Below are 57410 nucleotides of genomic sequence, written 5' to 3'. Positions count from 1 at the left end.
ACGGTCCGGGAGAGAGGGACTTCCCAGCCCATCTGGGTGATCGGGCAGCCCTTCACCGACATGGGGTCCGTCTACCGCAACCGGATCATGCATCCGCGCGACGACTTCAACGCCCGCGCCGAACTCGAACGAGCGGTGACCGACTACCACTCCGACGTGGTGGCGGACCTCCTGGACCGGGACGAGTCGCTCCTCCTGAGCGAGCAGGAGCGCGACTACGTACGGGGACTGCGCGAACGCCGGATCGACCCGCAGAAGATCGCCCAGACCTACGACCTGGACCAGGAGCTGATCCAGCGGCGGCTGCGGGAACACCTCAAGGGAGTGACCGACCACCGCGCCTTCGCCACCGCGCTGGCCCTGCTGCTGCGCAGACCCTTCAACAGCGACGTGTGGGACTGGCTGTCGGGTGAGCGGCCCGCGCAGTCGCTGCGGGACCGGGGCATCACCGGCGCGATCGACGGCATCCAGATGACGTTCGACGCCCTCGCCGTCTTCAGCTTCGTCTACGGGCAGGTCGGGAAACCGTACGTACTCGTGCTGGACGACTTCGAGAAGGTGTACACCTGGCGGCGCAAGGAGCGCATGCTCTTCATCAACGCCTTCGAGATGCTGGTCAACTGCTATGTCAACGAAGGCGGTCTGCTCGTCTTCTGCATCCAGCCGGACTCCTGGGGCAAGCTCCCGCCGTCCCTGCACGAACGGGTGTCGCCGTTCTGGCTGAACAACTGGAACGCGCGGCGGACCGAGGAACTCATCAGCGCCTATGTGAGCGGTCCCTCCCCACGGGCGGACGCCGCGGCCCCTGATCCGCCCTTCGCGCCCTTCACCCGCCCCGCCGTGGGCGAGGTGGCCGTCATCTCCGACGGCGTCCCGCGCAGAGCGCTGCGCATCTGTGAGAGCGCCTGGAACGCGGCGCTCGGGCCGCACGGCGAGCCGGTGTCCATCGACAGCCGGATCGTCCACCGGGCGGTGCGCGCCGACTACGAGACACGCTCCACGGAGGAGGTCTACAGCCTCCTCGACAAGGCGCTCACCGAGGAGCAGTGGGGCCGCGCCGCCGGGCCGGAGGGGCTGAACGAGTCCGTCATCGGCAGCCACGGGCACGCGCCGTACTGGGTACGGGTCGCGGCCGCCTCCTGGATCGCCATCGTGCCGGTGGGTTCCGTCCTCGGTGACGACGACGTCGAGGCCATCCGCCGCGTCACCGACACCGTGCGCGACGTCTTCCGGTCCAGCCACTGCGAGGTCCTCATCGTGGTGAACGGGCAGGTGTCACGCACCATGCGGGACCGCGTCACGGCCGTGACGGACACCGTCCCGCTGGCCGTGGGGGAGCGGCGGTTCGCCCGTGACCTCACCCTCGGTGTCGCCAAGCTCGCCGACCGGCTCCGGACCAGCAGCCGTGACGCCCAGCTGGAGCGGGTACGCGACCGGCTCGACACCATCACCGCCCAGCAGTCCGACATCATGCGGCGGCTCGACAGCGTCGAGGTCGGCATCACCCGGCACCAGCACGCGAGCGCGGTCACGGCGGCCCCCAGCCCCGAACTCCCGCTGCCCGACACCGTCCAGCCCTACTTCACCGCCGCGTTCGCCGGCGTGGACCGGCTGCTCGACGGCTCCGGCGAACCGTCCCCCGATCTCGGGGTCGACGGCAGCGGCATGGCCGCACCCGGCGGGCGCCCGCACCGCATGGACTTCAGCCCCCGGCGGATGGAACTCCTGGGCACCGCCGCCCACGCCCGCAACCTCATCAAGGCGTTCCAGCGGTCCCTCGCCGACTGGTGGCGCACCGTCGGCGGTGACGAGGGCGGCCCCATCGACCGTGAACAGCACCAGAGCCTCTTCGTCATCTGCCGCAGCTTCGAGATCTCCATCGAGGTGCTGCCCCCGCTGAGCCCGGCCGGATCAGCCGAAGAGAGCCCCGGCGGCCCGTACCGTACGGGGTCCTGGGAGGAGCCGGCCGTGCCGTACGACAGCGATCCGGCGGAACTGCTGCCCGCGCTGGCGGGCGACGTGCTGCGCTCGATGCGCGCCGTCGTCAGGAGCCGGCTGCCGAGATCCCCCTGACCAGCTCGCGCAGCCGGGCCTCCGCGTTGGCCACCTCGAACTGGTCCAGCGTGACACCGAGGACGAAGTCCCCCTCGCCCCGGCCCAGCCAGTGGACGTAGACGGCGCCCTCCTGCACGTCCAGTACCAGCCGGGTGAGCCCCGACAGGCCGATCGACCGCAGCGGCTCGGCCAGGCCGGCCACCGTCGGGCGGAGACGGAAGGCGATGTCGTGGTACATCGCGCGCTTGGCCGCGGCCACGACGCCCACCAGATGGGGACTGATCTGCCGGTCGCCGAGAGCGTCACCCGCGCACACCAGCGCCCAGTCGCGGTAGTACGCCGCGTACTGGAGGTCGTGCCGGTTGACCAGCGTCCGCCAGTCGCGCCGCAGCGCCGACACCAGCGCCTGGTCCGCCGTCCGGTCCGCCTCGAAGTTGATGTCCTGGGGGCCGTCCAGCGCCCGCAGCGGCCGGTTCTTGTCACCGCCCATGTGCTCGTCCGGCTGGTGCAGGACCTCCTCACGGATCTCCGCGACCGTGTCGTTCATCATCCAGTCCAGCCCGTCCACCCCCTCGTCCGCCAGGGTGACGGAGACCAGGTGCTGGCCGCCCTTGAGCCGTCCGTAGTGCATCGCCCCGCCGGAGGTGACGGCCAGCACCCGCATCAGATAGCCGGTCTCCAGCCGGTCCAGTGTCGTACTGAAGTCCGCCACGCAGCGCAGCAGTTGGCGGCCCGGCCGGCCCTCCGTCTCCACCTCCTCGTCCCACGGCAGGCCGCCGGCGGCGGGGAACGGGTCCGCGCCCGCGGGCCGCACCGCGAAATCCACGATGTTGTTGCTGAAGTGCGCGATGCCCCGGAACAGGGGCGTCTTGCGGGCCGCGGCCAGACACCGCCGGGCGAACTCGTCGTAGGCGTCGTCGGTCCAGTGGTCCGCCTTCAGCAACTCGGCACGGGTCCGCGCCGATTCGTCGAGACCGGCCTGTTCCGTCATGTCCACTCCGTTCCCCTCCCCGGGCCCGCCGCCCGCCGATGTCACACGCCGGGCAGTTCCATGTCGATGTCCCCGCGCCGCCGCGCCATCTCCGGAGTCCGCGGCCCGCCCCTCAGCTCCGCCTCGGTGATGGCCAGATTGTCCGCCGCGACGGCCCGGTACGGATGCCGGGCCATCTCCAGCCTGTCGTAGCCGTCACGGGCGAACTTCTCCAGCGCCGCCGCCTCGTCCAGCCGGCCGGTCTCGAAGAGCGCGCCTGCGACGCCCACGGCCGCCGCCATGACCCAGGGGTGGCCACCGCCCATCCGCTCCCGCAGTGCCGACTGCGCGGCGGTACCGATCTCCAGCGCGGACGCGTGCCGCCCGGCGTACCGCAGATGGACCCCGAGCCGCACCCGGCAGAGCTGCGCGAACGGATGGGCGGCGCCCAGAGTGCCCTCGACACGCGTCAGACAGCGCTCGGTCTCGGCCACCGCCTCATCGAACTCACCCAGCACACAGAGATCCACCGCCAGACTGAACCGGCAGCGCAGCGTGGCCAGATGAACCTCACCGAGCCTCTCCAGCGCCAGCTCCAGCACCCGCAGGTCGCGCTCCCTGGCCTCGTCGGGGCGGCCGAGCCTGCGCTCGCTCACCGCGAGACCGTTCTCGGCGTCCACCCGCAGCGGCACCCCGAGCGGGTTCGCCTGGGCCGAGGAGCGGCGCAGCATCAGCCTCTTCAGCAGGTCGAACGATTCCGCGTTCTGCCCGAGATTGCGGTGCATGGCGGCGAGGAACGGCACCAGCTCCACCACCCGGGCGCTGTCGGGCCCGTTGATCGCCCGTCGCTGGTTGTGCAGGTTCTGGAGCAGCCGCAGTGCCTTGTGGTAGTCGCCGTTCAGCGCCAGGGACAGCGCCAGCGTGTGCTCCACCAGGGCGGTCGCATCGTGCCGGGGCCCCAGCAGTTCCAGCATGCTCTGCGCGGCGCTGTCGTCCTCGGCCAGCCCGTCCGAGAAGTTGCCCACGGCCCTGAGGCCCGCCGAGTAGAGCCTGTTGGTCTGGAGCGCGCGGGGGTGGTTCGGACCGAGGAGCGCGCGGTAGCCGTGCAGGGAGGTGCGCGCGAGCCGCCCGGCGTGGCCGTACTGACCGAGCCGCCGGTGCGCCTGGGACTTCAGCGCGAGCAGTCTCAGATACTCCGGGGTCCGGCCGTCCTGCCACGAGTTGACCGCGAACTCCCCGATCCGCAGGGCCTCTTCGAGCGACACCTTGTCACCCGAGCGCACCAGGTCGTGGAGATGACCGAGCAGCCGGCCGCGCACCTGGGGGCGCGCGTCGTCCCACAGCTTCAGCGCCTCGATCTGGCGGGCCCGCCGCTCCATGTACTCCCTGGCCCGCGGGCCCTCCCTGCGTACGGCGCCGTCGGCGGCGGGCTCGTACCGGCCGACGACCTCCCGCAACTCCGCCTCCCGGCCGGCCTGCCGGGATCCCATGCGCCGCACGATGAGCTCCCGGACGACCGCGTGCATCCGTACCGGTTCGTCGGGGCGGGCGAAGTCGAAGTCGACCAGCCCGTAGCGGTTCAGCGCCCACAGGGCCACGTCGATCATCAGCGGTTCGTCGAGATGGGCGCCGTCGCCCGGCTCCCGGGCCGGACCCGACATGGGCGCGTCACCGGGTGACGGGGGTTCACGGCGGCGCCGGACCACGGCCGCCTGCATCTGGGGCGACCGCAGCAGCGGCAGGTCCGTCCCCGCGCCCGCCAGCAGGGCACACACCTCGGCCAGCCAGACCAGCGGGTCGCTGCCGCCCGCCACCCGCGACCACACATGGGCCGCCGCCGTCTCCTCCAGCGACGCGAACGCGACCTCCAGCAGAACACGCGGCAGCGGTACTTTCGGCATGTCGTGCAGCAGCCGCCGCTGATGCCGGCCGAACAGCTCGGTGAACCGCTCCACCGCCCGCCGGATCGCCTCCGTACGCATGAGGTTGTCCGTGTCGACACCGCGCGCCGTCTCCACATCCAGCCACGCGGCGGCCAGGGCCACGCTCAGCGGCAGCAGCCCGACCGTCTGGCCGACCCGGCGGGCGGCGGCCGACGGCAGGTTGGGCACCATCACCGACAGCAGCAGTTCGCTCTCCTCGGCGGTGAACGGCTCGACCACCACCGCCCCGGAGTCCGCGGCGCCGTCGGTGCCCCGTACGGTCGCCAGCACCTGGCAGTGCTCCGACGGACGGGGCAACAGCCCCCCGATCTTCTCCAGTTCGGCGGCGGTCGCGATGTCGTCGCAGATCAGCAGCCACCGTTCGTCACGATTCGCGGCCGTCCGCTGCAACTGCCTGACGGACTCGACGACATCGCCTGACCCGTCCTGGCGGAAGGCCCGGACCAGCCCGGTCAGGCCCTGGTCCAGCTCCTTCGGTGTCACGGCCCGCAGCCACCACACCACGTCGTAGCCACCGCTGAAGCGGTGGCAGAACTCCAGGGCGATCTCGCTCTTCCCGACTCCCGGACGCCCCGTCACCCGGCAGATGCCGCCGGTCCGGCCGGCCGTGGCGAGCGCCGTACGCAGCCGGTCGAGAGTCTCGTCACGCCCGACGAAGGACGCGCTGCGGGGGGCGATGTTCTGCCGTCGCGGCCGATTCGGGAAGTTGAGCCTGCGCGGTCCGGGCGCCGGCCGGCCGGCCGTCAGGTGCAGACCGCGCATCAGCGCCTCGACCGCCCCGGGCTCGGGCAGATGGCGCAGGTCGATCTGCTGGTGGTGGGAGAGCCGGCGGGGCGGTGCCTCCTGTTCCACCAGCACCAGACGGACATTGGGGTGCGAGAGGTCCGCGAGGAGGTCGCCCCGCTCGGGGCGCAGGCCCGTCGGGGAGAGCAGCAGCACCATGGCGTCGGGCGACGGGCGCTGCCCGTTGTAGGCCGCGAAGCCGAGCCTGGTGACCGCGACACCGGCCGCCGCGAGCTGCGCCTCGATCCACTCGGCCCAGGCGAGGTGGTGCGCCGCGTGGACCACGAGCGCCTGCCGGGAGCCCCCCGTGCGGCCGGAGCCGAGCGTCTCGGCGAGCTGGGTGAAGCTCGGAGCCAGCGGCCGGTCGGCCGGCACGTCCCCCTGATCGGCCGTCAGCGCCAGGGCCCGCTGGTACGTCGCGTCGTACGGGATCTCCACGTATCCGGTCCGGCCCGCGCCCCACAGCGGCTGGAAGCTCTCGCGCACCCGGTCGCGGGCCAGGCGCAGCTGGTCCTCCATCCGGGGGTCCGCCTGGAGGCCCACCCCGACGACGTCGATCAGGCGTGCGTCGGCGGCGGGGACACCGGCGGCCAGCGCCGCCGCGGCCTGGATCGACCACGAGTTGAGCGAGAAGCAGGTGACGAGGGTGTGCGGGAGATGGGCCCACCGGGTCAGCTCGTCCTCGGTCCGGAAGACCGGCGCGTCGATCAGGACCCGGTCGTACTCGCCGAAGGGGAACCCGTCGCGGCCCGGCAGCGCCTTGAGCCCGTCGAGTTCGTCGAGGGTGACCAGGCTCAGGACGGGGCTGTCGGGGCCGGGCGCGATCCGCCACCGGCGCTCGGGAGGCAGCGTGGACGGCGTTCGCGTGCTCACCGCCGGGAGGGGCACGGAAGGGGCCGCCGGGCCGGTGTCGTCGGGCTCCGCGCCGGGCGGGAGGAGCCGGCGGAGCATGTCGGCGGCCCGTACCCCCGCCCGTCTGGCGTCCAGCACCAGCACCCGTCGGCCGGAGGCGGCGAGCGTCACGGCGACACTGAGCAGGGTCGACGTCTGCCCGATATTCTCCGCCGTGGAACAGAACATGGCCACCCGCGGTCCGCGGATGTCGACATCGGCCTCGGACATCGTCGCTCCACTTCTGGCCGCAGAATCCCTCGCGCGAGCGCGTTCAGTATATGAGTTGGGAAAAGGAACGTGGCGGAATCGGGGCGCCCCGGTCCGCGGTTTTGTCGTCCGGCGTGTCCGTGCTGAGCAGGAAATCAGGCCGATCGGCGGACTCGCGGACACTGCGCAGGGCGTAGGCGAGTACGGCGCCGGGCAAATGCTCGATTTCCTCGAAAGGCAGCTCCGACAGATCCACCATCAGGGATTCCAGGTCGCCGCGCGGATCGCCGTGCGCGTCGCCGTGCTCGGTCATTGTGGATCACCCTCACCGTCCGACGGAATTCGTGGGAATGCGTCACCGAGGCGAAGAAGTGCCGGATCGGCATGGTAACGGACCGTCAGAACCCCTACCAGGGCGCTGCGGGAAATGATTGGGGCACGTTCCGTTCTCCCGTCCGCGCCCCCAGGCCAATTCGCGCCCTTGACTGTCGAACCGGGGGAGAAGAATCCTTGGCGTGCAGGGGCCGAATGATCGTCACGGGGAGAGCACAGTGCTGCACGAAGGCGGCGTGACCCTTTCCCCGTACCGCATGACCGGAGCGCTGTTCGACCGGATCGCCGCAGGCGGCGGCGGTGCCGAGGCGGTCGCGGTGTTCGCCGGCTCCGAGCACAGCAGACGGCTCGTCCTGCTGCGCGCCGTGGTGGACCGGGCCGAGGAGCGGGGCGGGGCGGCGGGAGCCGACGCGCGCCGCGCGTGGTCGCTGCTGGGCGCCGCGCGGCACGTCTCACCCGGCGTGGTGCGTGAACTCCTCTGCTACTGCGCGACGGGCCTGGGGCTGCTGCACAGTCTGCGCGCCCTCGGCGAACCGGCTCCGGCACCGGCCTCGCTGTCGCCCCTGACCGCGCTGGCCGCCGCCGCGGCGGTACGGACCGGGCTGACCGGGACGGTGGCGGTGCCCGTCAGTGGTGAGGGGGTGCTCCTGCCCTCCATGGGACTGGCCCGGTTCCGTGGCGTCCGGGACGGTGAGACGGCCCTGGTGCACGGTGGCCCGCGGGCCGCCGTGGAGGTGAACGGCCGCCGTGTGAACGTCCCGGCGCGGTACTGGGAGGACGGCGACGAGTGGCTCGGGGTGCGCCGGGCGGCGGTCCTGGGAGACGGCGGGCCGCTGCTGCTGGACGACCTCGATCCGCACGCGTTTCCCCCGGCGCGGCGCGCTCCCCGGCTGACGGAACGGCAGTTCGCGCACTGGCGGATGACGATCGGTCAGGGGCTGCGGCTGCTGGACTCCGAGCACCCGGGGACAGCCGCCGAGGTCGGGGGCGGTCTGCGCGCGCTGGTCCCGCTGCGGTCGCCCGGCCCGGCCGGCGCGAGTTGCAGCTCGGCGGAGGCGTTCGGCTGTCTGGCGCTCTCCTCGCCCGCCTCCGCCGGCGCGGTGGCGCTGGCGTTCACCCATGAGACGCAGCACAACAAACTCAGCGCGCTCCTGCATCTCTTCGACTTCTTCGCGACGGACGACCCGGCCGCCCGTTACTACGCGCCCTGGCGCGGCGACCCCCGGCCCCTCGCCGGGCTGCTCCAGGGCACGTACGCCTTCCTCGGCGTCGCCCAGTACTGGAACCGATGCCTGCGTTCGGCGAACGGACCTGACGAAGCGCGTACGGCGGAGCTGGAGTTGGCGCGCTGGCGCGATGCGGTGGGTACGGGCGTGACACAGTTGACGGCCAGTCAGGACCTCACGGCGACGGGCCGGCGCTTCGTGGCGGGTATGCGGACCGCGCTCGGTGAACTGAGCGTACGCAGGCTCCCGTCGGCGGTCGTGGCGCAGGCCGGCGACCTGGCGGCCGAGCACCGCCGTCGGTGGGTCGAGGCCAACGGGGCCGTGCCGGACGCACCGGAGCGGGCCGGCTGAGTGCGCCGGCCCACGGCCGCCGCGCGGTGTCGCGGCGGCTTGCCCCGGCTCAGGGCCGGTACACGCGGAGCCCGTTCACCTCGTAGGACATCTCCGTCGTCGTCGGTTCCGGAGGCGGGTGGTAGCGGCCCGCGCAGACCGACAGATTGACGATGAGGTGGGCCCGCCAGTTCCGGCCCACGCCGGTGCGGTCCTCGAAGGCGCGGGCGCCGTTGATGTGCCAGACGACGGAGCGGGCACCGAAGTGGATCTCGAAGTCCACCCGGGCACCCGGGCGGATCGCCGGGTCGCGGTGGTAGTGCCGGCCGCCGTTCACATGGTTCGACAGCTCCAGCAGATCCGGATTGTCCGGGTGGTACTCGAACACGTCGATCTCGTTGCCGCCGTCCAGCCATGTCCAGACCGCCGGCCACGCCCCCCGCTCGCGGGGGAGACGGACCCGGGTCTCCAGGATGTCGCCCGTGCGGACCATGAAGCCGTCGGCGCTGCCCTCGGTGGTCAACAGCCCGGTCAGCCAGGTGCCCTCGGGCATGCGTGTCGCGCGGAGGACACCGGATCGGCTGTACCCGGGGTCCGCCGTGAGGTGGTCCAGTTTGTCGTCGCCCGGGTTCACCGGGCCGCCGCCCGGATACGCCCAGGAACGGCCGGCCACCCACTGGTCCCGCGACGAGAAGTCGGCGGTGAACACCGGTCGGCCGTAAGGGGACTGAGGAGAAGGGGAGTCGGCGGACCCGTCCGCCGCACCACTGGATCCGAACATGGCGTCGATCACCTCGATCTCGCACCGCACCACCCGTCCGCGGTCCGGAACGGTCCGGGTCCAGGGCGGTGACCTTGGGATATGTACCTGCCGGGGCGGCGGGCGAAACGCCATGGAGGACCGCACAGTTGTGTGGTCCGTCGCCATGGCCGCGTACGGGAGACCCTTCCTAGTCTCGGCCGGAGTCGACGGAAGGCATCGGATGAGTGTGGACAAGGTGGTCGCCCGCGCCGCGGACGCGATCGCGGACATCTCGCGCGGATCATCGCTGGGGGTGGGCGGTTTCGGGCTCTGCGGTGTCCCCGGAGTGCTGATCGACGCGCTGCTGGCGCGCGGGACCGGCGGACTGCGGGTGGTGTCCAACAACTGCGGAGTGGACGACGGGGGTCTCGGACTGCTGCTGCGGCGCGGGCTGATCTCCCGGATGACCAGCTCCTACGTGGGGGAGAACAAGGAGTTCGCGCGCCAGTACCTCAGCGGCGAGCTGGAGGTGGAGCTGGTACCGCAGGGGACCCTCGCCGAACGGCTGCGCGCCGGCGGCTCCGGCATCCCCGCGTTCTACACCCCGGCGGGCACGGGGACCCCGGTCGCGGACGGCGGACTGGCGTGGCGTCACGGCGCCGACGGCTCCGTCGCCGTCGCGTCGCCGCCCCGCGAGACCCGTACCTTCGGCGGGCGCGAGTATCTGCTCGAAGAGGCCGTCACCACGGATTTCGCCCTGGTCAGGGCGGCGGTCGGCGACCGGCACGGCAATCTCCGGTTCCACGCCTCCGCCCGGAACTTCAACCCCCTGGTGGCCATGGCCGGACGGGTCACCGTCGCCGAGGTGGAGGAGCTGGCCGAACCGGGCGAACTCGCCCCCGACGACATCCATCTGCCCGGCGTCTTCGTCCAGCGGGTCGTTCCCGTACGGGCCGGGGACCCGGCCGCCGCGAAACGCGTCGAACGGCGCACCGTGCGCGCCCGTGAGGAAGGAACGGTGGGGCATGGCTCTGACACGTGAGGGGATGGCCGCCCGCGCCGCCCGCGAGCTGCGCGACGGCGAGTACGTCAATCTCGGCATCGGTCTGCCGACACTGATCCCGGAGCATCTGCCCGACGGTGTCGAGGTGGTCCTCCAGTCCGAGAACGGCGTCCTGGGCACCGGCCCGTACCCGTACGAGCACGAGGTGGACCCGGACCTGGTCAACGCGGGCAAGGAGACGGTGACGGTCCTGCCCGGCGCCTCGTACTTCGACTCCGCGCTCTCCTTCGCGATGATCCGCGGCGGACACATCGACGTCGCCGTGCTCGGCGCCATGCAGGTCTCCGCCTCGGGCGATCTCGCGAACTGGGTGATCCCCGGCAGGATGGTCAAGGGGATGGGCGGGGCGATGGACCTGGTGCACGGCGCCCGGCGGGTGATCGTGCTCATGGAGCACACCGCGAAGGACGGATCGCCGAAACTCCTGCCGGAGTGCACCCTGCCGCTCACCGGCTCGGCCGTGGTGCACCGGGTGATCACCGATCTCGCCGTGCTCGACATCACCGCGGACGGCTTCCTGCTGCGGGAACTCGCACCGGGGGTGACGGTGGATCAGGTACGGGCCGCCACCGGCGCGGATCTGACACCCGCCCTGTCGGCGGGGGCCGGACGGCCGGCCGCGGACACCGCTTAGGCCGTGTCTGACAAATCCCGCCTGGCCCGCGGCGCCTGGTACGGCACCTCGCCGCGTTGTCGGACCCGGCCGAGTACGCCCGGTACAAGTCCGATCCTCCGCCTCGCGATGCACCGCACCAGCCGCCGCGAGCCCCGCCCTACGGGCGGACGCCGCCATTTGTCAGACACGGCTTAGCAGCGCGGCGCCCATCCCGCAACAGGTGGTGACGCCCTTGTGGGGGGCGGGTTGTGGAGCACCGACACATTCCGGGGCGGGCGGGACGCTTCCTACGGTGACCGCACCCCACTGGAGGTCACGTTGTCCCACACACCGCTTTCCGAACCGACCCGGTCCGTCACACGGCCCCCCACCCGGCGCGGGCGGCTGCGCCGCGTCCTCGCGCGCGCCGCGGCCGTCCTCGCCCTGGCGACCGGCGTCGCGCTGCTCCCGCCCGCGCCCGAGGCGCGGGCGGCCGTCACCCTGGAGCGGGTGGCGAGCTTCGGCGCCAATCCCGGCGCCCTGAACATGTACGTCTACCGGCCCGCGTCCCTGCCCGCCGGCGCGCCCGTCGTGGTCGCGCTGCACGGCTGTACGCAGTCCGCCCAGATCTACGCGGACAACTCGGGCCTGACGACCTTCGCCGACCGCCAGGGCTTCCTGCTGGTCCTCGCCGAGACGACATCGGTCAACAACGCGAACAAGTGCTTCAACTGGTTCCAGGCCGCCGACATCCGGCGCGGCCAGGGCGAGGCCGCGTCCATCCGGCAGATGGTCGCGCACGCGGTCTCCGCCTACGGCGCCGACGCGGGGCGCGTCAATGTCACCGGACTCTCCGCCGGCGGCGCCATGACGGCGGTCATGCTCGCCGCCTACCCCGACGTCTTCAAGGCCGGCGCGGTGATGGCCGGAATCCCGTACGAGTGCGCCACGGACGTCCTGGCGGCGTTCACCTGCATGAGCCCCGGCGTGGACCGTACGCCCCAGGACTGGGCGCAGCGCGTACGGAACGGCCATCCCGGACACACCGGCCCGTGGCCGAGGGTGTCGGTGTGGCAGGGCGACAACGACCCCACCGTCGTCCCGAGGAACGCCGACGAACTGCGCGACCAGTGGACCCAGGTGCACGGCCTGGACCAGACCCCGGACCGCAGCTCCACCATCGGCGCCAACAACACCCGCAGGGACGAGTACCTGGCCGGTGACGGCACCGTCGCCGTGGAGGTCAACAAGGTCCCGAACATCGGACACGGCACCCCGGTCGACCCCGGCACCGGCGCCGAGCAGTGCGGCGCGACCGGCACCGCGAACTTCATCGACTCCATCTGCTCCAGCTACTGGGTGACCCGCTTCTTCGGGCTCGACACGACCGCACCCGGTCCCGGCCAACTCCCCGCGCCCACCGGACTGCGGGCCACGGGTACGACCGCTTCCGCCATCTCCCTCGCCTGGGAGCCGGTGGCCGGCGCGACCGGCTACGCCGTCTACCGGGGCGGTACGCGCCTGGCCCAGCCGACCGACACCCGCTACACCGACAGCGGTCTGAGCGCCGGGACCACACACGCGTACAGCGTGGCCGCCCGCGGCGCGGACGGAACCGAGGGCGCGCGCTCGGCACAGATCACCGCCGGCACCGGAGGTACGGCGGCGGCCTGCTGGACCGCGAGCAACTACGACCACGTGCGCGCCGGGCGGGCGACCACCAGCGGCGGCTACGTCTACGCCAAGGGTTCGAACCAGAACATGGGCCTCAACAACACGTTCGTCATCCGCACGCTGAAGGAGTCACCGACGGGTTACTACGTCCTCGCCGACGCCCGCTGCCCCTGACGGGCGGGTAGCGTCCCGCAGCCCCGCACGTGCCGCGTGCCGTGTCCTCGTATCGGAGTGATGGCCCATGCCACTTGTCCCACAGCACATCCCACCCGTCCCACCCGGCGCTCCCGCCGGCCGAACCCGGTCCCGGTGGATCCGCGCCGCCTGTCTCGCCGCCGCGGCCCTGATGGCGATCGGCGCCGCCCCGGCGGCCTCGCCCCCCGCCGCCGACACCGGCCGGCCCGGCCACTGCGCCGGGGCGGACACCCTCGTCGTCCCCGGCGCCGAACACCAAGAGGCCGCCTGTCTGGCCGAGTTGACGACCGCCGGGACCGTCGCCTCGGGCCACACCGACGAGTCCGACTGGGCGGGACTCACCCCGAAGGACCTCGCCACCCCGAGCGGTGTCCCGGGCATCCAGCTCGACGGCTACTTCCCCGACTCCTCCACCACCAACACCAGTCACGGCTGGAACCACGACTCGCAGTTCGTGATCCGGCTGCCGGACCGCTGGAACGGCGGCCTCGTGATCGCCGGATCACCCGGTGTCCGCAAGCAGTACGCCAACGACCGGGCCTTCGGCGACTGGGTACTCGCCCGCGGCTACGCCTACGCCGCCACCGACAAGGGCAACACCGGCGCCGCCTTCCACCGCGACGGCTCCGCGCCCGGCGACGCCCTCGCCGAGTGGAACCGCCGGGTCACCCAACTCACCCTCGCCGCCCGTGAGGTGGCCGCCCAGCGCTATCAGCGGCCGGTGACCCGCACCCTCGCGATGGGCATGTCCAACGGCGGCTACCTCGTACGGTGGCAGCTGGAGAACCGTCCCGAGCTGTACGACGGCGGAGTCGACTGGGAAGGCACCCTCTGGCGTACGGAGGACCCGAACCCCCTCACCTTCCTGCCGCCCGCCCTCCGCGCCTACCCCGACTACGCGGCCGGCGGGCCGGGAGCCCCCGCCGCACACCGGAAGATCGTGAAGGCCGGATTCCCGGCCGGCTCCGAATTCCTCTGGCCCTACCACTACCAGTACTACTGGGACCTCACCCAGCGCATCTACCGCGAGGAGGTCGACCCCGGTTACGACGGTGACACCGAGGCCGGGACACCCTTCTGCGCGCCGGGAACCCCCGCCTGTGACGCCGACTACGACTACGCGTCCCGGCCGGACACCGTCCGCGACGCCATCGGGAAGATCCGGCTGACCGGCCGGATCGGCAAACCGCTGATCAGCTTCCACGGCACACTCGACGTACTGCTGCCGATCTCCAAGACCTCCGACACCTACGCCCGGATGGTGCGCGAGAAGGGCCGGGGCGCGCTGCACCGGTACTACCGGGTCGAGGGCGGCACCCACGTCGACTCGCTCTACGACAGCTTCCCCGACCGGCTCCGCCCGCTGGTGCCGTGCCACCGCTCGGCCACCACCGCCCTGGAACGCTGGCTGGACGACGGCAGGCGCCCGCCGCCGAGCCGGACGCTCCCCCCGCCCGAGGGGGCGGATCCGGCCACGCTGCTCACCCGGTGCCCCCTCGGCGGGTAGCCGAGGACGACCGGGCGGGCCGGGAGGAGTCACACAGCGTGACAATGTGCTGCTCCCGGCAAGCCCTGTGGTGGGCGACACCACCCGACCGGCATCCACTGTGGTGAACCGTCACATGGGATGTCGGTTCAGGTGTCTCTACCGTTCCGGCCATGAAGAGCCCAAGTCACGCAGGCCCCGATCCCTCCGCGCCGAGCGCGGGGGGACGGGCGCTCAACGGCCGCACCGCCCTGGTGACCGGTGCCGGCAGCGGCATCGGACGGGCCTGCGCCGAGGCGCTGGCCGAAGCCGGCGCCCTCGTCCACATCGTCGACCGCGACGCCGACGCGGCCAAGGCCGTCGCCGCCGACACCGGGGGCGTGAGCCACACCGTGGACCTCGCCGACACCGGCGCGATCGACCGGCTCCCCGCCGACGTGGACATCCTCGTCAACAACGCCGGACTCCAGCACGTCTCGGCCATCGAGGACTTCCCGCCCGACCGGTTCGAGCTGATGCAGAAGGTGATGCTCACCGCCCCGTTCCTGCTGATACGGCACTGCCTGCCGCACATGTACGCGGGCGGCTGGGGCCGCGTCGTCAACATCTCCAGCATGCACGGACTGCGCGCCAGCCCCTTCAAGTCCGCCTACGTCGCCGCCAAGCACGGCCTGGAGGGACTGAGCAAGGTGACCGCGCTCGAAGGCGCGCGGCACGGGGTGACCAGCAACTGCGTCAACCCCGGTTATGTCCGCACCCCGCTCGTGGAAGGACAGATCGCCGCCCAGGCCGCCGCACACGGGATCTCCCCGGACGAAGTCGTCACCGACGTACTGCTGGACCGCTCCGCCATCAAGCGCCTGATCGAACCGGCGGAGGTGGCGGCGGTCTGCCTCTGGCTCTGCGGCCCCGACACCGGCTACATCACCGGCTCCTCCCTCCCCGTCGACGGCGGCTGGGGCGCCGGCTGACCCACCCGGCGCCCCCACCCGCCACCAGAGAACTCCGCTCCCGCCCAGCCCCGCACCCCCGTCCCTGCCCGCCCAACGAAACGCGGTGACTCCACCATGAGCGTCCCCAGCTCCACACAACCACCCCGACGGGCCAACATCGGCCGGATCGTCGCGGCCAGCCTCGTCGGCACCACCATCGAGTGGTACGACTTCTTCCTCTACGGCTCCGCCGCCGCACTGGTCTTCAACACCCTGTTCTTCCCCAGCAGCGACCCGCTCGTCGGCACGCTCCTCGCCTTCCTCACCTACGCCGTCGGCTTCGCCGCCCGCCCGCTCGGCGGCATCGTCTTCGGCCACTACGGGGACAAGATAGGCCGCAAGAAACTCCTGGTGTTCAGCCTGCTGCTGATGGGCGGCGCCACCTTCGCGATGGGCCTGCTCCCCACCCACGCGACCATCGGTGTCGGCGCGCCGATCCTGCTCACCGTGCTGCGGCTCGTCCAGGGCTTCGCGCTCGGCGGCGAGTGGGGCGGCGCGATCCTCATCGTCTCCGAGCACGGCGGCGACAAGCGGCGCGGCTTCTGGGCCTCCTGGCCGCAGGCGGGCGCGCCCGGCGGCAACCTGCTGGCCACCGGCGTCCTGGCGCTGCTCGCCGCCGTCCAGTCCGACGAGGCGTTCCTCGCGTGGGGCTGGCGCATCCCGTTCCTGCTCTCCGGTGTGCTGGTCGTGATCGGCCTGTGGATCCGGATCTCGGTCGAGGAGTCGCCGGTCTTCCTGGAGGCGCAGCAGAAGGCGGCCGACGAGGCCGCCGAGGCGGCCCGCAGGGCGGAGACGGCCGGGGGAGCCAAGAGCACCGTCGCCGCGGTCACCGAGGACGCGCCCGTCGTCCAGGTGTTCCGCAAGAGCTGGCGCGAGGTGCTGGTCGCGATCGGCACCCGGTTCGGCGAGAACGTCTCGTACTACATCCTCACCGCCTTCGTCCTCGTCTACGTCACCGTCCACCTCGAACTGCCCAAGAGCGACGCCCTCAACGCGGTCCTGATCGGCTCGGCGGTCCACTTCGTCACCATCCCGCTCTGGGGCGCCCTCTCCGACCGGCTCGGCCGCCGCCCGGTCACCCAGATCGGCGCGATCGGCATGGTCGGCTGGGCGTACGCCTTCTTCGCCCTCCTGGACACCGAGTCGTTCCCGGTCATCACCCTCGCCGTCACGGTGGGCCTGCTGTTCCACGGGGCGATGTACGGGCCGCAGGCGGCCTTCATCTCCGAGATGTTCGACACGAAGGTCCGCTACTCCGGCGCCTCCATGGGCTCCCAGCTCGCCTCGATCATCGGCGGCGCGCTCGCCCCCCTCATCGCGGTCGAACTGCTCAAGGACTACGACTCGTCCGTGCCGGTGTCCATCTACCTCAGCGCCGCCGCGCTCGTCACCGTCCTGACCGTCCTGGTGGCCAAGGAGACCAGGGGCCGCGACCTGACCAAGGACGGGCTGGCCGGCTCCGTACCGCCGCCCGCCGGGAACCCGGGCGCGAACCCCGCCCAGGGCCCCGCGGCGGACCGTACCGGCAACGGCGCCAAGGACTCTGCCCGGCTCGGCGGCTGACCCGCGGCCCCGGACCGGGGCCGTCCCCGCCGTCGCACCCGTGCCCGCCTGGAGGTGATCACCGTATGCTCGCCGACGTGACAGCTCCAGGCACCCGGCACTCCGTGGCTGCCCTGCGCCGGCTCCTCGACCTGCTGGCGCGGGGCGCGCCCACCGAGGAGTTCGCCCGCCCCGCCGCCGAGGCCCGCGAAGCCGGTGTGCGGGGCGGTGAACTGGCCGCGATCAACGACGCCACCGATGTCGCCCTGCGCATCAGGAGGACCCTGAGCCAGCACCGGCGCCGCGAGGCGCAGCTCACCGCGCTGTTCGACACCGCGAGCGACCTGGCCGCGCTGCGCGACCTGGACGCCGTGCTGCGCGCCATCGTCCACCGGGCCAAGCTGCTGCTCGGCACGGACGTCACCTATCTCTCCCTCAACGACGAACTCGCCGGCGACACCTACATGCGCGTCACCGACGGGTCCGTGGCCGCCGCGTTCCAGCAGGTGCGGCTCGGGATGGGCGAGGGCCTCGGCGGACTCGTCGCACAGACCGCCCGCCCGTACGCCACCGGCGACTACCAGCGCGACACCCGCTTCAACCACACCGCCACCATCGACAGCGCCGTACTCGACGAGGGCCTGCGCGCGATCCTCGGGGTGCCGCTGCGCGTCGGCGCCCGCATCATCGGCGTGCTGTACGCGGCCGACCGCGCGCCCCGCGAGTTCGCCGCCGAAGAGGTCGCCCTGCTCTCCTCGCTGGCCGACCACGCCGCCATCGCCATCGACGGCGCGCGGCTCCTGGAGGAGACCCGCGCCGCGCTGGTCGACCTCAACTCCGCCTCGGAGACGATCAGAACGCACAGCGGGCAGATGCGCCGCGCCGAGGAGGCGCACGACCAGCTCACCGACCTCGTGCTGCGCGGCGGCGGAGCCGACGACGTGGCCGCGGCCATCGCCGACATCCTCGACGGCGGGATCCTCATCCACGACGCGGACGGCGCCGAACTCGCCCGTGCCCGAGCCGAGTCACTGGCGCCGCCGACCCCCGCGGTCGCCGCTTCCAGGGCGAGCGGCCGGGCCGTCCCGCTGAACGGCACCTGGGTCTGCGCGGTCCTCGCCGGCCCCGAACTCCTCGGCAGCATCGCCCTCACCGGGCGCGGCGACCTCGCGGACGTCGACCGGCTGCTGTTCGAACGCGCGGCGGTCGTCACGGCCCTGCTCCTGCTGCTGCGCCGCTCGGTCGCCGAGGCGGAGGACCGGGTACGCGGCGAACTCCTGGGTGACCTGCTGTCGCGTTCCGGCGACCCCGGCGCCCTGTCGGCGCGGGCCCGGCGGCTGGGTGTCGACCTGGCCCGCCGGCACTGCGTCTTCGTCGCGGACGGCGAGACGGCCGACCGGCACCGCCTGCTCGCCGTCGCCGCCAGGAGCGCCCAGGCCGGCAACGGTCTGGCCGGACTCCACCAGGGACAGGTGGTGTTGGTCGCGCCGACCGACACGCCCGGCCCCAGCGCGCGCAGGCTGGCCGCCGAACTCGGCCAGGCACTCGGCTCCCCGGTCACCGTCGGCGCCGCCGGCCCGGCCGCCGGCCCCGCCGAACTGCCCACCGCCCACGGCGAGGCGTGCCGCTGCCTCTCCGCCCTGCGCGTCCTCGGCCACACCGGGCACGGCGGCGCCACCGACGACCTCGGCTTCGTGGGCGTACTCCTCGGCGAGCGGGCGGACCTGGGCGGTTACGTCCGCGCCACGCTCGGCCCCGTGCTCGACTACGACGCCGAGCGAGGCACCGACCTCGTGGGGACGCTCGACGCGTACTTCGCCGAGGGGGCGAGCCTCACCCGCACCAAGACGGCGCTGCACGTCCATGTGAACACGGTCGTGCAGCGCCTCGAACGGGTCGGCCGGCTCCTCGGCCCGGACTGGAACTCCCCGGCCCGCACACTGGAGATCCAACTCGCCCTGCGGCTCCACGCGCTGACGCGGAGCCCGGACCCACCACCGGCCGGCTAACGGACCTTGACGAAGACCGGGTTCGAGTAGAACCAGAGGTCGTCCCAGGGGCTTTCGAGACCGTCCGCGAGCGGCTCGGCCTCGTCCGTGCCGGTGCCGCGGACCCGGGCGTAGAGGTCACCGTCCACATCACGCAGGGTGTGCTTGACGACGTACTCGTCGCCCTGCTTGCGCCAGTCCCGCCTGCCGAACCGGGCCACGACCTTCGTGGTGGGGTTGGTGTCGGAGTCGCGGTCGTCGCTCCCGCCGGTGATCCTTCCGACGATCAGGTCGACGCGGCGCACCTCGGGCCGGTCGCCGTTGGCGTTCTCGCCGTCCAGCGGACGGAAGCGGATCTCGATCTCGACATCCGTGCGGCCCCGGTTGGTGACCGTGACCGTCTCGCCCACGGACGCCACGTTGCCGCGGTTGCCGGCGGTGACGTCCAGGGTCCGGATGAGGTCGCCGGTGCCGACCCAGATCCGGCCGTTGCGCAGACCGTCCATGATGTCGCCGTAGTCCTGCCGCGCCAGCACGTGGGTCTTGCTGTACTCGCCCGGCCAGAAGTCGGAGCCGCCGCGCGTCCAGTGCACGTGCGAGTCGGACGTCGCGGTGATCCACCAGCGCCGGCCCTCGCCGAGCAGCGCGTCCCACAGACCGCCGACACGTGCGGTCATCTGGTCGAAGCCGCCGTGCGTCGGGTAGTTGCCGTACCCGCCGCGCGCGCCGCCGTTCAGCGGACCCGCCTGGTGGCCGGGAGCGCCCTCGAAGCCGACGTAGATCTCGGGCGCGGCGTCGTTGCCGTCACGGAACTCGCGCGGCGTGTCCTGACCGTAGACACCCAGACCGGGCGCCGAGCGGGAGGCGTGGTGGGCGATCACCAGCGGCTTGCGGCGCATGTCCTTCGCCGCCTTCAGGAACTCCACCATCTTGGCCTCGGTGTCGCGGCCGGGGTCGGTGGGGAAGGCGTCGTACTTGGCGAAGCGCTGCTCCAGCTCGAACAGCTGCCGGGCCTCGTCGGCGTGGTGCGGGATCATCAGCGTGTGGTGGTCGAGCGCCGGGGCGTCGAACTCCATGCCCCAGAACTGGAGCACCTCGGGTACGAGCACCCGCGAGCGCAGCAGGTCGGGGTACGCCTGCTCCAGGTTGACCTTCGAGTGCGTCGGACCACCGTGGTCGGTGCACATCGCCCAGCTCAGACCGAAGTTCTTCGCCATGATCGCGTTGGTGACGATCGGGTAGACCGCGTCGTCGCCCTTCTTGAACACGGGCGGGTTCTTCGTCGTGTCGAAGGAGCCGCTGTACTCCGAGTGCACGTGGTGGTCACCGGCGCGCCAGCGCCTGCGGGAGTCGCCCGGGCCGCCCGGCTTGCGGCGGTCGTCGTCCTCGTCGCCGAAGGCGGCGCCGGCGCCCACCAGCGGGGCCGCCGCGGCGAGGGTCGCGCCGACGCCCGCGAACTTGACGAGCCGGCGGCGGGAGAGGGCGGAGTTCTCGGGGTCCTCGGTGTTCCTGTCCTTCACGGTTGAAGCCTTTCGTTCAACTTCCGGCGCGGGGGGTGCCAACCGCAGAGTCTCGGAGGGCAAACCGAACGCCGGGTGAACGGAGGTCAGGTCCGTCGAGAACAGGGAACGCTGTCTGATACGCCGACCGCCGACCGCCGACCGCGCGCACCGACCGCGCGGTCAGTCCAGGGCGCTGCGCTCCCGCCACTTCGGCCACGACAGGTTCCAGGCCCCGAAACCGTTCCCCGGCTCGACCGTCCCCTTGGTGTCGGCCCCCTTGATCTCGAACGGGTCGCCCACCCGCACCTGCCGGTAGAACCAGGCGGCGTCGGCGTCTCCCATCCCGATGCAGCCGGAACTCCGGTTGGCGACGCCCAGGTACTTCGCGTTCCACGGCGCCGCGTGCGCGTACATGCCGGACCAGGTCAGCCGCATCGAGTGGTCGACCATCTTGTCGTAGGCGTCGCCGAGGCCCACGGTCTCGGAGTTCATGTTGATCGTCCCCTCCTTGGCCATCAGCACCGCCGTGCCGCGCCAGGACCGCTTGTCCCCGCCGGGGGTGCCGCCGGAGACCGGGATCTCCCGTACGGTCCCCCCGTCGCGCTCCAGGGTGAGGCGGTGCCTGTCCAGATCCACCTCGACCACCTGGCGGGCGCCCACGGTGAAGGTGGTCGCGTAGTCCCGCACGAACCAGCCGCCGCCGGGCCCGGAGTCCGTACCGTTCAACTCGGCGCGCAGCGTGACCTTCGTACCGGGACGCCAGTACGTCTTCGGCCGCCAGTCGACCCGGTCACGCCCCGACCAGTCCCGCACCCAGCCCCAGGAGCCCTCGGTGTCGTCGGAGGTGGTGACCTTCAACTGGCTTTCCACGGCGGCCTTGTCGGTGACCGGGTTGTCGAAGACGAGCGAGATGGGCTGCGCGACGCCGACCGTGGCACCCGCGCCGGGCCGCCAGTCCGTCTTGTTGACCTTGGCGGCGGGTGCGGTGCTGAACGCGGCCTCGGAGCGCCCCGTCCCGCCGTCCTCGGCGCGGGTCGCCGCCTTGACGGTGTACGAGGCGCCGGGCACCGCCTTGCGGTCGGAGACCCAGACCGTGTTCTTCGGCTCCATCGAACCCCTGAGGGTCCGGCCCCGGTCGTCGGTGACCGTGACGGAGGTGAGCGTGCCGCCGTGCGCGGTGACCTTCACCGGACGGCCCGCCTCGGCGCCCTCGCCGCTCGGGGTCACGGTGACGGTGGCCGGGCTCGCGGCGGCCCGCGTCGCCTTGCCGTCCACGGCGCGCCCGCCGTCCGCCGGCTCGCCCGACGCGGACGAGCATGCGGTGAGCGAGGCGGCCAGGGAGACGAGGACCGCGGGCGCGATCGCCAGACGCGGGGACGGGTTCCGCGCGGACGAGGGACGTGCGGGCGCGGGACGTGTGGATGCGGGGCGTGCGGACGAGTGGCGTGCGGACGAGTGGCGCACGGAGACCTCCGTCGGAAGGCGCGGCAAGGGGACGACGCGACTCTAAGCATGTGAAACCCGCAGGTGAGAGGCGTGCGGGCAATGTGACGGGCACTGATGGGAAACGGTCGTCGTCCCGTCACATTCGGCGCGCGGAGCGGTCACGGACGGCTGTGAGCATCCTCGGCGTCCCCGCGAGAAGGCCGGGGTGGAAGAGAGGCTCACACTGTGTCCGCACTCCTCGTGACGGCAGCCCGGACCGGGCAGCGGCAGGACGGCCGGGACCTACGGCTGGAACCGGTCACCGCCCCTGTGTACCGCGCGTTCCTCGCCTCCCGCACGGGAGGGGCACTGGGCCCCGGATTCCTCCAGTGCCCCTCGTGGGCGCAGGTGAAGGACGGCTGGCGGCCACTGCTGCTGGGCTGGGGACCCGCACCCGCGGCCGGGGGGCTGACGGGCGTGGCCCTGGTTCTGCTGCGTCAGTTCCCGGGCACCAGGCGGTACTTCGCATACCTGCCCGAGGGACCCGTCGCCGACTGGGCCGATCCGGACATCGACGGCTGGCTCACGCCGCTGCTCCGGTACCTCAAGGACGTCGGCGCGTTCGCCGTCCGGATCGGCCCGGCCCCCGCCCACCGCCGCTGGCACCCCGGCCCGCTCAAGTCACGGACCGGCACCGGCATGCGGCTCGCCGACGTCCTCGACTGCGAGGTCGACCCGCTCGGCACGGCCGTCGCCGAGCGGCTGCGCGCCCGAGGCTGGCTGCGCTGCGGCGACGACACGGGGGACGGCGACGCGCAGCCCCGCCATGTCTTCCGGCTGCCGCTGGCCGGCCGCACGGTCGACGACCTGTGGTCCGGGCTCAACCAGGAGTGGCGGCGCAACGTACGCCGCGCGGCCAGGGCCGGGGTCGAGACCGTCGTCGGCGGCGAGGCCGAACTCCCGGACTTCTACCGGCTGTTGTGCGTCACCGAGCAGCGTGACGGTTTCCGGCTCGGCCGTTCGGCGGCGTACTACGAGCGTCAGTACGCCGTGCTCAACGCCGAGGAGCCCGGCCGGATGAAGCTCTATCTCGCCCGCCACGAGGGCGAGACACTCGCCGCGCACACCATGATCACCGTGGGGCGGCGGGTCTGGTACCAGACCGGTGCCTCCGCCGACCACCGGCGGGAGGTCCGTCCCTCCAACGCGCTCCAGTGGCGGATGATGCTCGACGCCCACGCGGCGGGCGCGGACGTGTACGACATGCGCGGGGTACCCTCCACACTCGATCCGGCGGACCGCTCCTTCGGACTGCTGCGCTGGAAGCTCGGCACCGGCGGGCAGGTCGTCGAGACTCTGGGGGAGTGGGAGAAACCGTTGGCAGGCACCGCCAATCACACCCTGTACCGGGCCTTCCAGGCGTACCTGGCCCGCCGATGAGCACGACATCCGTCGCCGGTCCGCCCCCGCCGCGGGCAGAATCCGGCCCACCCCCGACCGGCACGGCACCGGACGGAGCGTCCGTCGCCCGCAGCGGGGCGATCATGGCGGCGGGCTCCGTGGTGTCCCGCGCCGCCGGTTTCGTACGCTCGGCGGTGGTCGCCGCCGCGCTGGGCGTCGGGCTGACCGCCGACGGCTACGCGGTCGCCAACTCCGTCCCCACGATCGTCTACATGCTGCTCGTCGGCGGCGCCCTGAACGCCGTCTTCGTACCCGAACTGGTCCGTGCGGCCAAGGAACACGACGACGGGGGCGCCGCGTACACCGACCGGCTCCTCACCGTCTGCGTCCTCGCCCTGCTGGCGATCACCGTCTGCGCCGTATGGGCGGCGCCCGCGCTGGTCGACGCCTACACCGGCTACAGCGGTGAACAGGCCACGATGACCGTGGCGTTCGCCCGCTACTGCCTGCCGCAGATCCTCTTCCTCGGCGTCTTCACCCTGCTCGGCCAAGTGCTCAACGCCCGCGGCCGGTTCGGCTCCATGATGTGGACGCCCGTCCTCAACAACGTCGTGGTCATCGCGGTGTTCGGCCTGTATCTGGCGACGGGTGACGGCGGCACGCTCACCCCCGGCGAGACCGCCCTCCTCGGCTGGGGCACCACGGCGGGCATCGCCGTCCAGGCGCTTGCCCTCCTGCCCGCGCTGCGCGCGGCCGGGTTCCGCTTCCGGCCCCGTTTCGACTGGCGCGGCAGCGGACTGACCCGCCCCCTGCGCGCCGCCGGCTGGCTCGTGCTGCTCGTGCTCACCAACCAGGCCGCGTACTGGGTGGTGACGCGGCTCGCGACACTCGCCGGAGCGCGGGCGGCGGCCCAGGGCATCGACGGCGGCGCCGGCTTCAGCGCGTACAACAACGCCTACCTCCTCTGGGCCGTGCCGCACGGCATCATCACCGTCTCCCTGGTCACCGCCCTGATGCCGAGGATGAGCCGGGCGGCGGCCGACGACGACCCGGCCGCGGTACGGCGCGACGTCTCGTACGCCCTGCGGAGCAGCGCGGCGGCCGTCGTGCCGGCCGCGTGCCTCCTGCTGGCCCTCGCGCAGCCGCTGATGGCGACCGTGTTCCAGTACGGCAGGACCGACGCGCGCGACATCGCGGTCATGGCCGGGATCCTGGTGGCCTTCGCCCCCGGACTCGTCGCCTTCTCCGGGCAGTACGTCCTGTCCCGCGCCTTCTACGCGCTCTCCGACACCCGCACCCCGTTCCTCCTCAACCTGGTGATCGCCGGGCTCAACGCGGGCCTGTCGCTGGCCGCTTACGCGACGCTGCCCGCGCGGTGGGCGGTCACCGGGATGGCGGGGGCGTACTCGGCCGCGCTGCTGGCGGGCTGGGCCGTGACGGCGCTGGTCCTGCACCGCCGGCTGGCGCGCGGCGCCGGATCCGCCACCACGGGCGGGGCCGCGGGCGGACCCACCGCCGGACACGGCCCGGGGCCCGGGGCACTGTCCGTACCGCCGCCCGGACCTCCACCCGGCCGGCGGCGCACCCCCGCGGCACGCGCCCGGCTGTGGCGCTCCGCCGCCGTCGGCTGCCACGCCCGGCTGCTCGCCGCCGCCGTCCCGGCAACGGCACTCGGCCATCTCGCCGCCGCGCGTACGATGCCGGTCGGCGCCGTCGCCGCCTGCGCCGCGGGCACCGTCGTGGTCGGCCTGGTCTTCGCGCTCCTCGCCCGCCCGCTCCGGCTCACCGAACTCGACCGACTGCTCTCCGGCCTCACCCGCCGCCTCACCAAGCGCCCCGCCCGGCGCTGAGAACACCCCTGGGACAGACCTCTCATGCCACGCGTGCTCCTCATAGAAGACGACCCCGCCGTACGCGAAGGGGTCGAACTCGGCCTGCGCCGCCGGGGGCACGAGGTACGGACCGCCGCCACCGGCGAGGCCGGCCTCGCCGCCCTCGACGAGTTCCGCCCCGATCTGCTCCTGCTCGACCTCATGCTGCCCGGAGTCAACGGCGTCCAGGTCTGCCGCCGGGTGCGCGAGAGCAGCCAGTTGCCGATCATCATGCTCACCGCGCGCGGCGACGACTTCGACGTCGTCGTGGGGCTGGAGGCGGGCGCCGACGACTACATCGTCAAGCCCGCCCGTACCGAGGTGATCGAGGCCCGCATCCGGGCCGTACTGCGCCGCATCGACGAGCCCGGCAACGGGCGGCCCGCCGTCGAGTACCACGGCGAACTCGCCGTCGACCGCACGGGACTGACCGTCACCAGGGCCGGACAGCGACTCGCGCTGGCCCCCTCCGAGCTGCGGCTGCTGCTGCATCTGAGCGCCGCGCCGGAGCAGGTGTTCAGCAGGCAGCAACTGCTGGAACACGTGTGGGAGCACAGCTACCACGGCGACGCACGGCTGGTCGACGCGTGTGTCCGGCGGCTGCGCAACAAGATCGAGGAGGAGCCCGGCAGCCCCCGCTACATACAGACCCTGCGGGGCTTCGGCTACCGCTTCGGACCCCTGTGACGGGCCCGCGCGTGACACGGGTGATCCTTCCGCGCCGCCCGCGCCCCCTCGCGCGGCGGCGGGCCGGACGGCGGCCCACGACCCCGTTCAAGCTGCGCACCCGGCTGATCCTGGCCTTCCTGCTGGTGGCCGCCGTCAGCGCGGGCACCACCGCCACCCTCACCTTCCGCGAGGCGCGCAGCAGCGTCCTCCGGTCGGCACAGGACACCGCCGTCTCGTCCTTCCGCGACGAGGTCCAGCAGATCGGCGTCCAACTGCCCCTGCTGGACGACGGATCGCTGGAGGAACTGCTGCGCGGCATGGCCCGCAAGGGCAAGCCGCGCACCTGGGTCGTCTTCGCCGAGTACGGCACGCTGCGGGCCTCCTCGGGGCTCAGTCCCACCTCCACCGTGATCACCCCCGAACTGCGCCGCAAGGCCGCGGGCCATCCGCACGGCAGCTTCCAGCGGGTCGTCAAGGACGGCGTGCCGTATCTGACGATCGGCATGCCCACCGTCTTCAAGGTCGGCCCCGGCGGCGTCCTGCGCACCGGACTCGTGCTGTACGCGGTGATGCGCATGGACGAGGAGGAGATCCAGGTCGACGCGCTGATCACCGCCGCCAGGAACGGCGCGGTGCCCGGACTCGCGATCGCGCTGCTCCCGGCGCTCCTCGCGGCGCGCGGAGTCCTGCGTCCCGTGCGCGAACTGCGCCGCGCCGCCCGCAGCATGGGCAGCGGACACCTCGACACCCGTATCCCGGTCCGGGGCAGTGACGAACTCGCAGATCTGGCCCGTACGTTCAACGAGTCCGCCGCCGAGATCGAGCGGTCCGTGGGCGAACTCCGCCGGGCCGAGGCACGCGCCCGGCGCTTCGCCGCCGACGTCTCGCACGAACTGCGCACCCCGCTCGCCGGGATGCTCGCCGTGACCGAGGTGCTCGACGAGGACGCGGGCCGGCTCGACCCCGACACCGCGCAGGCGGTCCGGCTGATCAGCGCCGAGACCGGAAAGCTCGCCGTGCTCGTCGACGACCTGCTGGAGATCTCCCGGTTCGACGCGCGCGCCGCCGAGCTGAACACCGACGAGGTCGACGCGGCGGAAGCCGTGCGCAAGACCCTCCAGAGCCGGCACTGGACCGACCGGGTACGCACCGAACTGCCCGACGGCGTAAGGGCCCGGCTCGACCCGCGCCGCTTCGACATCGTCGTCGCCAACCTCGTCGGCAACGCGCTGCGGCACGGCGGCGCGCCGGTCACCGTGCGGCTGCGCCCGGATTCCCGCGAGGACGGTACGGCGCTGCTGGTGATGGAGGTCGAGGACCGGGGACCCGGCATCCGTCCGGAGGCGCTGCCGCACATCTTCGACCGCTTCTACAAGGCGGAGGCGGCCAGGACCCGGTCGACGGGCAGCGGCCTGGGGCTGGCGATCACACGGGAGAACGTGCTGCTGCACGGCGGCACCGTCCGCGCCGCCAACCGCCCCGGAGCCGGCACCGGCGCCGGTACCCACCCCGGCCGGGCCGACGCCGAAGCCCCTCGCGCCGGCGCGGTCTTCACCGTCGAGATACCGCTGAACGCGGGGGAGGAGCCCCGGTGACACGCATGCCCTCCGCCGTACTCCCGTGGGCCGCACCCCCGTGGGCCGTACCGGCCGGCGCCGCTCTCCTCGCCGCGCTGCTGCTCTCCGGCTGCGGGATCAGGTCGACCGACGCGATCGACGCGGGCGACCCCGCCACCATCCAGGTCTTCCCCGCCGGAGGCGACGGACGGACGCTGCTCTTCTTCCGGTCGCGGGGCGCCCTGATGCCGGTGGCGCGGCCCGCGCCGTACGAGTCCTCCGTGGACCCCGGCGCGGCGGACCCGCCGGCGACGGATCCGAGCTCGACCGGCAGGGCCCTGGCCGCGCTCTTCGCCGGTCCGCTCCCGGACGAGCGCGCGACCGGGCTCACCGACGGCCTGCCGGACCTGCCCGGCCTGCCGGATCCGCCCGGCGACCAGTGGGACGGCGGCAACGGTGAGGGCGGCTTCGCGGTGGAACTGAACGGGGCGGGACCGGCGTTGGTCACCCTGCCGCTCGCGCTCGGCCGTCTAGACGACATGGCGGTACGGCAGGTGATCTGCACCGTCACCTTCGCACGCGACGAGGAGGGCCGGGGGACGGTACGACTGCGCGGTACGGACGGCGCCCTGGCGGCCGGCGGCTGCGACGCCGACATCGACACGGCCGGCCTGCCCCGCCCGTCGGCCGCGCCGGGCGACAGCCGCTCGGTGCATTGACCCGCAGGGTTGTTGACTCCGCCGATGGGTGGCCGGCCGCCGAGTGCGGTGTGGCTGCGGTGGTGGTCGAAGGTGTGGAGGAAGTCCGCCAGGGCCGCGGGCCCGTCCCTGCGGGCGAACGGCGCTACCGCGAAGACACGACCCAGGTCCCGGCTTCGCACCGGCGCCCGGCACGCGCCCTCGACGCGTTGACGGAAGTCGCCCGAGTACGCCCGGTACGAGGGCGATCCTCCGCCTCGCGACCCCACACACCGGACCCCCGCTCGCCTCTCCGGGCCGATCCGAACGACAGGCCCCAGGGGGCGGTCCGTGACGGTGACGCTACGCCCGGTTGTCGTCGCCCGCCGCGAGACGGACCTTGATGCGCTTGCCGACGGGCTCCCGCCGGACGTCGTACCCCTCGCACAGCGCGATGACGATCTCCATCCCGTGCTGCCCGATCCGGCCGGGCTCGGCGGCGCGCGGCACCGGCAGCGTGGAGTCCGTGTCCCACACGGTGATCTCCACGACGTCCCCGTCGAAGACCAGGTCGAGCAGGCAGGGACCGGGGGCGTACTTGCACGCGTTGGTGACCAGTTCACTGACGACCAGCTGCGCCGTGCCGATCACCCGGGGCGGCACCTCGCGGCCCTGCTCGGTGCGCGCGGTCCCGAGGAACGCGGCGGTGAAGCGGCGTGCCTCCCCGATCATCTCCGAGTCCCCGCTGAACACCGCGCCGCGTCTGAGCACCCGGCCCGTGCCGGTGCAGCGGTCCTCGGTCTCTTCCACTCGCTGGCCCATGAGTACGATCCATTCCCCGTGACAACTCGTCGGCGCGGACACCCTTCTCACGTCCACTTCTCCGTCTACGTCACCGCCTGCCCCGCTCCAGCCACTCCAGTCCCGGCGATGGCCGGAAATCCACGAGGGCCGCTCCGTGACGTCACTGCGACCCCTCACGCCCCACCCGTAAGCATTCCGCCCATGGCCCCCACACCTCGGTCCGCGCCGAACCGTACGAGCCTGGTCGATACCCGGACCGTCGGTTCTCCGGTGATATAGATTTTGATCCACTTTTCAGTCACGAACAGCAGGAGGAGATCGTGGGCGTTTCCCTGGGCAAGGGTGGCAACGTTTCGCTGAGCAAGGAGGCCCCCGGACTGACCGCCGTGCTCGTCGGCCTGGGCTGGGACGCGCGCAGCACCACCGGCGCCGACTTCGACCTCGACGCGAGCGCGCTGCTCGTGAACAGCGCCGGCCGGGTGCTCTCCGACCAGCACTTCATCTTCTACAACAACCTCACGAGCCCTGACGGTTCGGTCGAGCACACCGGTGACAACCTCACCGGTGAGGGCGACGGCGACGACGAGTCGCTGAAGGTCAACCTCGCCGGAGTGCCCGCCGACGTCGACAAGATCGTGTTCCCGGTCTCCATCCACGAGGCCGGCTCACGCGGGCAGAGCTTCGGCCAGGTCCGCAACGCGTTCATCCGCGTGGTGAACCAGGCCGGCGGCGCCGAACTCGCGCGCTACGACCTCACCGAGGACGCGTCGACGGAGACCGCGATGGTCTTCGGCGAGCTCTACCGGCACGGCGCGGAGTGGAAGTTCCGCGCCGTGGGCCAGGGTTACGCCTCCGGACTGGCCGGTATCGCGGCCGACTTCGGCGTCAACGTCTGAGAACGGCACCACCACGGGCACGAGCGGGACGGCGGCGGCCCGCGAACGGATCCGCCGCCGCCCGGCTCCCGCTCCCCGCTCACAGCCGTGGATCGACATGGATCTTGGGCCCCGGGCCCGCCCCTTCGGGCCGCACCCCCGCCAGCACCTCCGCCAGCGACTCCAGCGCCACGGTGCCCGCGACCAGCGGTCGCGGATCGACCGCGCCCGACGCGTAGTGCCCGATCGTCCGGCTGAGCGCGGGTGACGCGCTCAGCACACCCACGGCGGTGACGTCCTTCAGCGCCAGCGCGCGCGTGTCGATCCGGCTCGCCTCGCTCGCCAGCCCGATGTACACGACCCGCTTGCCCGGCTCGACCAACTCCAGTGCGCGCGCCGGGAGATGAGCCGCGTTGGACGCGTCGATCACCGCGTCGAAGGGCAGATCGGGAAGCCCGTCGGCGGTCCACGCTCCGTGGACGCCCACGGAGCGGGCGAAGTCCAGCGACCGCGCCGTCAGCCCCTGGACGTGCACCTCCGCGCCCCGCGCGAGGGCGAAGCGCGCCGCGAGCAGACCGATCGCCCCGGGACCGAGCACCAGCAGCCGGTCACCGGGGGACAGCGCGGCGGCCTCCACCGCGCGCAGCGCGTTGCCGCCCGGCTCGACCAGGGCGCCGGCCGTCGCGTCCACGCTGTCCGGCAGCGCGTGCAGCGAGGAGACGGGTACGCGGACGCGCTCCGCGAGCGCCCCCGGCCGGCCGTTGCGGATGCCCAGCTCGTAACGGTCCTCGCACACATGGTGCAGCCCGCCCAGACACCGCCGGCAGCGACCGCAGCCGAGCATGGTGTCCCCGGTGGTCCGCCGCCCGATCCAGCCGCTGTCCACACCCTCGCCCACGGCACGGACGGTCCCGCTCCACTCGTGGCCGATGCGCATCGGATACGCGGCGTGGCCGTCGTGCAGATAGCTCATCTCACCGGTGTAGAACTCGATGTCGGTGCCGCAGACACCCACCCGCTCGACGTCCACCACGACTTCGCCCGGCCCGGCGACCGGCGGCTCGACGTCCTGGACCGCGCACCGGCCCGGCCCGGTGATGACAAAAGCACGCAAGGGCGACCTCCTGACGGGGTGGCCGGAGGGAAGGGCACGCCCATGGCGCGCCCTTCCCCGGTACGGCCCGGGGAAGTTAGGGTGCCAGCCGGACCGCCCGTAGTTAAGTGCAGGGATTCCAGGGGGTGTCTTCCGATCAGCCCGGAGCAGCGCAGCGCGCAGTGGTACGCGGGAACGGACCGCAACGCCTATATCCACCGGGCCTGGATGCGGCGGGGACTGCCCGCGCACGCGTTCGACGGCCGCCCGCACATCGCGATCGCCAACACCGCATCCGACCTCACACCGTGCAACACCCACCTCGGCGAGGTCGCCGAGAGCGTGAAGCAGGGCATCTGGGAGGCCGGCGGCGTCCCGATGAACCTCCCCGTCGTCTCCCTCGGCGAGACGCTGGTCAGACCGACCGCCATGCTGTGGCGGAACATGGCGGCGATGGCGACCGAGGAGATGCTGCGCGCCAACCCCATCGACGGGGTGGTGCTCCTCGGCGGCTGCGACAAGACCATCCCGTCCCTGCTGATGGCGGCCGCGTCCGTCGATCTGCCCGCCGTCGTGGTGCCCGGCGGCCCGATGCTGACGGGCACCTTCCGCGGCAAACCGCTCGGCTGCGGCACGGACGTGTGGAAGCTCTCCGAGGAAGTACGGGCGGGGACCCTCTCCGAGGAGGAGTTCCTGCGGTCCGAGTCGTCGATGATCCGCAGCCGTGGTCACTGCAACACCATGGGGACCGCGTCGACCATGGCGTGCGTCGCGGAGGCGCTGGGCACCACCGTCCCCGGCGTGGCCGGTGTCCCCGCCGCGGACAGCCGGCTGCTGGAGAGCGCCCACGGCACGGGCCGGCTCGTCGTGGAGATGGTCGCCGAAGGCCGCCGCCCCAGCACCACCCTGACCAAGGGGTCGTTCCTCAACGCGATCGTCGCCCTGGCCGCCGTCGGCGGCTCGACCAACGCCGTCGTCCATCTCCTCGCCGTCGCCGGGCGCCTCGGCATCGACCTCACGCTCGACGACTTCGACCGCACCGGGGGCGGAGTGCCGCTGCTGGTCGACCTCCAGCCCGCCGGACGGCACCTCATGGAGGACTTCCACCGGGCCGGCGGTCTGCTCGCCGTCCTCCAGGAGGTGCGCGACCTGCTGGATCCGCGGGCGCTCACCGTCACCGGCAGACCGCTGGTGGACCATCTCGACGGCGCGGAGATCTGGGACGACTCCGTCATCCACCGGCGTGCGGAGCCGTTGCGGGCGGACGCGGGCATCGCCGTGCTGCGCGGGAACCTGGCCCCGTCGGGCGCCGTCGTCAAACCCGCCGCCGCTTCGCCCGAACTGCTCAGCCACCGGGGCCGGGCGGTCGTCTTCGACAGCGTCGAGGACATGCACGCCCGGATCGACGACCCGGACCTCGACGTCGACGCGACATCGGTGCTCGTCCTTCGGGGCTGCGGCCCCAAGGGCTACCCCGGCATGCCCGAGGTCGCGAACCTGCCCCTGCCCACCAAGCTCCTGGAGCAGGGGGTCCGTGACATGGTGCGGATCTGCGACGGCCGGATGAGCGGTACGGCCTACGGCACCGTCGTCCTGCATGTCGCACCCGAGGCCGCCGCCGGCGGCCCGCTGGGACTCCTGCGTACGGGGGACCTGATCGAACTGGACGTCGCCGGGCGCCGTCTGGACGTCGACGTACCGGCGGACGAACTCGCGCGGCGGCGCCCCGCCCGGGAGATGACGGACGCCTTCGCCGCACCGGCACGCGGCTGGGAACGCCTCTACGTCGACCACGTCACGCAGGCCGACACCGGTGTCGACCTCGACTTCCTCATCGGGTCCAGCGGCCACGAGGTGTCGCGCGAATCCCACTGATCATCCGTCACCGGCCGTGCCGCGCGGGCGACTTGGGGCGGACGTGTGGGCCGGACCGGAGTACTCAGACGTGATCCGGGTCCCCGCCGTGGCCCGGATCGGGGTGCACGGGGTCGTGCTGTCCCGCCCGCGCCGACTCCAACTGCGCGGCCAGGGACAGGCCGAGGAAGAGCGAGACACCCGCCAGATTCGACCAGAGCAGCAGCGCGACGAACGCCGTCAGCGGCCCGTACACCGAGCCGAACGACCCGCTGAACCCCACGTAGAGCGTGAGCAGCCAGGTGGCGCCGACCCACAGCAGCAGATGCACGGCGGAGCCGAACGCCAGCCAGGTGTAGCCCGGTTGATCGCGGCGCGGGGCCCGGCGGAACAGGACGGCCGAGGCCAGCCAGGTCAGCAGGATGCCCACCGGGATCCGCAGCAGCCCCCAGGCGTCCTGCGCCGGTTCGCCCCAGCCGAAGGTGTCCGCGAGGGCGCTCCCGACGGCCTTGCCGCCGACCAGGACGAGGAACCCGCCGATCAGCGGCAGACCGGCCGCCACGACGAGGACGAGCGCGCGTCCGTACTTGGCGAGGAACGGGCGGTCCCGCTCCACCCCGTAGATCCGGTTCGCGCCCCGCTCTATCTGCGCCATCGCCGACGCGAGATTCAGCGTCGCGAACGCGAGACCGAGCCAGACGGCCAGCTCACCCCCGGGCCCGGAACCGGCCCCCTCCTCGGCGCGGCCCAGCGAGGTGCGGATCAGCTCCGCGCTGGGACCGGGTGCTATTCGGGTGAGCGTCAGTTCGACGACCCGGCCGACGCTCTCCGTGTGCAGCGACGTCGCGACGCCGACCAGCGCGATGCTGAACGGCACCAGCGCCAGGACGAACTGGAAGGCCAGCGCCCGCGCGAAGCTGAATCCGTCCGCGTACCGGAACCGGAGGAACGCGTCGGTCAGCAGCTTGCGCCCGCCGTAGGTGCGCAGCGCCGCCCATGCCTCGTCCCCGGAGAGTTCCTCGCCGATCATGTCCCGGGTCTGCGGTACCCGCACCACTGTGCCCATCGTGCCCCCGACTCGTGTTGGTCTGCTGGCGACGGATTCTCCCAGGCGGGAGGATGTGAGAGGTTGCTCGGGGGCCGTTGAGGACCCGCGCAGGGGTAATCGAGGTTGAGGTAAGGCCGTGGAGGTAGGGGCTGTGCTGCAAGTAGGGCGAGTGCTGAGGTTCGACGAGGTTCGCGGATACGGGTTCATCGTCCCCAGCGAGGGGGACGAGGACGTGTTCATGCACGCCAACGACCTGCTGGACGAGAAGTACCAGTACAAGGCGGGCAGTGAGGTCGAGTACTTCCTGGAGATGGGGGACAAGGGTCCCAAGGCTTCGCAGATCAGACTGGTGCACGCTCCCGCGCCGCAGGGGCAGCGGGGCGCGTCCGGCGCGGGCGAGGGGCAGACGGACCCGCACGGCGAGTACTCGGACGTGCTGTCCCCGGTCGAGCTGCGGAACGAGCTGACCGAGGCGCTCCTCAAGGCCGACGGGACGCTGACCGGTGAGCAGATCAAGCGGGTGCGCAGCGCGGTGACCGAGCTGGCGCGCTCGCACGGCTGGCTCGAATCCTGAGAGTGGTGGTGGGCGGGCCCCCGTCCACCACCCGCTCCGGAACGGAGCGAATCGCGAGACAGCGCCGTCAATGGGCGGCTTGTCTTCGCTCATCCTTTTGAATGGCCTCACTCCCCGTCCGCCGGCGCCTCAGCCGGCGGGCCCACCAGCGAGAGGCCGAACCACGCATGCAGCTCACCATCCGCAACCAGCTCGCCGGCACCGTCACCGCCGTCACCCCCGACGAGGTCATGGCGACGGTCGGGGTCCGTCTGCCGGGCGGGCAGGACGTCACCGCCGCCGTCACCCTGGAGGGCGTGCGCGAACTCGGCATCGGGGTGGGCACCGAGGTGCACGTGCTGGCCAAGGCGACCGAGGTGTCCCTGGCCACCGGACCGGTCGAGGGGCTGAGCATCCGCAACCGCCTCCCCGGCACGCTCGTCGAGATCGTTCTCGGCGCCGCCCTGGCGACGGTCAAGGTGGCCGTGGACGGCACCGAGCTGACCGCGGTGGTCACCAAGGAGGCCGTGGAGGAGCTGGGTCTCACCCCCGGAACCGGCGTCACCGCGCTGATCAAGTCGACGGAGATCGCCCTGGCCACCCGGTGACCGCCGCCCGCCCGGACCGCCTTCTGCGATGAGTTCCGGGCGGTGCGACAGTCGGAAGGGGGAGAGGCGCGCGAAGCCGCCGACACCTGACACCGGGAGACAGCGATGCCGAAGACCACACCGAATCTCTGGTTCGACACCCAGGCCGAGGAGGCCGCCGAGTTCTACGTCGGAATCTTCCCGAACTCCAGGATCACGGCCATCACCCACTACGGCGAGGCCGGACCCGGGAGGGCCGGCACGGTGCTGACCGTGGAGTACGAGCTCGACGGCCAGACCTACATCGGGATCAACGGCGGCCCGCAGTTCACCTTCGACGAGGCCATCTCGTTCCTGATCGAGTGCGCGGACCAGGAGGAGATCGACTACTACTGGGGGAAGCTCACCGAAGGGGGCGAGGAAGGGCCCTGCGGCTGGCTGAAGGACAAGTACGGACTGTCCTGGCAGGTCGCGCCCACCGGCATGACGGAGCTGCTGAACGGGCCCGACCCGGAGCGCGGCCAGCGGGCGATGAAGGCGATGTTCGGCATGAAGAAGATCGACATCGCGGGGCTGATGGCCGCGGCCGACGGAACCGGCTGACACCTCTTTGCCGCCACGGGGTCCGGGGCGGGCCGCCCGGACGGTTCCGGGCTCGGCCTGTCCGGCGGGCCCCGCCGCGCCACGCGGCGGTGACCGCCGTTCCGGTGCCGGGCGGGCCCGGCACCGCCGCTGCGTCCCCCCGCGTACGGCCGGCCACGGGGGCGGCCCCCGGCCGAAGCGGCTACCGCGGCTCCCGGCCGCTCCCGCCCAGCCAGGTCTCGGCCGCCCGCGCCGTGAACTCGGCCTGCCCGCGCGCGAAGAGCAGCTCCGCCCCGCGGAACGCCGGATCGTCTGCGGTCTCCGGTACGTACGGCACGGCCACGCACCGCATACCCGCCGCACGCGCGGCCACCACGCCCGGCGCCGCGTCCTCCAGCACCACGCAGTCGGCCGGGTCCGCGCCGAGGCGCCGCGCGGCCTCCAGGAAGACATCGGGCGCGGGCTTGCCGCGCGGAACCTCCTCGGCCGAGACGGCGAGGGTGACATAGGTGTCCAGCCCCGTACCGTCGAGCACGGCCTCGATGGCCGCGCGGGACGAACCCGACGCCACGGCCATCGGCACCCCCCGCGCGTGCAGCCGCTCCACGAACTTCCGCATCTCCGGGAAGACCGCGGTCGAGGCGCGGGCCAGCTCCAGGTAGAGACGGTCCTTGGCGGTCAGCAGTTCGTCGAGCGGCGCGCCGATCCCGTACTCCGCGCGCAGCGACTCCAGCGTCTCCCGGGTGCTGATGCCGATGTACCGGGTGTGGTGCTCCCAGCTGAAGTCGGTGACCCCGTGCCGGGCGAGCAGCCGCCGCCCGGCCTCGTAGTAGTTCGGCTCGCTGTCCACGAGGGTGCCGTCGAGATCGAAGATGACGCGGGGAACGGAGTGGGTGCGCGCGGTGCTCATCTCCCCAGCATGCCAAGGCCCGCCATCCGCCGCGCCGGGGTGGTCGGCGGGCGTCGGGTGGCGCCCCCGCTGGACGCGGTGGGGACCGTACGCGGGAGAATACGAGCGGTCCAGGCACGGCTCGTGCGAGATCCCCGGACACCACGGAGGCCCCGAGATGCTGATCGTCGCCGGCAAGGGATATGTCGATCCGGAGCGCCGTGAGGGGTTCCTCGCCGGCTTCGAGGCGGCCCAGTCGCGGGCACGGGCCGAACCCGGCTGTCTCGACTACGTGGTGGCCGCCGACCCCGTCGAGCCCGGACGTGTGAACGTGTACGAGCGGTGGGAGTCACCGGAGCATCTGGCGGCTCATCTGGCCAGGACGGCACGGGAGTCACAGCCGTCCCCGGTCGTCCTCCGCATGGAGATCAGGCAGTACGAGATCGGCGCCCCGGCCCGCTCTCACCGTGACGCGCGCGCCAGCAGCCCCGAGAGCACGACCTCCAGGACCTCCCGCAGCGTCGCCGTGAACTCGATCCGCAGGGCCGCCAGCGACGGGTCCGCCTCGTAGGCCGCGACCATCGCCGCCGACGGCTGGGTGTGCGTCCATATCGAGCCCGTCGTCATGACGCAGAGGGCGGCGAACCGCAGCGCGTCCTCCTCGCCGAGTTCCGGCACCCGGGCGCGCACCGAGCGCGCCAGCGCGCCGACGTTCGTGAGCGCGGCGCGTTTGTACTCGGCCGCGACGGCCGGTGACACGTTGCGCTCCAGCACCGCCGCCTGGGAGCTGGTCAGGTCGCACAGGACCGGGCGGTCCGCCAGCGAGCCGGCGATCACCGCCGCCACCCGGTCGCCCCGCTCGGCCGGCGGGGCCCCGGCGTCGACGCCCGCGGCGAGCGCGTCGTCCAGCGACTCCAGCCACTCCCGGCCGGCCACGTCCAGCAGTTCGAGGAGTACGGCCTCACGCGACTCGAAGTAGCGAAGGACGTTCGACTTCGCCAGCCCGACCCGCCGGCTCAGTTCGTTGAGGGTCACCTGGGCCACCGGCATCTCGGTGAGCATCGAGGCCGCCGTGTCGAGGATCGCCTGACGGCGCTGGGCGCGCTGCTCCTCGCTGCGCGCGCGCTGGAAGGTGTGTGCCATGGCACGAGTCTACAGACCTGCGGTCTGTTGTTATCGGACCGATGGTCTGCTAGCTTCGGAAGCAACAGACCGACGGTCTCTAAGGTCGTCGTCCTGGGTCGTGTCTTCAACAGTGGCGCCGTCCGCCCGCAGGGCGGGGCCCGTAGCGGCCGGCGCGGTGCGTCGCGAGGCGGAGGACCGGTCTCGTACCGGGCGTACCCGGCCGACTCCGACCACGCGGCGAGGTGCCGCGCCGGGCGTCGCGGGCCAGGCGGGACTCTGAAGACACGACCCGGTGTTCCCCCATGTCGGCGGCGCGCCGTCCGCACCTCACCCGAAGGAGTCGCCATGTACACCGTCCCCGACCAGACCGGCAGACACGCCGTCGTCACCGGCGCCAACAGCGGCACCGGCAAGGAGGCCGTCCGGCGGCTCGCCGACGCCGGGGCGCACGTCGTCATGGCCGTCCGTACGCCCGCCAAGGGCGAGCGGGCCCGCGACGAGATCCTGGCGCGGCACCCGCACGCCCGCCTCGACGTGCGCCGTGTCGACCTCGCCGATCTGGCGTCCGTCAAGGAGTTCGCCGACGGGCTCATCGCCGACGGCACCCCTCTCGACCTGCTGGTCAACAACGCGGGAGTGATGGCACCGCCCTCCCGGCTTGAGACGGTCGACGGCTTCGAGCTCCAGATGGGCAGCAACTTCCTCGGCCCGTTCGCCCTGACCGTACGGCTCCTGCCGCTCCTGCTCGCCGCCGGGTCCCCGCGGGTGGCGACCATGAGCAGCGGCACGGCCAACTACGGCCGGATCGGTTTCGCCGACCTCCAGTGGCGGAGCAGGCACTACAGCCCCAACCGCTCCTACGCGCAGTCCAAGCTCGCCGACCTCATCCTGGCCAGGCAGCTCGCCCGCGTCTCCGCCGAGCGCGGCTGGAACCTGCTGAGCACCGCCGCGCACCCCGGCTACACCCGCACCAACCTCCAGACGGCGGGCGCCGGCCTCGGCTCCGGCAGGATGACCGTCACACGGCTGCTCACCAAGATCGAATTCCTGCCCTCGCAGGACGCGGAGCAGGGCACCGAACCCCTGCTGTACGCCGCGACCAGCCCCGATGCGGAGGCGGCCGGCTACTACGGCCCCGGCGGACGCTTCGGTCTGGTCGGTCCCACCGTGCCGGCGCGCGTCACCCGCAGGGCGCTCGACGACGCGCTCAACGCGCGGCTGTGGGCGGAGGCCGAACGCCTCACCGGGGTCGCGCTCCCCGCGCACGCCGCCTGAGCGGCGATCCGCTTCCGGTTCCTCCGGAAGTATGAACCGTCCCACGGGATGGGTAGTTCACGCGGCAGTGCCCGACGAGACGGTCTGGTCTAGACCGCCTGCTACCGTCGGCCCGGAGGAGAGAGCCGTGAGCGTGGCCGCACACCACGCGCGGACGCAGAGAGCGATCGAGCGACAGGGGACAGCCAGTGGACGGCACGAGCGACGGGCGGACCGGCGAACGGGCGGACGACCGGGCCGGAGAGGAGACCGGGGGGCCGGCCGGCGAGCGGGTCTTCATCGGGTCGTTCACCTCGGCGGGCGGTCGCGGCATCATCGCCGCCACCGTTGACCCGGCCACCGGCTCCCTGACGGAACTCGGCGCCACCGACGCCCTCGCCGACCCCTCCTACCTGGCCCTCGCCCCCGACGGCTCGGTCCTCTATGCCGTCTCCGAGGCGGAGGAGGGCGCCGCGGCCGCCTTCGACGTCACGCCTCCCGCGTCCGGCGGGACGCGGGCACCACGGCTGCTGGGCGAGCCGGTGGCGGTCCGCGGATCGGGCCCCACCCATCTCACCCTCGCCGCCGGACACCTGGTGACCGCGAACTACGGCTCCGGCAGCGTCACCGTCCTGCCCGTCCGCGCCGACGGCACCCTCGGCGCCGCCGCCGGGATCCTCCAGCACGAGGGCGGCGGACCCGACACCGACCGCCAGGAGGGCCCGCACGCCCACCAGGTGCTGCCCGACCCGGGCGGACGCTGGCTGCTCGCCGTCGACCTGGGCACCGACTCCGTACGCACGAGCGCCGTCGACCCCGGCAGCGGCGACATCACACCGCACGGCGAGACCGCGCTGCGCCCCGGCACCGGCCCGCGCCATCTCGCCTTCCACCCGGCGGGCACCCACGCGTACGTGCTCAACGAACTGGAGCCGACGCTCACGGTCTGCCGCTGGGACACCGACAAGGGCACGCTGGAGCCGGTCGGGGAGGCACCCGTCCTGCCGGACGGTGCGGGCGAGGGGAACTACGCCTCCGGGACAGTCGTCTCGCACGACGGCGCGTACCTCTGGGCCGCGGTGCGCGGACACGACAGCATCGCCGTCCTGGCGCTCGACGAGAGCCGGGAGAAGCCCGTTCTGGTCACCACCGTCGACTGCGGCGGACGCTGGCCCCGCGACCTCACGCTGGACCCGGCGGGACGCCGACTCTATGTGTCGAACGAACGCTCCGGCGACGTGACCTGGTTCGACATCGACCCGGCGACCGGGGTGCCGGCCCGTGCCGGCTCGTTCGGCGCGCCCGCCGCCTCGTGCGTGATCTTCGGCTGAGGCCGGCCGCCGACTCCCACGGACCACGCCACCAACCCACCCGTCGAACGGGTCGCGCCGGACGGGCCACAGCCCGTCCGGCGCGCGGGACCGAACCGGTCAGCGCGCCGGTGACCCCTGCGTCTGTGCCGAGATGCCCAGCGCGCTCGTGTACTGCGACAGCACCAGCTTGCCGACCGCCGGGTACGCGCCGAGCGGCTCGGACGCGGCGCAGTCGGCCTCCTTCAGCGCGACGTCGAGCAGGCCCCCGGGCAGCTCGGGTCCGATCAGGTACGGCGCCAGCGCGAGCTGCGTCGAACCGGAGTCGCGCAGCTGCGCCGCGACGGCCGCTACCGCGCCCTCGTCGTCGAGCGCCGCCGCCATCACCGGCACGGCGAGGCGCGCGGCCAGCAGCATCCCGGTGATCCCCGCCGCCTGGACGGCCTCGTCGCCGCCCACTGTGGCGAGGATGATGCCGTCGGCGGCCGTCGCCACCGTGAAGAGCCTCGCCCGGTCGGCGCGGGCCAGACCCGCTTCCGACAGACGCACGTGGAGCGCCTCGGCGAGCAGCGGGTGCGGACCGAGGACATCGGTCGTCTCCGCCACGGCCTTGCTGTCGACAACGGCCTGACGTATGCGCCTGACCAGGGAGTTGTCGGGACCCGCGAGCAGCGGCACGACAACCGCGGAGATGCCCTCGGGCTCGTCGGCCTCACGGCCGGCCGCCTTCGCCAGCTCGTAGCGCTCGACACGCTGCTCGGCGGCGTGGGCCAGGACGGTGCCCAGCGCGGGGTACTCGTCGTCGTCGCCGTCCAGATAGCCGATCCGGGCGTCGAGGCCGGGCAGTTCGGAGCGGGCGATGCTGACGACCTCCTCGCCGAGGCTCCGCACCTCGGGGCTCGGGTCGCCGGGCATCGCCAGGACCAGCGCGGGCGCGCCCTCGGGCGCCGCCACGGGCTCGGGTCGACGGTGCCGCCCCGACTGTCGAGGTCGGGGCATTCGTACAGGCAGGCCGGGTGCCGGCCCAGTGGGGGAGCTCATGGCGCCGAATGCTACTGGTTTTGTGGGGTCGGCTGTTCGGGGAGGGGCCGGTCGTGCGTCATCTGTCCATATTTTTTCGATATGTTGCTTAGTGCTTATTCATCCCGCTCTGTCGGGGCGGTCAACAGTCGCCCGTCGCGCGGCAGTCGGAGCGACCCTGTCGCGAGGGCCGCGGCGATCCGGAGCGCGCCCGTCAGCGGATCGCCCTCGGCCGCCACCGTCCTGGCGCCCGGCAGCCGGTCGGCCAACTCGGCACGCAGCGGTACGAGCAGTGGGTCCCCCATCTTGAACAGCCCACCCGTCAGGGCGACTTCGGCTCCCTCGACCTGTGGACACACGGCGACGGCCGCGTCCGCGACATGCCTCGCCGCCTCGGCGAGGATCTCCGCGGCGACCGGGTCCCGGGGGGCGCAGCGGGCGACCTCGGGGGCGAACGAGGCGAGGACGGCGGGCCGGTCGGTACGCGGATAGAGGAGCCCCGGCATGTCGGGTGCGGGGCCGAACACGGTTTCCATCCGGGACAGCAGTGCGGACGAACCGCCGCGCCGGCCGTCGTGCGCGCGCATCGCCGCCGCAAGCCCCGCCCGGCCGATCCAGGCGCCGCCGCCGCAGTCGCCGAGGAGGTGTCCCCAGCCGTCCGCGCGCCGCCAGGCGACCAGATCGGTACCGAGCGCGATCATGCCCGTCCCGGCGGCGACGACGGCGCCCGGCCGCTGGCCGAGCGCCCCCGCGTAAGCGGTGACCGCGTCGGCGGCGAGCGCCAGCCGCCTCACGCCCAGGGCGCCTTCCAGCGCGGCGGGCAGCGCGGCGCGGAGCCCGTCGCCGAGCGTCGCCATACCGGCCGCGCCGATCGCGACGGCCTCCGGAGCCCCGGCGCCCGCCCGCGCGAGCAGCGTCTCCGCGGCGGGCAGCAACTGTTCCAGCAGATGGGCGGGGTCGATGCCCGAGGGGCCGGTGCGGACCGGTTCGGTGGAGACGGCGGTGCCGATCGCCCGGACCGGTGTCCCCCCTTCCGCCGGGGTGCCCGCGGCCGGGTCCGCCGAACCGAGGGCGATCCGCAGACCGGACCCGCCGGAGTCCACACCGAGGACCCGGATCACGGCAGTTGCCCGTCGACGGGCCGGGCGCGCCGCGCGGCCGGGGAGGGCGGCGCCACCGTGAGGACAGGGAGTCCGGCGCCCGCGATCCCGGAACAGGGGGCCGGGCGGGCATGGTGACGGGCGGTCGGCGGAGCGGGCGCTGGACGCATGGTGCTCCCCTCTCTTCCCTCCGGCGGGCGCGAGATCCGCCCGCGTGGCGCGGTGGTCCCGGCGATGACGAAGAGTAGCGCGCCTCGGAGGTGATCTTCGTTCGAGGGACTTTCCCCGTCGATAACACAAGTAGAGTGATCACCGTGGCACCTCGACCTTTGCACGAGCTCGTCGAACCCGGATGGGCGAGAGCTCTCGAACCAGTGGCCGAACGCGTCGGAGCCATGGGGGACTTCCTCCGGGCCGAGATCGCCGCAGGCCGGACGTATCTGCCGGCGGGCCCGAACGTACTGCGCGCCTTCCAGCAGCCCTTCGACGACGTACGAGTCCTGATCGTCGGGCAGGATCCCTATCCCACCCCGGGAATGGCCATCGGGCTCAGCTTCGCCGTCGCCCCCGAGGTGCGTAATCTCCCGGGCAGCCTGGAGAACATCTTCCTGGAGATGCATCGCGACATCGGTACGCCGAGACCCTCCAACGGTGATCTGACGCCGTGGGCGCGGCAGGGCGTGCTGCTGCTCAACAGGGCCCTGACGACGGCCCCGCGCAAGCCGGCGGCGCACCGCGGGAAGGGCTGGGAAGAGGTCACCGAGCAGGCCATCCGGGCCCTGGTGGCGCGGCACAAGCCGCTGGTCTCGATCCTCTGGGGACGTGACGCGCGCAATCTGCGGCCGCTGCTGGGGAACCTTCCGGCGATCGAGTCCGCGCACCCGTCCCCGATGTCGGCCGACCGCGGTTTCTTCGGCTCGCGTCCCTTCAGCCGGGCCAACGACCTGCTCATCGGCCAGGGTTCGCAGCCCGTGGACTGGCGACTGCCCTGAGTCCCCGCGCCGCCACGGGCCCCGACGGCTTGGCTACGCTGCGCGGATGCACGCGGAGAAGAGTGATCTGACAGGGCGGGCGCGGCTGCGTGAGGCGGCGTTCGAGTTGTTCGCCGAGCGGGGGTTCGAGGCGACATCGACGCGGGCGGTGGCCGCGGCGGCGGGGCTGTCGCCCGCGCTGGTGACGCGGCACTTCGGGTCGAAGGACGGACTGCGCGCGGCCGTCGACGAGCACGTACTCGGCCGGATCTCCCGGCAGTTGGAGCAGGCCGACCCGGACGCCGGAGTGATGGAGTCGCTGGGGGAGGTCTCGGCCCGGTTGTTCGGGGCGGACCCCGTCCTGCGCGGATATCTGCGACACGCCCTGCTGGAGGGGAGCGAGGCGAGCGCAGCCCTGTTCGGGCGGCTGCTGAGCGGCGCCGGCGCCGAGCTGGAGCGGCTGACAGCGGCTCGCGGCGGCGGCGCGACCGCCGACCAGGACTGGGCGCCGTTCCAGATGCTGTGTCTCGTCCTCGGACCCCTGCTGCTGGAGCGGGTGATGCAGCCCGGTCTCGATGAGCCGGTCTTCGCGCCCGACATCCTGGCGCGGCGCAGCGAGGCCAATCAGCGGCTCCTCCTGTACGGCTTCTACGGCTCTCCGGAGGGTGGGAACGGGGGCTGACACCAGTGCGAGGTGTACGCATGTTGAGGAAGCTATTCGCATGCACACCGACGCTTCCGGGGCCCCGCACCCCAGGACACCCGCATCGCTCCGTCTCGCCTGGCTGGACAACCTCCGGATCGCCCTGACCGCGCTGGTCGTCGTCCACCACGCCGCGCAGCCGTACGGCCCGCCGGACTGGTGGTACGTCGAGGGCGGGCCCCGGAACCAGGCGCTCGCCACGCTCTCGGCCGTCGACGGGGCCTTCTTCATGAGCCTGTTCTTCTTCGTCTCCGCGGTCTTCGTGCCCGCCTCGTACGAGCGGCGCGGTGGATGGCCCTACGTGAAGGGCCGGCTGGTCAGGCTCGGCGTTCCGGTGGTGGTGGGCGCGCTGACGATCGTCCCGGGCCTGATGTACGCGTACTACGTCCACCACCGCGGCTACGCGCCCATCCCCTTCGGCCGCTACTTCACCGATGTGTACCTCGGGCTGGGGGACAAGCCTGCCGACTGGACGGGACCGTCGTGGCCGGACCTCCAGTTCGGGCATCTGTGGTTCGTCCAGAACCTCCTCGTCTACACCCTCCTGTACGTGCTGTGCCGCTCGGCGGCCGGGCCGCTGCGGCGCCGCGACGGCCGGCCCGCCCGCCTTGACGTCGAAGCGCCGGCGCCGGGGCACCGGGCGCTGCTCGCCCTGACGGCCGGGACCGCCGTCGCGACCTTCCTGATCCGGCTGGAGTACCCGCTGGACACCTGGGTGCCGGTCCTGGACCTCCTCCAGACGGAGCCCGCCAGACTCCCGCAGTACGCGGTGTTCTTCACGCTCGGCGTGCTCGCCCACCGGCACGACTGGCTGGGCCGGTTCCCCGCCAGTACCGGATGGGTGTGGCTGGGGGGCGGACTGCTCGGGGTGGCCCTGCTGTTCGCCGTCGGAGCGGACGCGTCCTCTTTCGGACCGGGCGGGCTCGACGGTCCGTCGGCGCTCTGGGCTGTCTGCGAGAGCGCCCTGTGCGTGGCGCTGTGTGTGGGACTGCTGACCCTGTTCCGGGAGTGCGCCGGCGCGACCGGGCCGCTCCTGGTGGAACTGGCGGCGGGCGGCTACGCCGTCTACATCATCCATCTGCCGCTGGTGGTGACGGTGCAGTACCACCTGTCGGGACGGGGGCTGTCCGCCGCTGCCGCGTGGGCGACCGCGGCGATCACCTGCGTTCCGGCGGCGTTCCTGCTCGCGGCGGGGATACGCCGACTGCCGCTGCTGCGCCGGGTGTTGTGAGCCGGAGCGGTGGACGGCGAGGACAAGACACGGACCGGCCGAAGCGGGCGACGACAGCGGGCCGGATCTCCGCTTTCGTCCGCCGGCCGGCAGATTCTCGGCGTTCTCAGGCATAGGTCGCGAGAGACGGGGCACCCGTTGTGGCGGCATCGGCGCTGAGGGATCCGATGGAACGCGGCCCGGGGGATCGGGTGCACGAACGCGATTCCTCGCCCATTGCCCTGCCCCGGCCCGTCAGGACCGGAGGACGACAGGACATCCGCAACGGCGCGGAACAGCTGGCTCTGTCTGCCTTGTTGGCGAGAACACCCCACGACGAGGAGGGCATCTGCCCATGCACGCCCAGGCCACAGCAGCTCTACCGAAGAACATGACGTTCGAGCGGATGCTTGAGACGGTGCGTTACGAAGGCGCTTACCCCACCCGGGAGCGCGCCGAGGAGTCGGTGACCGCCGTTCTGACCGCCCTCGGAGGGCAGCTCGCCGGCGGCGAACGCTCGTCCCTCGCCGTCCGGTTGCCCGCCCAGGCCGCCCGTCTGCTCAGCGCCGACGGACCGGCCGAGCCCCTCAACGGCCAGGAGTTCGTGAAGGAACTGGCCGCGCGCACCGGCGGCACCACCGCCACCACCCGCTGGGACACCAGCACGGTCCTCACCCTCGTCGGCCGCCTCGCCGGGAGCGATGTCCTCAGCCGAGTCCTGGCACAACTGCCGCCGGGCTACGCCCTCCTGTTCGGCCGCGCCGAACTCACCCAGGCGGCGCGGCAGAAGCCGGTGACCGCCACCCTGCCCGCGGCTTCCCAGGTGCTGAACCGGGCGCCGAAGGACCTGACCACAGCGGGGAGTTGACCGGCGGCCGGTGGTCTCGACGCGGCCGGCTGAACGAACTCCGCCGTGTTCCGCCGTCGGCTACCCGGTGTTGTCGTGAGGGAGACGGTCGGTACGGCGGGTGACGGCGCGCCGCGGCGCGGCGAGTGACCGTCCGCGGTCGCTCGCCCCGCTCCGCCCCGCCGCGCGGCCCGCGCAGACATGTCAGAGACGGATCTGCTCCGTGGACGGGAACGAACGCGGTCAGGAGACGTCTACCGGTCGGGCGGCCCGGCCGCCCCGCGCGCCGCGGCCAGCAGCCCGTCCCAGTCCGGGATCTTCACCGACCGGCGCCCCAGCGACGCCCCGAGCGCCGACTCCGCGTCCTCGATCGCCAGCCAGCCCGGCCACTCGACGGGACGGTGCCCGTCCGCCCGGAGCGCGTCGACCGGGTCCCGCGCGATCCGGCGCCCGGCCAGCCGCGGCGCGTCGGCCAGGAGTGAGACCACCGTCTCCTTCGCACAGGCGCGGTTCGTGCCGATCACCCCCGTCGGGCCCCGCTTGATCCATCCCGCCACGTACTCGCCCGGCGACGCCGCCTCACCCCGCACCACCCGCCCCGCCAGATGCGGCACCGTGCCCGACGTCTCGTCGAACGGCAGCCCCGCGAGCGGCACCCCGCGGTAGCCGACCGCGCGCAGTACGAGCCCTGCCTCGATCTCCTCGTAGCTCCCGGTGCCGCGCACCCCGCCCGACCCGTCCGGCGCCGTCCGCTCGAACCGTACGGCCGTCACCCGTCCCTCGCTTCCCAGCAACTCCACCGGACGCAGGAAGAACCGCATATGGATACGGCGCGCCCGGCCCTGATCGGGCATCCCGGCCCAGCCGCGCACGACCTCGATGTTGCGCCGGTTCACGGCGGCGAGCGGTTGGGCAAAGAGCCCCGGCGCCCGCTCCGGCCCGGCGGTGCCGGTGAGCGGCACCGGGGCGTACGCCGGGTCGAGCGCCAGGTCGGCGGGCTCCACCCGTACCTCTGCCGCGGGCAGCGCGCCCAGTTCGCGCAGCTCCTTCGTCGTGAACTTCGCCTGCGAGGGACCCCGTCTGCCCACCATGTGCACGTCGCGGACCGCGCTCCCGGCCAGCGCGCCGAGCGCCGGGTGCGGTACGTCCGTCGGCTTGAAGTCCTCCGCGCCACGGGCCAGGACACGCGCGACGTCGACGGCGACGTTGCCCACGCCGATCACCACGACCGAGCGGGCGCCGAGGCCGAAGCCGGCCGGCGCGGCGTCCGGGTGCGCGCTGTACCAGGAGACGAAATCGGTCGCGGAGTGGCTGCCCGCCAGCTCCTCCCCGGGGATGCCGAGCCGGCGGTCCCGGGCGGCGCCGACGCAGTAGACGACCGCGTGGTACAGACCGAGCAGCCGCTCGGGTGTGAGGCCGTGCGCGCCGATCTCCACATTGCCGAGGAAGCGGACACGGTCGTGCTCCAGCACCGAACGCAGCGTGTTCTGAAGCGATTTGATCTTCTCGTGGTCCGGTGCGACGCCGTAGCGCACGAGTCCGTACGGGGCGGGGAGCCGGTCCAGGACATCCACGAGGATGCCGGGGACCAGCGGCTGCTGGACGAGGGCCTGGGCGGTGTAGACCCCGCTGGGGCCCGATCCGACGACGGCGATGCGCAGCACGGCGCACTCCTTCCGGCGAGAGGCTTTCCAGCATCGCACCGGTTGGTGGAGCCGGGGAGGAGCGGCGCCGCCGCCTTCTGGAGAAGCGCCGCCGCCGGGGGTACGGCAGTGCGCTGACCGAGTGCGATGCGCGCCGAGGCGTGTGTACCACGGCGATAAGGGAGAATTGCCTGATTAAGTGGTGAATGTGTCAGAACTTGAGATGACTTCCGCCGATGAGCCCGCGACGCCCGTCTGGCCCCGGTGGGAGGTGCAGGGATACGGAACGGTCAGCTGCGACACGCCGCCCGGTGGCCGCTGTGAGCTTCCGCCGGACGCGCTGGTACCGCCCTGGGTCGACATCCGGCTGACATTCGCCGACGGGGCCCGCGTCGATGTGCTCGCCGTGCCGCGGGACGGCGTGATCGCCGTCGAGGAGGCACGCGCCGATCCGCCGCTGCCGCTGGACGAGCTGACCGAACTGGGCGCCTGGATCGAGGCGCCGCTCGCGTACGCCCGCGGCGTGGTGGCGGGGCAGCACCATGTGGAGGTCGCGCCGCTCACCGGTGGCGCCGTGGCGACCGGCCCGTCCGCGTCCCCGTCCGGGGCCGCCCCGCCCCGTACACGTGACACGGCGGTCGCCGTCGTGGCCGAGGACGAGGGGTACGAGTACGAGGGCGGCGCGCCGGACGCCGGCGTGCGGTTCCCTGCGGAGGAGGAGCCCGCGCCCGTCGGCCGGCACCGGGCGGACGACTCCGTGTCGTCCGCCCGCGCGGACCGGCGCGGGGTCGCGGCGACGTACCGCAGGGCGCAGCAGTTGGGCCAGGACCCGGTCCTGGTGGTGATGTGCGCGACGGGGTACGGGCGCCGCGAGTCGCTCAGCCTGATCGCCAGTGCCCGCGACGACGGATACCTGACGCCGCGTCACCGCCGCCACTGACCGCCCCGCGCGTCCGCCGCCCCGTGTGCCGGTCCCGGACGCCTACAGCGAGCGCATCCGGTTGATCTCGGACGTCTGCTGGGCGATCACGTCGCTCGCCATCTCTTCGAGCTGGACGTTGTTGCCGGCCGAGAGCGCGTCGGTCGCCATCGTGACCGCGCCCTGGTGGTGCGTGATCATGAGGCTGATGAAGAGTTCGTCGAACTCCTTGCCCTTCGCGGCGCGCAGCTTCGCGAGCTGGGCTTCGGTGGCCATACCCGGCATGTCCATCGCGCCGTGGTCGTGGCCCCCTTCCCGCTTCGCCTTCTCCTCGCCGCCGTTGAGCTTCAGCCAGCCCTCCATGGCGCCGATCTCCGGCTTCTGCGAGGCGTTGATGCGCTCGGCGAGCCGCTTCACCTGGCCGGATCCGGCGCGGTCCGGGGCGAGATCGGTCATCACCAGCGCCTGGCTGTGGTGCTCGATCATCATCGTCGCGTAACCGAAGTCGGAGGAGTTGGGCGTGTTGTCCGGGATCTCCTTGGCCGCCTCCTCCGGGGAGAGGGTCCTGGACTTCTCACCGGGCTTGCCCGGAGCGACGATCTGCCCCGTCGCCCCGCTCTTGGTCTCGCTCCCGGCGCCGTCCTCCCCCGAGTCGCAGGCGCCCAGGGCGAGTAGGGCGGCGAGGGCCGAGGCAGCCACGACAGGCCGGAGGGCACGCGGACTCCTGGTCCGGATCAACACGGTGACCTCCTGGGGTGCTTGACGTGTATCTGGCATCTGGTTAGGGACTTTCCTAACACGCCTACGGACACGAGTGATCGAAAACTTTCATTACATCTAGGTTTCCATCTGTTGTGATGTACATGAGAAGGACGATACTGCCCAGGTCCGTAAGCCGTTCAACTGAGAACGGATACAAGGGAGGACGCAGTGACTTCGTTGCACACCACGCGGGTGCGGCGCAGACGTCTGGGCGTCGCAGCAGCCGCTGCCGCCGGGCTCTTCGCCACACTGCTGGCCGCCGGACCGGCGGTCGCCACACCCGACCCCGGTGACAAGCCGGCCAAGGAGGAGACCTCCAAGAGCCAGCGGGCCGAGGCCAAGAAGGCCATCGAGAACAACGACATACCCGGTGTGGACGAGATCATCCACAGCGACAACATGAGCCATGTCGCCAACGTCCCCAAGGAACACCTCAAGGGGACCAACTCGGACATCGCCTTCCAGGGGAAGTACGCCTTCTCCGGCAACTACGACGGCTTCCGGATCTTCGACATCAGCAAGCCGTCGAAGCCGAAGACCGTCGCCCAGGTCCTGTGCCCCGGTGGCCAGAACGACATCTCCGTCTCGGGCGACCTGCTCTTCCTGTCGACGGACGCCTCGCGCAGTGACAACTCCTGCTCCAGCGTCTCGCAGCCGGCGACGGAGAAGTCCTCCTGGGAGGGCATGAAGATCTTCGACATCAGCGACAAGCGGAACCCCGAGTACGTCGCGGCCGTCGAGACCGCGTGCGGCTCGCACACGCACACGCTGGTGCCCGAGCGCAAGAACGTGTACGTGTACGTCTCCTCGTACTCGCCCAGCGCCACGTTCCCGGACTGCCAGCCGCCGCACGACGGCATCAGCATCATCAAGGTGCCCCGCAAGGCGCCCGAGCAGTCGAAGCTCGTCGACTTCTCCGTCCTCTTCCCGGACGGCGGCAACCCCGGCGCGCCCACCAACCCCGGCGTCTCGGCGACCACCGGCTGCCACGACATCACGGTGCTCCCGTCCAAGGACCTGGCCGCCGGTGCCTGCATGGGTGACGGCATCCTGTTCGACATCAAGGACCCGGAGAAGCCGCGGGTCATCGACCGCGTCCAGGACAACGTCAACTTCGCCTTCTGGCACTCGGCCACCTTCAACCAGCGCGCCAACAAGGTCGTCTTCACCGACGAGCTCGGCGGCGGCGGCGCGGCCACCTGCAACGAGGAGATCGGCCCGAAGCGCGGCGCCAACGGCATCTACGACATCCTCGGCAAGGGCGACAAGCAGACGCTGAAGTTCAAGAGCTACTTCAAGATCGACCGCCCGCAGGCGGACGCCGAGGTGTGCGTGGCGCACAACGGATCGCTGATCCCGGTCAAGGGCAAGGACATCATGGTCCAGGCCTGGTACCAGGGCGGCATCTCGGTCTGGGACTTCACCAACTCCTCGAAGCCGAAGGAGATCGGCTACTTCGAGCGGGGCCCGGTCACCCTCGACCAGGTCACCACGGCCGGCCCCTGGTCGGCGTACTACTACAACGGCTACATCTACTCGAACGACATCGCCAAGGGTCTGGACGTCATCAGGCTCGACGACCGCCGGACGGACGAGGCGAAGCGGGTGAAGATGGACGAGCTCAACGTCCAGACGCAGCCCGACTACTTCGAGGACTTCTGAGTCACCGAGGACTTCCCGGTCGCCGGGGACGGCTGAGTCCCCGGTGATTCCCCGAGTCCTCGGGATTCCGGGCCGTCACGCGTTCCGCCGGGCGGGCTCCCCGCCCGGCGGAACGGCGTACGCCGGGTCCAGGCCGAAGCGGTGGAACAGCTCGCCCCGCAGGCTGGCCAGCGGCATCGCCGCCCCCGGCAGCAGTATCGCGAACACCGCGCCCATCATCAGCGCGCGCAGCAGCGGATATTCGCTGTCCACGTCCTTCGATCCGTAGCGCACCATCGTCTCGCGCAGCAGTTCCGCGAGCCGCTGCTGCTCCGGGCACTGGACGAAGCCCTCGGCCTGGAGAATCCCGGCCATGTGGGCACGCATCACCACCGGGTGGTCGACCGTGAGGCCGAGTACGGCGTCGATCGCCCGCGCGAGCAGCTCCCGGCCGTCGTCGGTGCGGGGCTCGCGCTCCAGGGCCGCCGCCAGGGTCAGATGCATCAGCCGGTGCACGGCCGACTGGAACATCGGGCGCTTTCCGGGGAAGTAATACGAGACCAGTCCGCGTGCCGCACCCGCCCGGTCGGCGATGTCGGCCAGCGTCGTTCCGTCGAATCCCCGCTCCTCGACGAGGTCCACCGTGGCCTGCAGAAGCCGTTCGCGGGAACGCCGGCGAAGTTCTTCATTGACCGATGGGCTCCGCGGGGACATGCTGGACTCCTGCGTTGACTGGCTCTTAGCCAGTATACTCGGCACGTCCCCGCGGACCGCCCATCGGGCCTGGTCGGCGTGGGTGAAGGCTGTCCGTCTTGGGCGACGCGGGGGATCGCCCAAGACGGACAGTGCTACCACTGTCCCGTTCGGGGACAGTGACGGTACGTCAGGCCGTGCAGTACTGCGACTCCTTGCCGATGGACCGGTACATGCAGTCGGCGTTCTCCAGGAGCTGGAGCACCGCGTCCCGGTTGCGGCTGGTCTCGCGCTCGATCACCTCGTCGGGCGGGTAGAACCCACCGCCGCCGGCGCTGCCCGGGTACATCTCGAAGGTGTACGCGAAGACCTTCTGGTTCCCCCACAGCCAGTCGTCGATCGATCCGTCCGTGATGTAGAGGTCGCTCGCCTGCTCCGCGGTGTAGCCGTTGCTCGCCGCCATCTTCCCGCCGACCGCCGCGAAGGCGTTCCGGTCGTCGATCGTCATACCGGGAGCGGTGTCGGCCCGCGTGTAGCCGTACGGCCACAGCACCAGCTCGCTGTATGTGTGGAAGTCGATCGCCGCCTTGATCTGCTGCTTGCCGCCGACGACCCGGCTGCGCGCGAAGTCCGCGACGACCTTGACCTCCGGGGCGGACTCGGCGCGCGCGCCTCGGTACGTCTCGGAGCCGGGGGTGCCGGATGAGCCGCCGCAGCAGCCCCACTGGTAGGCCCAGTTGCGGTTCAGGTCCGTACCGATCGCCGAGGAGCCGGAGTTGGGCTGGCGGTTCAGCCGCCAGCTCCGGTAGGAACCGGTCGCGATGTCGTACTCGCCGCCGTCCGGATTGACGTCCGGGACGATCCAGATCTCCCGGTTGTTCACGGCGTTGGTCACCCGTGAGTCGGTGCCGTAGGTGTTGCCCAGCTCCCGGATCAGATACAGCGCCATCTCGACGGTGAGGTGCTCGCGGGCGTGCTGGTGGTGCGTGAACAGCACCTCGGGCTCGTTCTCGTCCGCCGTCACGTTGTCGCTGATCTTGACGGCGATGATGTCCCGGCCCTGGTAGCTCTTGCCGATGACGCGCTTGCTGATGAGGTCGGGGTGAGCCGCGATCCGCTGGTTGATCTCGGCGTTCATCTCGGCGTAGTTGTGGTATCGCGAGTCGGCCGACGGGAAGTCGAACGGCTCGGCGGCCCTGCCGTTCGTCCGGGCGGGCGGGCCGGGCAGCACGTCGAGCCGGTAGCCCTCCGCGCGCAGCTGCCGCGCCTGGCTGTCGGTGGCGCTGACGACCGTCGAGCGCTCGCCCGCCTCGTCCACCGATACGCCGGCGGAGGCGAGGGCGGTACGCCCCATGACGTCGGCCACGCCGGGTATCTCGTACTGCCGGACGCGCTCTTCGGCGGCCACGGGCGCCTCGGGTGCGGGCTTCGGATCCGGGGGCGCCGCCTCGGCCGTGAAGGGGACGGCCACGGCGAGCGCCAGCATGGCCGCGAGGGTGGCGGCCTTCCATCTGGCCTCGCGTGCGCGAAGTCGCATGTTCTCTCCTGGATGGGGAGTCGTGTGGGGGGCTCGGCCGCCGTACGTGCCGTGCGGCGGCCGGCTGTTCGCGCCACATGGTGGAGTGCTGACATGATCCGGTCAAGTGGCGAACTTCGGCCATCGGGACCGGTACCCGCGCATCACCCGCCACCGACCCCTGGAGGGGGGCGCGGCGGCCGTCTCCCGGGCGCGGGTGCCCGGTGGGACCGGGGCGGCCCCGGTGACTGTCGGGGCGGGGCGGGACCGTGCCGTCGGCGCGTACGGCGGGGGAGCCGTCCAGGGCCCCTGTCGTGGCCTCCGGGACGATCCGGGAGGACCTGAGACCCCGGACGAGCCGTTCCCGTGCCTCAGGGCGGCCTGCGCGCCCCCCCCCGCGTGCCCGCGTCCCGTCGCCGCCGCCCCCTCGTGCCCACCGGCGGCCCCCCCCCACGAGGCGGCCGACGCGGGCGCGGGCATCACACAGCGGGGCGGGCGCCCGGCCCGCCCCGCAGTGCGCCGTGAGGCCCGAAGGAGTCGTCCGCCGCCCCTGGGCGGGGGTCTCAGCGGGTGAGGGCCAGAACGGGCCGCAGGCCCGACGGGCGTTCCTCCACCGGCAGATGGTCGACGAAGTGCACCGCGCAGCCCAGTTCGGCCGCGCCGCCGTCCGCCTTCCGGTCGTCCCCGACCATCAACACGTCGCGCGGATCCTGTCCGACGGCCTCACAGGCCGCGCCGAAGAGGCGTGCGTCCGGCTTCTGGACGCCGTGCTCGTACGACAGCACATAGGCGTCGACGAAGTCGTCCACGCCGTGGGCGCGGAAGACCGGACGCAGGTCCCAGCCGATGTTGCTGATCACGCCGACCCCGATGCCCTCCCGCTTGAGTGTGCCCAGCACCTCCGCCGTGTCGGCATAAGGGCGCCAGGCGTCCGGTGTCCGGTGGCGTTCGTAGAGCGCGTCGTACAGCCGCGGGTCCGGCAGCGCGACCCGCCGGGCGAGACCGGTGTACGCGGCCCTGTGCCGCTCGGCGCTCTCGTCGCGCGTGGCCCAGAGCCCCGCCAGCTCCGGCGGCACCTCCTGCGGTGAGGGACCGCCGGGCAGGGCCCCCGCCACGGCGAGCTCGACCGCGTACCGCCGGACCTCGGCGGGCGGCACGTGAACGCTCAATTCGTCGAGTGCGGACCGGAGCCAGGATCCGGCCGATTCGATGCGGAACAGAGTCCCCGAGAAGTCGAAAAGCACACCCTTGATCTTCATGGACCCGATCCTTGCCGGGTCACCGCCACCGGGACAAGGCCCGTCCTCCGTACGTGGCGACGGAGACGGCCACCAGGCACGCCCCGAACAGCCAGCCCGCCACCACGTCCGAACTCCAGTGCACCCCCAGCCAGACCCGGGTGAAGCCGACACCGAGCACCGACACCGCCCCCACCGTCACCGCGACGCGCCACAGCGGGCCGCTCAGGCCGTGCGTGCGCAGCAGCCACAGCAGCATCCCGACGGTGACGGTCGCGGTCATCGCGTGGCCCGAGGGGAACGCCGCGAAGTGCGCCGAGTCGACCGGGTCGGGCCATTGGGGGCGCTCGCGGCCGACGGCCGACTTCAGGCCCTGCGACACCAGGGCGCCCACCAGGCTCGTCAGGGCGACCCAGCAGGCGAGCAGCCGCTCACGGCGGAACCAGAGGACGAAGAAGGCGACGGCGGTGAGCAGACGCATCGTCCAGGGGTCCCACACCCAGTCCGTGAGGATCCGGTTCGCGTGGGTGAGCCCCGGTTCGGCCACCGCCCACCGGTGGAGCTCCAGCGAGACGGTCCGGTCCAGGGAGAGCAGCGGCCCCCACTCGGCGGCGACGAGTGCCAGCAGGATCAGGGAGGCCGCTCCGAGCACCGCGCCGACGCGGGCCGGCGTCACGGGTCCGGGCGGTGTGGACGGTGCCGGTGAGGCCGGTCGTGGCGCCGGGGGCACCGCGGGGGATTGCATGGGGAGATCCTTACGACGAAGGGCCCCGCCAAGCTATCCCAGCGCGCGTAGTGCCGGGATGAAGGCCACCACGACCGGAACGGCCGGCACCAGCGCCGCCGCGGCCGTGAGCCGCAGCCGACGGCCCGCCGTCAGCCGGGGGAGCGGTGTCAGCAGCCGGTCCACCCGCCGCGGCAACTCGCCGCCGGGCGTCGGGCAGGGGCCGAACACCCCGCGGTCCTGGTTCAGTTCGACCAGGGCCAGCGCGATCGTCAGTCGGCCGAAGCGGCGCGAGGCGACGTCGTCTGCGGCCAGTTCGACCAGGCGGTGCATCTCGGCCTGGAACGCGGCGAATACCGGTACCTGGGGGAAACCGTTGGCGAGCGCCGACGAGCAGTGCAGCAGCCAGTCGTGCCGGGCGCGGGCGTGACCCTGCTCGTGGGCCAGTACGGCATCGAGCTGACGGCCCTTGAGCCGTCGCAACGCGGCCGTGGTGATGACGAGTTGGGGTGCGGCGCCCGGCAGCCACCAGGCGCCCGGGCGCTCGCCCTCCAGGACGACCAGCGGGCCTTCACCGGGCTCCTCGCCGGGCAACAGCGGTGACCGCACGAGCAGTTCGCGGCGGCGCCGCCTGCGGCGCGTGTGCGCCCGGTGGATCTCGCGCGTGAGCATGGCGCCCGTCCACACCCCGCCGGCCGCCAGGATCACGGCCAGCGCCGCCGACCACGGGCGGTGTGTGCCGAGCGCGTACGCCTCGACGACCCCGCTCGGGGCGGGGGCGAAGACATGCCCCCGTACGGCCAGCCAGGCCGCCGCCGCGCTGAACGTCATGGCGAGCGCGAAGCAGAGCAGCACGGCGGCCACCACGCACTGCCAGACCCAGAGGGCCACCACCGGCTCGCGCTCGGGCCATTCGGCGCGGGCCAGCAGTCGCGGGGCGACCACGGCGGCCAGCGCACCGAGCGTCAGCAGCACGAGGGAGACCATCATGGTCGTCAGTTTATGAGTGCGGCGCCGCTCAGCGGGCCGGTCGCGGGCGTCAAGTGACGCAGGACACGGTCGTCGCGGGTGTCGTATCTGCCGGACGCGCCGGACGCGCCCCGCCGGGACGGTGTCCGCGTCGGCCGGTGGTCCTGACGCGTCACCGGTCCACGCGTCAGAGCGTGAGCAGCATCGCCAGCATCGCGATGCCCATGGAGAGCCGGCAGGCCAGCGCCAGCTCCGGCCGGTCCTCACAGACATCCGCAGCCGGGTCCCTCGCGGCGTCCGTCACGACACCCGTCGGCGCACCCGCCACCCCGACGTCCGCCGTGGCGCCACCGGCGGCACGGCCGTCGGCGACCGCCCCCACCGCGCCCCCGCCCTCCGCTGCCGTCACGCTCCGCAACGGGAGCAGCCGGGCGCCCGTCCACAGCACGTATCCCGCGTAGTAGATCAGCAGCACACCCGTGGCCAGCGGTGTCCCGCCCGCGCTGTGCGCGCCGTGCGTGCCGCCCGGCAGCAGGGCCATCGCCACCGCCATGTAGACCATGGCGAGCAGACCCACCAGATGGTGCAGATGGTGCGACGTCCTGCGGGCCGGTCCCAGCGCGCACAGCGCGGCGACCCCGAACACCGCCACGTACACCAGCCAGACCCAGCGCGGTGGTGTGACCACCGCGGCCGGTACGGCCATCGCCGCCATCCCGAACCCCATCAGGGCCTCGCCGCCCGCGGTGCCCTCCGCCGTGCCGCGTCCCGTACCGCGCCCCGTGCCCGTCGTCCGGAGCAGCCGGAGCAGGCAGTAGGTGCCGGCCGCCGCGCAGAGCGCCACGACCAGCCAGCCGGCCGTCGCCGGTCCGTGCACCGCGCACCTCCCACTCGCCCGGGTCCCGGCCTCGGGGCGGGTCCCGGTTCCAACGATGTCCACACAAACGGTGTCAACGGTGAAATGCCCCTGGAGTTCGAGGCGCACGCGAGCGCAGGGAGACACGGGGGGAGCGCACCGGGGGACACAGTCCGCTGTCAAGGGCGCGGAACCACGTGCTTATCGCATTCCGCTGGAAACGGAAAACGTGAAGAAATCAGGCGGACAGCCGGTCGCGCCGTTCTCCTCGCACGACCCGGGGACCGTCGACACCCGCTTCCGGTGGACGCGCGAGAAGAACTGCGACACCGCCGCACTCCAGCGCGCTGGGCACGGAAACCGGGCCCGGCGGCTCCGCGAGCACTCGACGGGGGCGCGCGGAGGCGGTCCTGAGTGGTGGGGGGGGGGGGGGGGGGGGGGGGGGGGGGGGGGGGGGGGGCGGGGGGGGGGGGGGGGGGGGGGGGGGGGGGGGGGGGCGGCGGGA

At 72.5% G+C, this 57410-nt stretch carries 48 protein-coding genes and 1 pseudogene (1 of these 49 running past the window's edge); 28 read left to right on the top strand and 21 right to left on the bottom strand.

From position 1 onward, the window contains the following. Positions 1–2073: the 3' portion of a hypothetical protein gene (locus tag ACZ61E_RS05945; RefSeq protein WP_469697889.1), read on the top strand. Its footprint begins 270 nt before the window's first position; only the last 2073 of its 2343 coding nucleotides appear in the window; the start codon falls outside the window, past its left edge; the stop codon is at positions 2071–2073. On the opposite strand, the gene ACZ61E_RS05940 is transcribed toward ACZ61E_RS05945, so the two are convergent. The 3 genes from ACZ61E_RS05940 to ACZ61E_RS05930 are packed head-to-tail and all read right to left on the bottom strand — an operon-like array spanning position 2045 to position 7165. Then, on the bottom strand, positions 2045–3046 hold the full coding sequence (locus ACZ61E_RS05940; RefSeq protein ID WP_469697887.1) for a hypothetical protein: 1002 nt from the start codon (positions 3044–3046) through the stop codon (positions 2045–2047). The genes ACZ61E_RS05945 and ACZ61E_RS05940 overlap by 29 nt on opposite strands. Positions 3047–3087: 41 nt before the next feature. Next, positions 3088–6873 carry an FxSxx-COOH system tetratricopeptide repeat protein gene (gene fxsT / locus ACZ61E_RS05935; protein ID WP_469697885.1) on the bottom strand — a complete coding sequence of 1262 codons (3786 nt, stop codon included), beginning with the start codon at positions 6871–6873 and terminating at the stop codon, positions 3088–3090. 43 nt (positions 6874–6916) lie between these two features. Beyond that, the gene (locus tag ACZ61E_RS05930) at positions 6917–7165 is read right to left on the bottom strand and encodes a hypothetical protein (protein WP_469697883.1); all 249 of its coding nucleotides are present in this window, start codon (positions 7163–7165) and stop codon (positions 6917–6919) included. Between the two features lie 256 nt (positions 7166–7421). Here ACZ61E_RS05930 and ACZ61E_RS05925 point away from each other — a divergent pair, with 256 nt between their 5' ends. After that, positions 7422–8762, top strand: a complete 1341-nt coding sequence (locus ACZ61E_RS05925; protein WP_469697881.1) for an HEXXH motif domain-containing protein — start codon at positions 7422–7424, stop codon at positions 8760–8762. 49 nt (positions 8763–8811) lie between these two features. Here ACZ61E_RS05925 and ACZ61E_RS05920 read toward each other — a convergent pair whose 3' ends face one another. Beyond that, positions 8812–9522 carry a beta-glucanase gene (locus ACZ61E_RS05920; protein WP_469697879.1) on the bottom strand — a complete coding sequence of 237 codons (711 nt, stop codon included), beginning with the start codon at positions 9520–9522 and terminating at the stop codon, positions 8812–8814. Between the two features lie 202 nt (positions 9523–9724). Here ACZ61E_RS05920 and ACZ61E_RS05915 point away from each other — a divergent pair, with 202 nt between their 5' ends. The 7 genes from ACZ61E_RS05915 (at position 9725) to ACZ61E_RS05885 (ending at position 19039) form a co-directional block, all read left to right on the top strand. Next, positions 9725–10525 carry a CoA transferase subunit A gene (locus tag ACZ61E_RS05915; protein WP_469697877.1) on the top strand — a complete coding sequence of 267 codons (801 nt, stop codon included), beginning with the start codon at positions 9725–9727 and terminating at the stop codon, positions 10523–10525. Continuing rightward, positions 10509–11180 (top strand): CoA transferase subunit B, encoded by a 672-nt coding sequence (locus ACZ61E_RS05910; RefSeq protein ID WP_469697875.1) that lies wholly within the window; start codon positions 10509–10511, stop codon positions 11178–11180. The genes ACZ61E_RS05915 and ACZ61E_RS05910 overlap by 17 nt, the downstream gene beginning before the upstream one ends. Positions 11181–11687: 507 nt before the next feature. Then, positions 11688–12989, top strand: a complete 1302-nt coding sequence (locus ACZ61E_RS05905; RefSeq protein WP_469697983.1) for an extracellular catalytic domain type 1 short-chain-length polyhydroxyalkanoate depolymerase — start codon at positions 11688–11690, stop codon at positions 12987–12989. A 67-nt stretch (positions 12990–13056) separates the two neighbouring features. Further along, positions 13057–14517: a 3-hydroxybutyrate oligomer hydrolase family protein gene (locus tag ACZ61E_RS05900; protein ID WP_469697874.1), complete on the top strand. Its 1461-nt coding sequence runs from the start codon at positions 13057–13059 to the stop codon at positions 14515–14517. Positions 14518–14669: 152 nt separating this feature from the next. Beyond that, positions 14670–15467: a 3-hydroxybutyrate dehydrogenase gene (locus tag ACZ61E_RS05895; RefSeq protein WP_469697872.1), complete on the top strand. Its 798-nt coding sequence runs from the start codon at positions 14670–14672 to the stop codon at positions 15465–15467. A gap of 96 nt (positions 15468–15563) precedes the next feature. Continuing rightward, positions 15564–17051: an MFS transporter gene (locus ACZ61E_RS05890; RefSeq protein ID WP_469697870.1), complete on the top strand. Its 1488-nt coding sequence runs from the start codon at positions 15564–15566 to the stop codon at positions 17049–17051. 65 nt (positions 17052–17116) lie between these two features. Next, positions 17117–19039: a helix-turn-helix domain-containing protein gene (locus ACZ61E_RS05885; protein WP_469697868.1), complete on the top strand. Its 1923-nt coding sequence runs from the start codon at positions 17117–17119 to the stop codon at positions 19037–19039. Here ACZ61E_RS05885 and ACZ61E_RS05880 read toward each other — a convergent pair. Both ACZ61E_RS05880 and ACZ61E_RS05875 read right to left on the bottom strand, forming a co-directional pair. Then, the gene (locus ACZ61E_RS05880; RefSeq protein ID WP_469697867.1) at positions 19036–20538 is read right to left on the bottom strand and encodes a phosphoesterase; all 1503 of its coding nucleotides are present in this window, start codon (positions 20536–20538) and stop codon (positions 19036–19038) included. The genes ACZ61E_RS05885 and ACZ61E_RS05880 overlap by 4 nt on opposite strands. A 162-nt stretch (positions 20539–20700) precedes the next feature. After that, entirely contained in the window at positions 20701–21984 is a 1284-nt protein-coding gene (locus tag ACZ61E_RS05875) for a L,D-transpeptidase family protein (protein WP_469697865.1), read from the bottom strand. 207 nt (positions 21985–22191) lie between these two features. On the opposite strand from ACZ61E_RS05875, the gene ACZ61E_RS05870 reads away from it, so the two are divergent. Genes ACZ61E_RS05870 through ACZ61E_RS05850 form a run of 5 tightly spaced genes read left to right on the top strand, consistent with a single transcriptional unit; the run spans position 22192 to position 28161 of the window. Then, entirely contained in the window at positions 22192–23385 is a 1194-nt protein-coding gene (locus ACZ61E_RS05870; RefSeq protein WP_469697864.1) for a lipid II:glycine glycyltransferase FemX, read from the top strand. Then, positions 23382–25196, top strand: a complete 1815-nt coding sequence (murJ, locus tag ACZ61E_RS05865) for a murein biosynthesis integral membrane protein MurJ (RefSeq protein ID WP_469697863.1) — start codon at positions 23382–23384, stop codon at positions 25194–25196. Before ACZ61E_RS05870 ends, murJ begins: the two co-directional genes overlap by 4 nt. 24 nt (positions 25197–25220) lie before the next feature. After that, positions 25221–25904: a response regulator gene (locus ACZ61E_RS05860; RefSeq protein ID WP_469697861.1), complete on the top strand. Its 684-nt coding sequence runs from the start codon at positions 25221–25223 to the stop codon at positions 25902–25904. A gap of 11 nt (positions 25905–25915) precedes the next feature. Then, positions 25916–27481 (top strand): ATP-binding protein, encoded by a 1566-nt coding sequence (locus ACZ61E_RS05855; RefSeq protein ID WP_469697860.1) that lies wholly within the window; start codon positions 25916–25918, stop codon positions 27479–27481. Further along, positions 27478–28161 carry a hypothetical protein gene (locus ACZ61E_RS05850; protein ID WP_469697859.1) on the top strand — a complete coding sequence of 228 codons (684 nt, stop codon included), beginning with the start codon at positions 27478–27480 and terminating at the stop codon, positions 28159–28161. Before ACZ61E_RS05855 ends, ACZ61E_RS05850 begins: the two co-directional genes overlap by 4 nt. A 321-nt stretch (positions 28162–28482) precedes the next feature. On the opposite strand, the gene ACZ61E_RS05845 is transcribed toward ACZ61E_RS05850, so the two are convergent. After that, positions 28483–28941: an ATP-binding protein gene (locus tag ACZ61E_RS05845; protein ID WP_469697857.1), complete on the bottom strand. Its 459-nt coding sequence runs from the start codon at positions 28939–28941 to the stop codon at positions 28483–28485. A 302-nt stretch (positions 28942–29243) separates the two neighbouring features. On the opposite strand from ACZ61E_RS05845, the gene ACZ61E_RS05840 reads away from it, so the two are divergent. Next, the gene (locus ACZ61E_RS05840; protein WP_385043803.1) at positions 29244–29819 is read left to right on the top strand and encodes a TerD family protein; all 576 of its coding nucleotides are present in this window, start codon (positions 29244–29246) and stop codon (positions 29817–29819) included. Between the two features lie 79 nt (positions 29820–29898). Here the strand turns inward: ACZ61E_RS05840 and ACZ61E_RS05835 are convergent, their stop codons facing one another. Next, complete coding sequence (locus ACZ61E_RS05835) at positions 29899–30912, bottom strand: zinc-dependent alcohol dehydrogenase (RefSeq protein ID WP_469697855.1); 1014 nt, start codon at positions 30910–30912, stop codon at positions 29899–29901. Positions 30913–31047: 135 nt separating this feature from the next. Here ACZ61E_RS05835 and ACZ61E_RS05830 point away from each other — a divergent pair, with 135 nt between their 5' ends. Beyond that, the gene (locus ACZ61E_RS05830; RefSeq protein ID WP_469697981.1) at positions 31048–32766 is read left to right on the top strand and encodes an IlvD/Edd family dehydratase; all 1719 of its coding nucleotides are present in this window, start codon (positions 31048–31050) and stop codon (positions 32764–32766) included. 64 nt (positions 32767–32830) lie between these two features. Here ACZ61E_RS05830 and ACZ61E_RS05825 read toward each other — a convergent pair whose 3' ends face one another. Next, positions 32831–33811: a YihY/virulence factor BrkB family protein gene (locus tag ACZ61E_RS05825; RefSeq protein ID WP_469697853.1), complete on the bottom strand. Its 981-nt coding sequence runs from the start codon at positions 33809–33811 to the stop codon at positions 32831–32833. 133 nt (positions 33812–33944) lie between these two features. On the opposite strand from ACZ61E_RS05825, the gene ACZ61E_RS05820 reads away from it, so the two are divergent. From ACZ61E_RS05820 to ACZ61E_RS05810, 3 genes are all read left to right on the top strand, one after another. Continuing rightward, positions 33945–34367 (top strand): cold shock domain-containing protein, encoded by a 423-nt coding sequence (locus ACZ61E_RS05820; protein WP_469697852.1) that lies wholly within the window; start codon positions 33945–33947, stop codon positions 34365–34367. 167 nt (positions 34368–34534) lie between these two features. Further along, positions 34535–34954: a TOBE domain-containing protein gene (locus ACZ61E_RS05815; RefSeq protein WP_469697851.1), complete on the top strand. Its 420-nt coding sequence runs from the start codon at positions 34535–34537 to the stop codon at positions 34952–34954. A 105-nt stretch (positions 34955–35059) separates the two neighbouring features. Further along, positions 35060–35536 (top strand): VOC family protein, encoded by a 477-nt coding sequence (locus ACZ61E_RS05810; RefSeq protein ID WP_469697849.1) that lies wholly within the window; start codon positions 35060–35062, stop codon positions 35534–35536. Positions 35537–35717: 181 nt separating this feature from the next. Here the strand turns inward: ACZ61E_RS05810 and ACZ61E_RS05805 are convergent, their stop codons facing one another. After that, positions 35718–36425 carry an HAD family hydrolase gene (locus ACZ61E_RS05805; RefSeq protein WP_469697847.1) on the bottom strand — a complete coding sequence of 236 codons (708 nt, stop codon included), beginning with the start codon at positions 36423–36425 and terminating at the stop codon, positions 35718–35720. A 157-nt stretch (positions 36426–36582) separates the two neighbouring features. On the opposite strand from ACZ61E_RS05805, the gene ACZ61E_RS05800 reads away from it, so the two are divergent. Continuing rightward, positions 36583–36975: a putative quinol monooxygenase gene (locus ACZ61E_RS05800; protein ID WP_469697845.1), complete on the top strand. Its 393-nt coding sequence runs from the start codon at positions 36583–36585 to the stop codon at positions 36973–36975. Here the strand turns inward: ACZ61E_RS05800 and ACZ61E_RS05795 are convergent. After that, the gene (locus tag ACZ61E_RS05795; RefSeq protein WP_469697843.1) at positions 36867–37547 is read right to left on the bottom strand and encodes a TetR/AcrR family transcriptional regulator; all 681 of its coding nucleotides are present in this window, start codon (positions 37545–37547) and stop codon (positions 36867–36869) included. The two genes, ACZ61E_RS05800 and ACZ61E_RS05795, sit on opposite strands and share 109 nt — an antisense overlap. A gap of 327 nt (positions 37548–37874) precedes the next feature. Between ACZ61E_RS05795 and ACZ61E_RS05790 the strand changes: the two genes are divergently transcribed. Both ACZ61E_RS05790 and ACZ61E_RS05785 read left to right on the top strand, forming a co-directional pair. Beyond that, a complete protein-coding gene (locus tag ACZ61E_RS05790; RefSeq protein WP_469697841.1) occupies positions 37875–38804 on the top strand; it encodes an SDR family oxidoreductase in 930 nt (309 codons plus the stop codon). A 278-nt stretch (positions 38805–39082) separates the two neighbouring features. Next, entirely contained in the window at positions 39083–40114 is a 1032-nt protein-coding gene (locus ACZ61E_RS05785; RefSeq protein ID WP_469697979.1) for a lactonase family protein, read from the top strand. 99 nt (positions 40115–40213) lie between these two features. Here the strand turns inward: ACZ61E_RS05785 and ACZ61E_RS05780 are convergent, their stop codons facing one another. Both ACZ61E_RS05780 and ACZ61E_RS05775 read right to left on the bottom strand, forming a co-directional pair. Beyond that, entirely contained in the window at positions 40214–41134 is a 921-nt protein-coding gene (locus ACZ61E_RS05780; protein ID WP_469697839.1) for a sirohydrochlorin chelatase, read from the bottom strand. A 95-nt stretch (positions 41135–41229) separates the two neighbouring features. Then, the gene (locus ACZ61E_RS05775; protein ID WP_469697838.1) at positions 41230–42234 is read right to left on the bottom strand and encodes an N-acetylglucosamine kinase; all 1005 of its coding nucleotides are present in this window, start codon (positions 42232–42234) and stop codon (positions 41230–41232) included. Between the two features lie 293 nt (positions 42235–42527). Between ACZ61E_RS05775 and ACZ61E_RS05770 the strand changes: the two genes are divergently transcribed. The 4 genes and pseudogenes from ACZ61E_RS05770 to ACZ61E_RS05755 form a co-directional block, all read left to right on the top strand. After that, positions 42528–43205, top strand: coding sequence for a uracil-DNA glycosylase (locus ACZ61E_RS05770; protein WP_469697836.1), 678 nt, complete (start codon positions 42528–42530; stop codon positions 43203–43205). Positions 43206–43251: 46 nt separating this feature from the next. Beyond that, on the top strand, positions 43252–43866 hold the full coding sequence (locus ACZ61E_RS05765; RefSeq protein ID WP_469697835.1) for a TetR/AcrR family transcriptional regulator: 615 nt from the start codon (positions 43252–43254) through the stop codon (positions 43864–43866). Positions 43867–43906: 40 nt separating this feature from the next. Then, positions 43907–45118: an acyltransferase family protein gene (locus ACZ61E_RS05760; RefSeq protein ID WP_469697834.1), complete on the top strand. Its 1212-nt coding sequence runs from the start codon at positions 43907–43909 to the stop codon at positions 45116–45118. A 370-nt stretch (positions 45119–45488) separates the two neighbouring features. Next, positions 45489–45878, top strand: a pseudogene (locus ACZ61E_RS05755) (DUF2267 domain-containing protein); the annotation flags it as partial. Between the two features lie 320 nt (positions 45879–46198). Here the strand turns inward: ACZ61E_RS05755 and ACZ61E_RS05750 are convergent. Beyond that, positions 46199–47608: an FAD-dependent oxidoreductase gene (locus tag ACZ61E_RS05750; protein ID WP_469697832.1), complete on the bottom strand. Its 1410-nt coding sequence runs from the start codon at positions 47606–47608 to the stop codon at positions 46199–46201. A gap of 202 nt (positions 47609–47810) precedes the next feature. Between ACZ61E_RS05750 and ACZ61E_RS05745 the strand changes: the two genes are divergently transcribed. Then, positions 47811–48527 (top strand): DUF6214 family protein, encoded by a 717-nt coding sequence (locus tag ACZ61E_RS05745; RefSeq protein ID WP_469697830.1) that lies wholly within the window; start codon positions 47811–47813, stop codon positions 48525–48527. A gap of 42 nt (positions 48528–48569) precedes the next feature. On the opposite strand, the gene ACZ61E_RS05740 is transcribed toward ACZ61E_RS05745, so the two are convergent. Continuing rightward, positions 48570–49283 carry a DUF305 domain-containing protein gene (locus ACZ61E_RS05740; protein WP_469697828.1) on the bottom strand — a complete coding sequence of 238 codons (714 nt, stop codon included), beginning with the start codon at positions 49281–49283 and terminating at the stop codon, positions 48570–48572. 153 nt (positions 49284–49436) lie between these two features. Between ACZ61E_RS05740 and ACZ61E_RS05735 the strand changes: the two genes are divergently transcribed. Continuing rightward, the gene (locus ACZ61E_RS05735) at positions 49437–50930 is read left to right on the top strand and encodes an LVIVD repeat-containing protein (RefSeq protein ID WP_469697827.1); all 1494 of its coding nucleotides are present in this window, start codon (positions 49437–49439) and stop codon (positions 50928–50930) included. Positions 50931–51005: 75 nt separating this feature from the next. On the opposite strand, the gene ACZ61E_RS05730 is transcribed toward ACZ61E_RS05735, so the two are convergent. From ACZ61E_RS05730 to ACZ61E_RS05705, 6 genes are all read right to left on the bottom strand, one after another. After that, the gene (locus ACZ61E_RS05730) at positions 51006–51551 is read right to left on the bottom strand and encodes a TetR/AcrR family transcriptional regulator (protein WP_469697826.1); all 546 of its coding nucleotides are present in this window, start codon (positions 51549–51551) and stop codon (positions 51006–51008) included. A gap of 241 nt (positions 51552–51792) precedes the next feature. Further along, positions 51793–53139, bottom strand: a complete 1347-nt coding sequence (locus ACZ61E_RS05725) for a M14 family metallopeptidase (RefSeq protein ID WP_469697824.1) — start codon at positions 53137–53139, stop codon at positions 51793–51795. A 542-nt stretch (positions 53140–53681) separates the two neighbouring features. Further along, on the bottom strand, positions 53682–54377 hold the full coding sequence (locus tag ACZ61E_RS05720) for an HAD family hydrolase (protein WP_469697822.1): 696 nt from the start codon (positions 54375–54377) through the stop codon (positions 53682–53684). Between the two features lie 19 nt (positions 54378–54396). Further along, a complete protein-coding gene (locus tag ACZ61E_RS05715; RefSeq protein WP_469697821.1) occupies positions 54397–55101 on the bottom strand; it encodes a phosphatase PAP2 family protein in 705 nt (234 codons plus the stop codon). 33 nt (positions 55102–55134) lie between these two features. Continuing rightward, the gene (locus tag ACZ61E_RS05710; RefSeq protein WP_469697819.1) at positions 55135–56070 is read right to left on the bottom strand and encodes a M56 family metallopeptidase; all 936 of its coding nucleotides are present in this window, start codon (positions 56068–56070) and stop codon (positions 55135–55137) included. Positions 56071–56236: 166 nt separating this feature from the next. Further along, positions 56237–56926: a DUF5134 domain-containing protein gene (locus ACZ61E_RS05705; RefSeq protein ID WP_469697817.1), complete on the bottom strand. Its 690-nt coding sequence runs from the start codon at positions 56924–56926 to the stop codon at positions 56237–56239. Positions 56927–57410 lie beyond the last annotated feature (484 nt).

It is taken from the genome of Streptomyces sp. NPDC104581, assembly GCF_055583685.1.
Note: the sequence above shows the minus strand (reverse complement) of the source record. Positions and strands in the feature narration are given on the sequence as shown.

Excerpts from the sequence above, each read along its gene's own strand:
- ACZ61E_RS05940 (WP_469697887.1), bottom strand. The coding sequence starts at position 3,046 with ATGACGGAACAGGCCGGTCTCGACGAATCGGCGCGGACCCGTGCCGAG.
- fxsT (WP_469697885.1), bottom strand. The coding sequence starts at position 6,873 with ATGTCCGAGGCCGATGTCGACATCCGCGGACCGCGGGTGGCCATGTTC.
- ACZ61E_RS05930 (WP_469697883.1), bottom strand. The coding sequence starts at position 7,165 with ATGACCGAGCACGGCGACGCGCACGGCGATCCGCGCGGCGACCTGGAA.
- ACZ61E_RS05920 (WP_469697879.1), bottom strand. The coding sequence starts at position 9,522 with ATGTTCGGATCCAGTGGTGCGGCGGACGGGTCCGCCGACTCCCCTTCT.
- ACZ61E_RS05915 (WP_469697877.1), top strand. The coding sequence starts at position 9,725 with ATGAGTGTGGACAAGGTGGTCGCCCGCGCCGCGGACGCGATCGCGGAC.
- ACZ61E_RS05910 (WP_469697875.1), top strand. The coding sequence starts at position 10,509 with ATGGCTCTGACACGTGAGGGGATGGCCGCCCGCGCCGCCCGCGAGCTG.
- ACZ61E_RS05905 (WP_469697983.1), top strand. The coding sequence starts at position 11,688 with ATGTACGTCTACCGGCCCGCGTCCCTGCCCGCCGGCGCGCCCGTCGTG.
- ACZ61E_RS05900 (WP_469697874.1), top strand. The coding sequence starts at position 13,057 with ATGCCACTTGTCCCACAGCACATCCCACCCGTCCCACCCGGCGCTCCC.
- ACZ61E_RS05895 (WP_469697872.1), top strand. The coding sequence starts at position 14,670 with ATGAAGAGCCCAAGTCACGCAGGCCCCGATCCCTCCGCGCCGAGCGCG.
- ACZ61E_RS05890 (WP_469697870.1), top strand. The coding sequence starts at position 15,564 with ATGAGCGTCCCCAGCTCCACACAACCACCCCGACGGGCCAACATCGGC.
- ACZ61E_RS05885 (WP_469697868.1), top strand. The coding sequence starts at position 17,117 with ATGCTCGCCGACGTGACAGCTCCAGGCACCCGGCACTCCGTGGCTGCC.
- murJ (WP_469697863.1), top strand. The coding sequence starts at position 23,382 with ATGAGCACGACATCCGTCGCCGGTCCGCCCCCGCCGCGGGCAGAATCC.
- ACZ61E_RS05860 (WP_469697861.1), top strand. The coding sequence starts at position 25,221 with ATGCCACGCGTGCTCCTCATAGAAGACGACCCCGCCGTACGCGAAGGG.
- ACZ61E_RS05845 (WP_469697857.1), bottom strand. The coding sequence starts at position 28,941 with ATGGGCCAGCGAGTGGAAGAGACCGAGGACCGCTGCACCGGCACGGGC.
- ACZ61E_RS05825 (WP_469697853.1), bottom strand. The coding sequence starts at position 33,811 with ATGGGCACAGTGGTGCGGGTACCGCAGACCCGGGACATGATCGGCGAG.
- ACZ61E_RS05815 (WP_469697851.1), top strand. The coding sequence starts at position 34,535 with ATGCAGCTCACCATCCGCAACCAGCTCGCCGGCACCGTCACCGCCGTC.
- ACZ61E_RS05810 (WP_469697849.1), top strand. The coding sequence starts at position 35,060 with ATGCCGAAGACCACACCGAATCTCTGGTTCGACACCCAGGCCGAGGAG.
- ACZ61E_RS05805 (WP_469697847.1), bottom strand. The coding sequence starts at position 36,425 with ATGAGCACCGCGCGCACCCACTCCGTTCCCCGCGTCATCTTCGATCTC.
- ACZ61E_RS05800 (WP_469697845.1), top strand. The coding sequence starts at position 36,583 with ATGCTGATCGTCGCCGGCAAGGGATATGTCGATCCGGAGCGCCGTGAG.
- ACZ61E_RS05795 (WP_469697843.1), bottom strand. The coding sequence starts at position 37,547 with ATGGCACACACCTTCCAGCGCGCGCGCAGCGAGGAGCAGCGCGCCCAG.
- ACZ61E_RS05790 (WP_469697841.1), top strand. The coding sequence starts at position 37,875 with ATGTACACCGTCCCCGACCAGACCGGCAGACACGCCGTCGTCACCGGC.
- ACZ61E_RS05780 (WP_469697839.1), bottom strand. The coding sequence starts at position 41,134 with ATGAGCTCCCCCACTGGGCCGGCACCCGGCCTGCCTGTACGAATGCCC.
- ACZ61E_RS05765 (WP_469697835.1), top strand. The coding sequence starts at position 43,252 with ATGCACGCGGAGAAGAGTGATCTGACAGGGCGGGCGCGGCTGCGTGAG.
- ACZ61E_RS05760 (WP_469697834.1), top strand. The coding sequence starts at position 43,907 with ATGCACACCGACGCTTCCGGGGCCCCGCACCCCAGGACACCCGCATCG.
- ACZ61E_RS05745 (WP_469697830.1), top strand. The coding sequence starts at position 47,811 with ATGACTTCCGCCGATGAGCCCGCGACGCCCGTCTGGCCCCGGTGGGAG.
- ACZ61E_RS05740 (WP_469697828.1), bottom strand. The coding sequence starts at position 49,283 with ATGCCAGATACACGTCAAGCACCCCAGGAGGTCACCGTGTTGATCCGG.
- ACZ61E_RS05725 (WP_469697824.1), bottom strand. The coding sequence starts at position 53,139 with ATGCGACTTCGCGCACGCGAGGCCAGATGGAAGGCCGCCACCCTCGCG.
- ACZ61E_RS05720 (WP_469697822.1), bottom strand. The coding sequence starts at position 54,377 with ATGAAGATCAAGGGTGTGCTTTTCGACTTCTCGGGGACTCTGTTCCGC.
- ACZ61E_RS05715 (WP_469697821.1), bottom strand. The coding sequence starts at position 55,101 with ATGCAATCCCCCGCGGTGCCCCCGGCGCCACGACCGGCCTCACCGGCA.
- ACZ61E_RS05710 (WP_469697819.1), bottom strand. The coding sequence starts at position 56,070 with ATGATGGTCTCCCTCGTGCTGCTGACGCTCGGTGCGCTGGCCGCCGTG.